The organism is Pseudomonas sp. (genome assembly GCF_033723075.1).
GTDB lineage: Bacteria > Pseudomonadota > Gammaproteobacteria > Pseudomonadales > Pseudomonadaceae > Aquipseudomonas.
The window spans coordinates 172,470-229,494 of the sequence record NZ_JAWVXU010000007.1; the positions used below are offsets into that span (position 1 = coordinate 172,470).

The following is a 57,025-nucleotide window of genomic DNA, read 5'->3' on the forward strand; positions in this document are numbered from 1 at the left end:
CTCCAGCGCCGCTGCCGACTGGCGTACATCGACATACACCTGGTCGATCTGCTGGATCCTGGCCAGCGGTGAGCTGTCGGTGGGCGACACCAGGGCACCTTCACTCACCAGGGCCTGATCGATGCGCCCGGAGATTGGTGCTTCGACGCTGGCGAACTGCAGATCCAGCTGTCGACGTGCCAGCGTCGCTTTGGCCTGCGCCACATCGGCTGCGGCCTGATCGCGCAAAGAGGTGGCGTCGTCATACACCTGACGGCTGACGGCTTCAGCCTGCATCAGCGGCTCGAGCCGGCCAGCCCGGATGCGCGCACGGGCCAATGCGGCCACGGCCCTCTGCAACGCGGCTGCAGCGCTGTCGACCTCGGCTTTGAACGGCGCGGGATTGATCTGGAACAGCGCCGCTCCTGCCTTGATTTCGGCACCCTGATCGAACAGCCGCTGCTGCACGATGCCACCTATCTGCGCACGGATCTCGGCTGTGCGCACGGCTGCGACGCGCCCTGGCAGGTCTTCGTTGACCGTGAGCTCGATTGGCTCGAGCGTCATTACCGAAACCTGAGCCAGCGGCGCGGTGTCCTCGATCTGCTCCGCCGGACCGCAGCCGGCCAGAATGAGAACTGCAAGCCCGATCCACACAGCGCGCCGCTGCCCTTGTTGAAAACGCATAGCTAAATTACCTCGCTGGATGATCTACCGCCGCGCGAAACGGTCGGAAGCTCAGAAACGCGAGTCTCTCCTGAAACAGTCGGGATTCATTCGAGGTTTTGTGGAGATAATGTGGAGATCGAAATTAAAGGAGGAACCCCATGACCTTGCGCGCAGCAGACTTGAGTTCGTCCATGCGATCCAACCAGGCGTCCATGTCGCAAGCGCTGATCCTCATTGCCGAAGACGAAGCTGAAATCGCCGAGATACTGGCCGCTTATCTGGAGCGCAGCGGGTTGCGCACGGTCCACGCCGTGGATGGGCACGACGCCCTGGCGAAACACCAGAGCCTCAAGCCCGATCTGCTGTTACTCGACGTGCAGATGCCACGCATGGACGGCTGGCAGGTGCTCAGCGAGATTCGCCATCGCGGTGAAACACCGGTCATCATGCTCACCGCACTCGACCAGGACATCGACAAATTGGTGGGATTGCGCATCGGCGCAGACGACTATGTGGTCAAACCCTTCAATCCAGCCGAGGTCGTCGCGCGGGTTATGGCGGTGTTGCGGCGCGTGAAGGCAACGGGGGCCGACGGCGCACGTCTGCTGCGTGTCGGCGCGTTCCAGATCGACCTGGACAACCATGAAGCCAGCGTAGATGTCGATGGCCAGCACCGCGTACTCGAGCTGACCCTTACGGAGTTCAAGATTCTGACCAGCCTCATGCGTTCGCCCAGGCGCGTGTTCAGCCGTGCCGAGTTGCTTTTCTCCTGTTTACCCGAGGGCGACACGCAGGAACGGACGGTGGACAGCCACATCAGCAAGCTGCGCAAGAAACTGGAGAGTCTGGGGATTCACAGTGTCCCGGCAAGTGTACGGGGCGTCGGATATCGTTTCGGAGGTGACGCGTGAGCCAGTCGCCTGGGTTGCGCAGGCAGATCATTCGGTCCTTGAGCGTGATGGCCCTGGGCATCATCCTGCTCTCAATAGTCGGCACCTACGTTTTCTATGCGCTCATCTCCAAGTACCTGCCTGGCAGCATCTCCGAAACCTGGGTGCCGTCACGTGTCGAGTTGACCTGGATCCTGGGCACCACAATCGCCTCACTGATCATGGCTGGCTACGTGGCGATCAGGCTCTCGCGCCGCATTCTTACCCCCTTGAACTCCGTCGTTCACAACCTGCGCGAAGTTGCGCAAGGCAACCTGCAGGCTCGCGCAACCCTGGATGAGCATGCGCAGGGCGAGACGGCCCAACTGGTGCGCGACTTCAACACCATGGCCGAACGTTTGCAGAGCGTGACCCGTGAGCAGGAGTTCTGGAACGCTGCCGTCGCCCATGAACTGCGCACACCTGTCACAATTCTGCGCGGGCGCCTGCAGGGATTGGTGGAAGGGGTTTTCGCCCCCACCAGCGAGATGTTCGATGGGTTGCTGCGCCAGGTGGAGGGGCTCAGCCGACTGATCGAGGATCTGCGTGTGCTAAGCCTCAACGAAAGCGGCCACCTGGAGTTGGATCTGGCACCAACCAATCTGGCGCAGGAAATCTCGATTGTCGTTCACGCGTTCGCCAGCAGCCTGCAAACCCGAGGCTTTAACCTCCAGGTCGAGGTGGGCGAGCAAACGCAAGTCGTGTGCGACGCATTTCGTATTCGCCAGGCGCTCATGGCGTTGCTGGAGAATGCGCTGAAATATGCCGAACCCGGGGTGTTGCGCGTGAACGCCGGCGTCTCGGGCGGTGTCTGTCATGTGAGCGTCGAGGACAACGGGCCCGGTATCGCGCCGGACATCGCCGGCCAGGTATTCGAGGCGTTTCGCCGTGGCGACCCGTCGAGATCCCGGAGCAGCGGCGGCAGCGGCCTGGGCTTGGCTGTGGTCAAGGCCATCACCGAGGCTCATGGTGGCCAAGCGGTTTGCCGGCCTTCTGGTTCCGGAGGAACTGCATTCGTTCTCCATTGGCCCGTTCCGCGGTGATATCTCGCAGCTCCTCGCAGGCCGAGGCCAGAGCCCGAAAATACGCGCGCAGTCGGCACGGCCGCCAAAGTTGAGGAAGCTTGCAATGAGGGGGAGTCCATATTCGGCCGCTTGAAAGTGTTCACGACACTTGGGGCTATTCACTTAACCCAGCACCATCACGCCTTTGGGCGCTCCCCCAACGAGGTATAGCCGGGCCACTGGCGTAACAGGGTGTCGACGAACTTCTCGGCTGCTGGGGATAGTGACGAACCGTGGCGCCGTACCAGACCGAGCGTACGGCTGATGACCGGGTCAACCAGAGGTAGCTGAACCAGGATCGGGTGATCCTCGGCCGGCATGGCCAGGCTAGGCAGCGCCGCGACTCCGAGGCCGGCCTCGACCATGCCCAGCGAGGTCGACAGGTGTTGTACCTCGTAGAACCAGCTGGGCCGCCAGTCCAGATTGGCCAGGCCATGATCCAGTAACACACGGTTGCCGCTCAGGCGTCCGACGCCGATCAGGCGGTAATCACTGAGTTCGCGCCAGGCCACTTGCGGCTGGTTGGCCAGTGGATGGTCGCGGCGGCAGGCCAGCACAAAGGGCTCGTTGACCAGGGGGGTGAAGTCGATCTCAGCGCTCTGACCACTGAGCATGTTGATGCCGAAATCCGCTTCGCCACGCAGCACCGCTTCCAGCCCCTCGTGAGCGCTCAAATCGAGAATGCGGATGCGGATCTTCGGGTACTGGCGATTGAACTCGCGGATCACCGTCGGCAGGAAGTAGAAGGCCGCGGTGGGAATACAGGCCAGCGTCACTTGCCCCGACTGTCGCTCGGCCAACTCCTGAATTCCCAGGATCGACCGTTCGAAATCATCCAGCAGGCGTTGCGCCTTGGGCAGAAAGTCGCGCCCAACCGCAGTCAGGCTGACGCGGCGGGTGGTTCTATCGAGCAACTGGGTGCCCAGCCCCTCCTCCAGCTTCTGCATACGCCTGGTCAGCGCGGGTTGTGACAGGTGAATGGCAGTGGCCGCTTCATGAAAACTGCCCAACTCGGCGATTTTCACGAAGGCGCGTAGGTCCTGAAGCTCGTAATTCATGCGTCACCATTATCAATTCACGGCAGTTATTGCCTGTTGCTTATCGACTTATAAGAGTCGGCCCTTGAATTTTCTGGGATCTCAGCGATCCGCAAGGTATTGCGACAACATTAATGCGTATAAAGCAATAAAAGCAACGATATATGCAATTTACAAATCAAAGTTAGCCGCTCAATATTTGTCTCACGCAACAAACAACAGCTTTATTGCAGCGGAGACATCATGCAAGCCATTCCTTGCGTTCTTATGCGTGGCGGTACCTCCAGAGGTCCTGTGTTCCTCGCCAACCACCTGCCGAGCGATCCCGCCCAACGCGATGAGCTTCTGCTGAAAATCATGGGCTCGGGTCATGAGCTGGAGATCGACGGGATCGGCGGAGGCAGTGCCCAGACCAGCAAGGTCGCGATCGTCAGCACTTCCAGCCACCCGGATGCGGATGTCGACTACCTGTTCGTTCAGGTGATGGTGACCCAGCGCCGCGTCGACACGGCACCGAACTGCGGCAACATGCTCTGCGCCATCGGCCCATTCGCCATCGAGCATGGCCTGGTCAATGCCGCGACACCGGTCACCCGGGTGCGCATCCGCAACGTCAACACCAATACCCTGATCGACTCGGAAGTGCTGACGCCCAACGGCCGGGTGCGTTATGAGGGTGACACTTACATCGATGGCGTGCCCGGTAGTGCGGCGCCGATCAAGCTGACATTCCTCGATGCCGCCGGGGCCAAAACCGGTCGTCTGCTACCCACCGGGCAGGTGCGCGATTGCTTCGATGGGGTCGAGGTGACCTGCATCGACATGGCCATGCCGATGGTGATGATGCATGCCGCCTCGCTGGGCAAGACCGGCTACGAAAGCCCCGCCGAACTGGATGCCGACAGCGAGTTGCTGGCGCGTCTGGAGAGCATTCGCTTGCAGGCTGGACGAGCTATGGGACTTGGCGACGTGTCGCAGATGGTCATTCCCAAGCCGGTGCTGTTGTCCTCGCCGCGTAACGGCGGCTCGCTCAACACCCGCTACTTCATGCCGCACAACTGCCACCGTTCCCTGGCCGCCACGGGCGCCATCGGTCTGGCCAGTGCCTGTGCTCTGCCGGGAAGCGTGGCCCACGACCTGGCGCCGGTCAACGGCGCCACTCTGGTCAGACTCGAGCATGCCGGCGGGCAAATCGAGGTCTCGCTGGAGCCGGCCGCTGACGATTCGCCGGAAACCATGCGCGCCTCGCTAATCCGCACCGCGCGCCGCTTGTTCACCGGTGACGTGTACGTGCCCAGCACACGCCGATAAACGCGAGCCACTCAAAGGCGGCGGCTGACGCCTGACCTGATTACCACAGACTCGACCCAGCCTTGGCGGGGTCATAACCCGCAACGGAGAGTATCGATGCGTCCCAATAAAAATAAGATCACCCTCGGACAGACCGCGGCGCTTACCGCCAGCCTGATTTTTCCGCTCAGCGCCATGGCCCTGGACACCAGCGGTCACTCCCTGGAACTGAAGGCGCGCGGCATTCACTTCGATCGCGATTTCGAAACCGACAGCAACGACCGCACGCAATCGGCGCTTGGCCTGCAACTCAACTACGAGTCGCCATACTTCGCCGACGTGATCGGCGTCGGCGTCTCCGGATACAGCGTCAACAAGCTGGATAACAGCGGCAAAAACACTTCCGACGTGCTTTCGCTCGACAACAACGGCGAGCTGCATGACTCCTTCGGTCAGGTCGCCCAGGCCTTCGTCAAACTCAAGTACCAGGACCTGGCCACCGCCAAACTTGGCCGCCAGTTGCACAAGTCCATGCTGCTTTCCAGCTCGGGCAGCCGCGCTGTGCCGAACACCTTCTCGGGCGGCAGTTTCCAGCTCACGCCGCTCAAGGGTCTGAGCCTGTACGGGGCGCGCTATAACGAGTGGTCGTCGCGCTCGGACAGTTCCTTCGAGGAATTCAAGACCGACAACTCCGCCGATGGCGCCATCGACTACATCGACAGCCTGGGCGCCAGCTATGTGGCCGGCCCCTTCAGCATCAACCTGGAACACCTGCGGGCCCAGGACTTCCTGAAGAAGACCGGCCTGGTCGCCTCGTACAACTTCAAACTGGCCGATCAGTCCAGCCTCAAGCTGACCGGCGGCATCCACACCTCCAGCGATGACGGCAAGCTCTTCGTCACCGGCTCCGAAAGCGCCGAACTGGACGACGAGGACGTGCCGGGAGCGATCAACGCCGTGACAACCAGCGACAACGACGGCCAAGGCATTTATCTTGCCGCCAACTGGAAGCTGGGCAACGTGGAGCTGGGCGCCGCAGTGGCGAAGTTCGACGGCGCCTGGATCGAGGACAACTTCGCCGGAGATCACGGTACTAACCCCTTCCCAACCGGCGGGGTGCTGGCCGACTTCAGCAACAACGACGAAAAAGTCTGGATGCTCTCCGCCGGCTACGACTGGCAAGACCATGTGAAGGGCCTGAAGACCGTTGTCAGCTACAAGGACGGCAGCGATGCGAAGAACAGCGCCAACGCCGCCCTCGGCGAAGCGGACGAGAACGAACTCGCCTTCGACCTGACCTATCAGGTCCCCGTGATCAAGGGTCTGGCGGTTCGCTACACCTATCTCGATTACCACTCGGCCAAGACCGGCCGCCTGGATGGCGTGAAGGAGGACGATACCGACCACCGTTTCTACGTCGACTACAGCTATCGCTTCTTCTGATCGAGACCGCCTGGAATCAGGCCCTGGCTGGGAGCCGACGGAAGTCACTTGACTCCCAGCCCAATCGTGGCGTGCTGGTAATACTGCGCCCAACTCCTGCAAACAAATCCAAAAACAGGACCGCAACCATGAAAGCAATCACCCTCAGCAAGCTCCTGCCCCTCGCCTGCCCCTCGCCTGCGCCTTGATCCTGAGCAGCGTTCACGCTCAAGCCGGCGAGCCGTCGCGTCCCGAGTGCATCGCCCCGAGCAAGCCCGGCGGTGGTTTCGACATGACCTGCAAGCTGGCCCAGGCCGGCCTCAAGGATCACCACCTGCTCGACTCACCGATGCGCGTCACCTACATGCCCGGCGGCATCGGTGCGGTGGCCTATAACGCCATCGCGGCCAACCGCCGTGACGAGTCCGGCACCCTTATCGCCTTCTCCGGCGCCTCGCTGCTCAATCTGGCCCTGGGCAAGTACGGTCGCTACGACGAAAACGCGGTTCAGTGGCTCACCACCATCGGCACCGACTACGGCACCCTGGCAGTGCGCGAGGACTCGCCGTTCAAGAGCCTCGAAGATGTGATCCAGGCGCTGAAGAAAGACCCCAAGAGCATTACCGTCGGTGGCGGTGGCAGCATCGGAGGCCAGGGCTGGGCCAAGATTGCCCTGCTGGCCAAGGCGGCGGGCGTCGATCCCCGCGAACTGCGCTATGCGGCCTTCGAAGGTGGCTCCGAGCATTACATGGCATTGATGGGCAAGCACGTCGACCTGGTGACCGGCAGTGCCAGTGAAATCCGCGCGCAACGCGGCAACAAGATCCGCGCGCTGGTGGTCTACAGCGAGGAACGCCTGCCGGGCGAACTGGCAGACGTCCCCACCGCCAAAGAACAAGGCTATGACATTCAATGGCCGCTGATCCGCGGCTATTACATGGGCCCTGAGGTCAAGCAGGAAGACCTCGACTGGTGGAAAGCGGCCTTTGCCAACTTGCAAAGCTCGGAAGAGTTCCAGCAGTACCTGCAAGATCGCGATGTGCTCCCGCTGAATGTCACTGGCCAAGCGTTGAACGACCTGGTGAAAAAGCAGGTTGAGGATTATCGCAAGCTGGGCGAAGAGTTTGGCCTGGTCGCCGAGTAAATCCATCGACGGTGTGGGTTGCCGCTGTGGGCAGCCCAGCCAGGAGCAGAATGATGCACGATCGTATTTTTGCAGGCGTTAACCTGCTGATCTGTGTGGCTTTGATAGCGTTGGCCTGGGGCTATCAGGCCCCCTTCGCTTACGAGCCCGTGGGGCCACGTGCCTATCCCTTGCTGTTGTTATCACTGCTTGTACTGGGTGCGCTTTACCAAGTGTTAAAGCCAGCCAAACAGACCGAGTCCAGGGAAGAGCCGCCGCTGAATCGTCAGGTAATCCGCAAGATCGCGCTCTGTATCGCGGCGATGTTGGCCTATGCGGCTTTGTTCGAGGTGCTCGGTTTCATCCTCAGCAGCGCGCTGTTCGCGGTCGCCATGGCTTATCTGTACGACGCAACCCGCGTACAGAGCACTGTCGGCGGCATAGTGATCGCCGTTGGGCTCTATCTGCTGTTCGACTATGGCCTCGATGTGCCTCTGCCACTCGGCATGCTCGCGAAACTGGGGAGCTGACCTATGGACACTATTCATTATCTGGGCCTCGGCTTCGGCGTGGCCCTGACACCCTACAACCTGATTACGGCTTTTTGCGGCACCCTGATTGGCACTATCGTCGGCCTGCTGCCTGGTTTAGGGCCAGTCAACGGCGTCGCCCTGTTGATCCCGATTGCCTTCGCCCTCGGCCTGCCGCCGGAAACCGCCTTGATTCTGCTCGCGGCGGTCTATCTGGGCTGCGAATATGGCGGACGAATTTCCTCGATCCTGCTGAATATTCCCGGCGAAGCCTCGGCTGTGATGACCACCCTCGATGGCTACCCTTTGGCCCAACAGGGCAAGGCCGGTATCGCCCTGTCGATTTCGGCCTGGAGCTCGTTTATCGGCGGCACCATCGCGACTATCGGCGTGGTGCTGTTCGCGCCCCTGCTGGCTAAATGGGCCGTGGCCTTTGGGCCGGCGGAGTATTTCGTGTTGATGGTGTTCGCGATTACCTGCCTGGCCGGCATGGCCGACAACAAACCGCTGAAAACCGCCATGGCTGCGTTCATCGGCCTGGCCCTGTCCTGTGTCGGCATCGATGCCAACAGCGGCGTGTATCGCTTCACCTTCGGCAGCCTGGGTTTGGCCGACGGCATTCAGTTCATCGTCCTGGTGCTCGGGTTGTTCAGCATCAGCGAAATCCTGGTGCTGCTGGAAAGAACCCACCATGGTCACAAGGCGGTTAAAACCACCGGACGCATGCTGTTCAACCTCAAGGAAGGTGCCTTCGTACTGGCCACCAACCTGCGCAGTGGTGTGATCGGTTTCGTCCTGGGCGTGTTGCCGGGCGCCGGAGCGACCCTGGCCAGCGCAGTGGCTTACATGTCCGAGAAGCGCATGGCGAGCAAGGACAACCAGTTCGGCAAGGGTGACCTGCGCGGCCTGGCCGCCCCGGAGACCGCCAACAGCGGCGCGGCTTGTGGCTCCATGGTGCCGATGCTGACCCTTGGCGTACCCGGCTCCGGCACCACCGCGGTGATGCTCGGCGCGCTGACGCTGTACAACATCACGCCAGGGCCGATGCTGTTTCAGAACCAGCCCGAAGTGGTCTGGGGCCTGATCGCCTCGTTGTTCGTCGCCAACGTCATGCTGCTGGTGATGAACGTGCCGATGGTGCGCATCTTCACCCGCATCCTCGCAGTGCCGACCTGGGCGCTGGTACCGGCAATTGCCATCATCACCTCGATTGGCGTGTATGCGGTGCATTCGACCACCTTCGATCTGTTCCTGATGATCGGCATCGGAGTGTGCGGCTACATCCTGCGCAAGCTGGACTACTCGCTGTCTGCAGTGCTGCTGGGCTTCATTCTCGGCGGCGTGATGGAAGACAACCTGCGTCGAGCGCTTTCGCTGTCCAATGGCGAGCTGGACATCCTCTGGGGCAGCCCGATTACCCTGGCCGTCTGGGCGCTGGTAGGGCTGATGGTGGCCTATCCGATCTTCCGTGCGGTGCGCGCACGCAAGAGCGCAAAACTGCAAATCGCCAGCTGATCCCTTCCCTGTCTCAGTGAGGACATCGAGGGCGATCCTATCGCCCTTGATGACATCAACATGCATATCGTAATTCCCGACGACTACCAGCACGTAATCCGTTCGCTCGACTGCTTCTCCCTGCTCGACGGCCATCAGGTCAGCATTTATCACGACGTACAAAAGAGCCCGAACGTGCTGGCGCAACGCTTTCGCGACGCCGACGCCCTGGTACTGACCCGCGAACGGACAAACATCGGCGCGCAGTTATTAGCCCAGCTGCCAAGGCTCAAGCTGATCAGTCAAACCGGCAAGGCGGGCGTGCATATCGACCTGGAAGCCTGCAGCCTGCAGGGTGTCACCGTACTAGAGGGGCGCGGTTCGCCGATTGCACCAGCCGAGTTGACCTGGGCGCTGATTCTCAACGCCCGGCGCCAACTGATACCGGCGATCCAGGGTCTGTACGCGGGACACTGGCAAACCAATCTCGGTGAGCGCCTGTACGGCCAGACCTTGGGTATCTGGGGTTACGGGCGGATCGGCCAACGCCTGGCGCGCTATGCCCGGGCCTTCGAGATGCCCGTGCTGGTCTGGGGTAGCGAGGCGTCGAGGGACGCGGCGGTACGCGACGGGCATCGAGCCGCGAGCTGCAAGCAAGTCTTCTTCAGCGAAGTCGATGTGCTGAGTCTCAATCTGCGCCTGACCGAGAGCACCCGGCATGTGGTCAACGTCGACGATCTGCTGCAGATGAAACCCAGCGCACTGTTGGTCAACACCAGCCGCGCGGAACTGCTCGCGCCAGGCGCCCTGCTCGAGGCTTTGAGCACCGGGCGACCCGGCTATGCGGCGCTGGATGTACTGGATGACGAGCCGATTCTGGACGAAGCGCACCCGCTGCTCAATCACCCGAGAGTCCTCTGCACCCCGCACCTGGGCTACACCGAGAGGCACAGTTATGAACTGTATTTCGGCGATGCGTTTGCCAACGTGCAGACCTTCTTTCGCGGTGATCCTTGTCAGCTGGTCAAGCCGGCGACAGCGCAACAGCGACTGCCCGATCCGGTCACGAAGTAGCGGGCGGACCTTCTGAATAGGGGTGTGGCGGGAAACATCAAGCCAAAGCTGCGGACGTGAGACCGACAGAACACCCTGTTTTTGTCGCCATTGGCTCCGATGGGTGGGGATGGTCGGCACTGCCGCTTGGCTCGAAGCCGAGAACGCCGTGCGGCAGCAAGGGCTGGAAGTCTGGGCTGTATTGGATATTCACCAGACCACTGAATAAAGCTTGGCTATAATCCGCTCCTTTCAGAACGTCAGAAGGAACCGCCCATGAACAAAGCTGAACTGATTGAAGCCATCGCTGCATCGACTGACCTGCCCAAGGCCACTGCTGGCCGCGCCCTGGATGCCATCACCGGCGCCATCTCTTCTGCCCTGCAAAATGGCGAAAGCGTCAGCCTCGTGGGTTTCGGCACCTTCGCGGTGAAGGCACGCGCTGCACGCGATGGACGCAACCCGCAAACCGGCGCCACGATCAAGATCGCAGCAGCCAAGCTGCCCGGCTTCAAAGCCGGCAAGACGCTGAAAGATGCGGTGAACTGAGCCCGTCGCAGAACGACGAAAGGGCCTGATTCAGGCCCTTTTTGCATATACGCACGCCACTCAGGCCTGACTCATGTGCCGCTCCAGCAACTCTCGGCGTTGCTTGGCCTCGACGGACAAGGCCGTGGTGGGACTCAGCAACAGCCGCTGCAGGCCGATCGGTTCGCCGGTCTCGTCACACCAGCCATAACTGCCATCGTCGACCCGCGCCAAGGCTTGCTGGAATGCAGGAAGCGTCCTGCGGTCGCGATCGATCATGTGCAGCAGCGTCATGCGCTCCTCTTCGATAGAGGCAACATCCGCCACATCGATCGGCCGTTCCAGCTCGGCCAGACGCGCCTTGCCGCTTTCGACACGTTCGTTGCACTCCTCCAACTGGGCGAGCAGTAGCGCCTTGAAAAATAGCAACTGAGCCTCGTTCATGTAGTCGGACTCAGGGGCCGAAAGTAGTTCGTCTCGTGTCATGCCATGCATCCTCTTCCCCATCTGATCCGCTTTCTGGATAGCTGAGCCCATGCTCATCTCGCCGCTCCAGCGCCTAATGGGCCAATTATCCAACATTGATCGTCATCGGAGCCAGCCAGAATGGCTCTTCACCCAGCCACGGCTGCCGCCCTTTATCCGTCCCCAAGCCAGATTGATAGCGAAATAGAACCCATCTTCCGCAGGCCGACCGGTATTGCGGCGGTGCTCTCCAACATCGAAACCCTGGTAATTCACCTGGGCGGACGAGGCGTTCAAGCGTGCGGCGCATAGCTGATGCCATTGCCCTCCCCCCACTGACCTTGCTGAGTCAGAGGGTGGCTAACACTAGTTCGGACATGACGACTTCGCTTTCTGGCGGCCCTTAATAGAAGCAGCCTTTGCCCACCTGCCAATCCATCCCCCGGCGTCACTGAAAATCCCGACTCCGCACATCCAGTCCAACCAACAGCGGCGTCAGGTCGCTCAGACGCCCCGCAATCAGATGACGCACGCCGTCCTTGGACTCCAGGTGGCCATCCACTCGTAACAATTGCGAGCCGACCAATACCCGCCGCTGACGCTCGGCGAGGTCGTGCCAAACCACCACATTGACCATGCCGTACTCGTCCTCCAGGGTGACGAAGATCACCCCGCTGGCGGTCTGCGGCCGCTGCCGACCGGTCACCAGGCCGGCCACGCTGATCGTGCGCCCATGCTCGACGGTGAGCAGATCGCGCGAGCTGCGGCAGCGTTGGGCCTTGAGCTGACAGCGCAGCATGGCCAGTGGATGCGGACCCAGGGTGGTACCGACGGTGGCGTAATCGGTATGCAGATCCTCGCCCACCGTCGGCAATGGTAGCGCCACCCGGGCCTCCTCCCGCGCCGGCAGGTTGGCGAACAACGGCGGCTGCACCTCGACGCCGGCCACCGCCCAGCGGGCGCTGTGGCGATGCCCGGCCAGGCCGAGCAAGGCACCGCAATCGGCCAACAGCTCACGCGCCCGGGCATCGAGCACGGCGCGGTAGCAGAGGTCGGCGACATCGGCGAAGGGCCGCTCACGCCGGGAGTCTTCGATGCGCCGAGCATCCTCTTCGCGGAACCCGCGCACCAGGCGCAGGCCCAGACGAATGGCCAAGGTCCCCTCCTCGTCTGGCTCCAGCGAGCAATCCCACTCGCTGTGGCCAACGTCCAGCGGGCGCACTTCGATGTCGTGACGGCGCGCGTCCTGTAGCACCTGGTCGGGGCTGTAGAAGCCCATCGGCCAACTGTTGATCAGCGCGCAGGCGTAGATGGCCGGCTCGTGGCATTTCAGCCAGCAACTGGCATAGGTCAGCAAGGCGAAGCTGGCCGCGTGGGACTCCGGAAAACCATAGCTGCCAAAGCCCTTGATCTGCTCGAAGATGCGCGCGGTGAAGTCCGCCGTGTAACCCTTTGCGAGCATGCGTTCGGTCAGCCGCTGGCGATGCGGTTCCAGGCCGCCGTGGCGCTTCCAGGCAGCCATGGAGCGCCGCAACTCATCGGCCTCGCCCGGCGTGTAGTCGGCGGCGACTATCGCCAGCTGCATGACCTGCTCCTGGAACAGCGGAACCCCTAGGGTGCGCTTGAATACGACCTCGAGTTCCGCGGAGGGATAGACGACCGCCTCCTCGCCGTTACGGCGGCGCAGGTAGGGATGAACCATGTCCCCCTGGATCGGCCCGGGGCGGACGATGGCGACCTGAATCACCAGGTCGTAGAAAGTCTGCGGCCGCAGGCGCGGCAGCATCGCCATCTGCGCGCGCGATTCGATCTGGAACACGCCGATGGTGTCGGCGCGGCTGATCATTGCGTAGGTGGCGGGGTCTTCCGCAGGCAGGGTTGCCAGGGTCCAGCGCTGACCACGATGACGCTCGATCAGGTCGAAGCTGCGCCGCAACGCACTGAGCATGCCGAGGGCGAGGATGTCGACCTTGAGCAGACCGACCAGGTCGAGGTCGTCCTTGTCCCACTGGATGATGGTGCGCTCGGCCATGGCCGCGTTCTCCACCGGCACCAGGGTATCCAGCGGTTGCTCGGAGATGACGAAGCCGCCCGGGTGCTGCGAGAGGTGGCGGGGAAAGCCGATAAGCTCGCCGGTCAGCGCCAGTACCCGGCGCAATACCGGGCTGTCCGGATCGAAGCCGGCTTCACGTAGCCGCTCGAGCGGCGGCGCCTTATCACTCCAGCGGCCACAACAATCAGCCAGAGCATTGATCTGGTCCGGCGGCAGGCCGAGGGCCTTGGCGATATCGCGCACCGCGCCGGCGCCGTGATAGGTGCTGGCGACTGCGGTAAGCGCCGCCCTGCCCCGGCCATAGCGCCGGAATACGTACTGCAGCACTTCCTCGCGCCGTTCGTGCTCGAAGTCCACATCGATATCCGGCGGCTCGTTGCGCTCCTTGGAGAGGAAACGCTCGAACAGCATGTTCATGCGCCCCGGGTCGATTTCGGTGATGCCCAGGACGTAGCACACCGTCGAGTTGGCCGCCGAGCCGCGACCCTGGCAGAGAATGCTCTGGGTGCGGGCGAACTGGACGATATCGTGCACAGTGAGGAAATAGCTCTCATACCCCAGCTCGGCGATCAGCCCCAACTCCATTTCAGCCTGTTCGCGGCACTTCGCCGGTATGCCCTTGGGCCAACGCCAACGCATGCCCTGCTCGGTCAGCTCGCGCAGCCAGGTGGTCGGCGTATGGCCTTCAGGCACCAGCTCGCGGGGGTACTGGTAACGCAACTGGCCGAGGTCGAAGGTGCAGCGCACGGCGATACGCAGCGTCTCGGCCAGCAGCTCCGGCGGGTAGAGTTCGGCCAGCGCCTGACGCGAACGCAAATGCCGTTCGCCATTGGCGAACAGCCGCTGACCGGCGTCGGCCACCGTGCAGTGGTGACGGATGGCGGTCATGCAGTCCTGCAGGGCGCGGCGGCCCCGGGCATGCATGTGCACATCGCCGCTTGCCACCATCGGTATGCCCAGCGCGGCGGCCAGCGCCTGCAGGCGTGTCAGGCGCTGCGCATCGTCCGCGCCATGGTGCAGTTCCACCGCCAGCCACAGGCGCTCGCCGAAAAGGCTGTGCAGCCACTGTCCTGGTACCGGATCAGGCGTCTCGTCGGCGATCCATAACGCCAGCAACCCCTCCAGCGGCGCGCTGAAATCCTCGCGCAGCAGACGGTATTCACCCTTCGCCGCGCGCCTCCGCGCCAGGGTAATGAGCCGGCACAGGCGCTGATAACCGGCGAGGTTCTCGACCAGCAGCACCAGCCTTGGGCCGTCTTCGATACGCATCTCGCTGCCGACGATCAGCGGCAGCTCGCAGATCTTGGCGGCCTGCCAGGCACGCACGATACCGGCCAGGGTGCACTCGTCGGTGATCGCCAAGGCCCGGTAACCGTGGCGCTTGGCCCGCTCGAACAGCTCGCGAGCGCTGGAGGCGCCACGCTGGAAGCTGAAGTTGGACAGGCAGTGCAGCTCGGCGTAATCACTGTTCATGCGAACCAGCCCTGCAACATCAACGGCCCGCTTTCGCCGATAGGACGATAGGCCCAGGCACGTTGCCCGGAGCGGGTTTCGATCAGGTAGTAGTCGCGGCGCACGTCGCCACCGTCCCACCAGCCGGATTCGATGCGTTCGGGGCCAGCCAGGATGCGCGCAGCAGATTCGCGCAGCGGCATGGGTCGGCGCAACAACCAGCCCGGGCGTGGCGGGCCTTGCAGGATAGGTCCTGGCTTGCCATCGCCGGCCGCCTGCCAGGCGTGCTCGGGACGATGGTCGGCCTGGGCGACGAGGCCCTGCACCGCCTCGTCGCCCAGGCGGGCGCGCAACCGCTCGCGCAGTTGCTCCCAGGGCAGCGATTGCTGGGGGCGCTCGTCGAACAGCTCGCGGTGTTCCGGTATGAAGGCCGGCAGGTCGCGCGCCAGCAGGCGCATCCCACGTACCGGCGCGACCACCTGCAGCTGTTCCAGGCGACCGCGCGCCAGCTCGAAGAGCATGGCCGGGTCGCGCTCGGCACTCAGCAGGCCGACCTGGATGATGCTGTCCGCGGCATCCGCATGCTGCAGGTGCAGGGCAAAGCGCTGCACGCCGCTGTCGCGTCCGCCAAGAAAGGCGGCCAGGTCGGCGGTCAGTCGGCGCAACGGGAACAGCAATGGCTGATGCGACTCGACCTCGAAGTTCAGCTCGATGCGCCCATCGAACCGGTCCGGCGGCACGTAACAGTCCAGGGCCAGCGCACGCTCGCCGAGCAAGATGTCCAGATGCTGTTGCACCTGAGCCGGGAAGCGCCGCGCCAAGGTGTCGCGCGGTAGCGCCAGCACCTGACTCAGGGTGCGCAGGCCCATACGGGCAAAGGCCGTGGCCACCTCGCGGGCGAGGCCAATGCGTTCGACGGGCATCCTGCCCAGCGTTTCGCGCATGTCCTCGTCGTTGGCGATGGCCAGACCGTCATGGGCGTTGGCCAGGATCCGTGCGGCCAGCGGATTCGGCGCGGCGACGATGCGGTGGCGAAAACCCAAGGCTGTCAATTCCTCGCGCAGGCGCGCCTCGAAACGGGGCCAGGGGCCGAACAGCGCCAGACTGGATCCGATTTCCAGCAGCAGGGTGCGCGGGTAGCCCAGGCTGACCTGGGAACTGAAACGATAGCCCCAGGCCGCGAGGAACCGCTGCCAGCGTTCGATCTCCTCGGGGGCGTACTCGACCAGGGTGAAGTCGTGGGTCAGCGCATGGGCCGCGGTCAGCGATTGCCCGGCGCGCAGGCCGAGCGCACGTGCCGCCGGGTTGACCGTTTGCAGCACCCGGCGCTGCGCCGTGCCGGTGACCAGCGCCAGCGGTGCGTCGGGATCGCTGCAACGACGCAGCACGCCATCCAGTGCCAGTTGCGGCAGCAATACACAAGCCCAGCGCATGCTTACCTCACTGCCCCGCAGCGAGCAGGATGGCGGCAGACGGAGGCAAGCCACCACGGCACTTGAGCACACGCACCTGCGCCGGACGCGCATCGACGGCAATACGCAACGCCGCTGGCGAGGGGTTGACCGCCTCCTGCAACGGACGATAGGCAAAGGCCAGTGTCTGTCCGGTTTCCGCCGCCACCTGCAACCGGCGCAGGGCGCGGTCGTCGGCCCGCTGCGGCCAGCACAATACCGCGCCGCAACTGCCCGAGCGCAAGCATTGTTCGGTCGCCCACAGGGCATCACGACCGCTGGCCTGGATGATCACCAGCCAGCGCAGATCCACCCCGGCGGCCTGCCAGGCCTGTGGGTAGGGCACATGGGGCGGTGCCACCAGCACCACCCGTTCGGCACTGCGGGTCAACCGCGCCAGGGTCGGCCACAACAGCTGTAACTCGCCCCCCCCCTTCGCCGGGTATGAGGATCTCGCTCAACGCCGAATCGGGCCAGCCACCCGTCGGCAACAGCGCATCCAGCGCGGCATGCCCGGTGGGCTGGGCACTCGGCGGCAATGGCGTCGGCTGAGCCTTCCAGATCCGTCGCTGCTGCAACAGATCATCCAGCGCCACGACAGCACCCATCACCCTCGCCTCGCCACTGCCCGGGGAAAACCTGGGGCCAGCGCGGTGCGCCAGGACCGGCCCGGCAACGGATTGCGTCCATGCCGGGCACGGACTGAAGATGCAGGGAGTTGCCAGGGATCGGGCATATCGGCGAACTCAAAATAACTGTATGCACATACAGTACACGCAGACCTTAGAGCCTTCAATGCCGGCGCGAGAGCGGCAGACCAGAGGAGGCCCTTGAATGGCAGCGCTCAAGGCTCAAAGACTGATCCGTACCCCTTTATTGCCACCTAACTGGACAATCAGCCCCTTCCACGGGCCACCCGATCCATCTCGAACAGCAACAACTATTTGCGGGTCTGCTTGCGCTTACCGATGGCCGAGTACTTTTTAAGCACGCAATATGTGCGTCTCGGCGTATCCGCCGTCGGGCTCGTGGGCTGCGCCCCGCGCTTCGTGCCGAATCGCGGCCATCCGGTTTAGATCCCCGACGCCTCCGGCCCTTGAGGGCCTGCGCGCTCCGCTTGCTATCGGTGCCCACTCGAGAGGTGGAATGGCGGTCTTGCTGTTGCCCTTCACCCTATCACGGCGTTCTCGCCGTCAAGGGCTGCGCGCGCAGGGCGCGCTTGCGGCAAACCGGCTGTCGCCCCCTGACTGCTGCGCTACGCCGTGCAGGCCGGGAGCCGGGCAATTTCGCCCGAGAGCCCCAAGTTCTACGGGGGGCAGCGATGATCTTGTCTAACCATGCCCAGAAACACTGGCCACACGAGGAATATCCCAGCCCAGCTCAAACAACCGACTCACGCCATCATGGCGAAGGTCATGGAAATGCAGATCTTTGATCTCAAGGAACTTGCAGGTACGGGTAAAGGAAGCCGAAAGTGAATCCGAGCAATAGGGGGAGATCTCTCGGCACGATCTGGGCATGCTCTGCAGGACTTCCAGGCTTCATCCGGCAGATGACACCAGACGTCGTTGCCGGTTTTCTGCTCAGGATTCTTCCTATCCCTGACGAGAACCGCCTGGCGCTGGTCGTCCAGATCTTCCCAACGAATCCTGGTGCTTTCCTCCCGCCGCCGGGTCGAGAAGATCGCGAAGACGACTACCTTGGGCATGTGGATAGCGCTAGGCCTGCGGCCTTGTAGCGCAAAGAAGCAGGAAAGTAGCTTATCCCGTTCGTCCTTGCTCGGCCGCCGATCACGCTCCCGGCTCCGGCTGACCATACCCAGCTTGCGCAGAACCTTGCGGGCATCGCTACTGGATCGACCTCATAGCCCCAAGCCGGCCCAGCAACTTCCATCACCGCCCCCAAGTGCGTGAGGTCATTGCCTACAGTCTGTAGCTTGCACGCCGCCGCCCTCCTTGCTTGTGCGCCACTGCGCGTACTCGACCATTTCTGGCTCGTCAGCTCGCGATCAAGGACGCCACCCAACCAAGTCTCGCGGATCGCGCTTAAGGTCGCTCGCTTAGTCTTGCCCAGGGGCCGAATCCTTTCGTGCTCCTCAAGATAGCGCTCGATGATCTTCTTGAGCGGCACGGCCTTGCATGACGCGCTATCGAGAGCGCCAGGCTGCGCCAGCTCAGCCTCCCGCCGGGTCATCCAGGCACGGGCCACCTGTTTTCGGTCGAACGATTGGCTTTCTTGGTAGACTATGCCCCCCTTTTTCGTCGCAACCGAATCTGGGCCCTGTACTGACCTGCCCGCTTTTGTTCAAGCGCCTAGCGATCATTCCCGCTCCGTTCACCTCCAGTGCTAAAAGCGGATCATCCAGCACTGATTTTTAGCCCCAGGCTTGCAAGAACAGGCAAAAACGAGCTTTATCGGCCACCAACTGACCCGAACCGATGCCCCTAGAATACGTCACAAAGCCAGCAACCACGCACCCTGCACTGTCCCGCCGCTTCTCCGTGGCGCCGATGATGGATTGGACTGACAGGCACTGCCGATTTTTCCTGCGCCAGCTATCGCGGCATGCACTGCTCTATACCGAGATGGTCACCACCGGAGCGTTGCTGCATGGCGACAGCACACGCTTTCTGCGCCATAGCGCAGCGGAATACCCGCTGGCGCTACAGTTGGGTGGCAGCGTGCCGGCCGAACTGGCGGCCTGCGCCAAGCTGGCTGAAGCGGCGGGCTACGACGAGGTCAACCTGAATGTCGGCTGTCCCAGCGACCGGGTGCAGAACAATATGATCGGCGCCTGCCTGATGGCCCATCCAGCGCTGGTCGCCGACTGCGTCAAGGCCATGCGCGATGCGGTGAGCATTCCAGTGACAGTCAAGCACCGTATTGGCATCGATGGCCGCGACAGCTACGCGGAGCTGTGCGATTTCATCGACCAGGTGCGCGACGCCGGCTGCCAGAGCTTCACCGTGCATGCACGCATCGCCATCCTTTCCGGGCTGTCGCCCAAGGAAAACCGCGAAGTACCGCCGCTGCGCTATGACCTGGCGGCGCAGGTCAAACGCGACTTCCCGACGCTTGAGATCATCCTCAACGGCGGCATCAAGACCTTGGAGGACTGCCAGACCCACCTGCAGACCTTCGATGGCGTGATGCTCGGTCGCGAGGCGTATCACAATCCCTACCTGCTGGCACAGGTCGATCAACAGCTATTCGGCTCGACGGTGCCGGCACTCAGCCGCTTCGAGGCGATGCAATCGATGCGCGACTATATTGCCGAGCACCTGGCCGAGGGCGGCAGCATGCACCACATCACCCGCCACATGCTCGGTCTGGCCCAGGGCTTCAACGGCGCCCGGCGCTTCCGCCAGCTGTTGTCGGTGGATATTCACAAGACCACCGAGCCCCTGGTGCTGTTCGAGCAGGCGGCGCAATTGCTGCAAGGGCGCTGACTCGGGTAAGGTCGTGGCATCAGTAACGACAAGGCAGGATCATGACTTCCAAGCTGGATCAACTCAAACAGTTCACCACCGTGGTTGCCGATACCGGCGACCTCGACGCTATCGCCCGCATGCAACCGGTCGACGCCACCACCAATCCGTCACTGCTGCTTAAAGCCGCCGCCATGCCGCGCTACGCCGAGCTCCTGAACAATGCGGTCAGCGCCAGCCAAGGCGACCTGGGCCTGGCCTGCGATCGTTTCGGCGTGACGGTCGGCCAGGAAATTCTCAAGATCATTCCGGGGCGTATTTCCACCGAAGTCGATGCGCGCCTGTCCTTCGACACCCAGGCCACCCTGCGCCGCGCCGAACGCCTGATCGACCTGTATGACCAGGCTGGCATCGGCCGCGAGCGGGTACTGATCAAGATCGCCTCGACCTGGGAAGGTATCCGCGCCGCCGAGCAACTGGAAAAAGCCGGCATCCAGTGCAACCTCACGCTGCTGTTCTCCTTCGCCCAGGCCCAGGCCTGCGCCGATGCCGGGGCGTTTCTGATCTCGCCCTTCGTGGGCCGGATCTACGACTGGTACAAGAAAGCCGAAGGGCGTGATTTCGTCGGTGCAGAGGATCCGGGCGTGCAGTCGGTGACGCGCATCTACAATTACTACAAGGCCAACGGCTACGCGACCGTGGTGATGGGCGCCAGCTTCCGCAACATTGGCCAGATCGAGCAACTGGCCGGTTGCGACCGCCTGACTATCAGCCCGGAACTGCTGCAGCAACTGGCCGAAGACCAGGCCCCGCTCGAGCGCAAGCTGAGCAGCGGCCAGCCCGCCGAGGCGCGGCAAAGCCTCGAGCAAAGCGAGTTCCGCTGGGCGATGAACGAGGATCCCATGGCCACTGAGAAACTTGCCGAAGGCATTCGTCAATTCGCTCGCGACCAGGAAAAACTGGAAAAACTGCTCGCCGACATCGCCTGAATGCAACGCGGGGCGCCGATTTTCATCGCGCGCCCCGCACTTGTTGAAAACAGTGGTCTATCGGTGATGCTCTAACGCATTGACCAGATCGTGGAAGGCTTCGCGATTGGAGTCGTTCAGATCCATCAAAATGCGGTGAGCTTCCAGCACTTTGGCCCGCACCACTTCTTCCGTTTGATCCTGCGAAGGCAGATCGTCCAGGCACTCCGGACAGGGAATCGGCGTATCGACGATGTTGAATACCTGATCGAAGCCCATCGACTGCAACAGCCGCGTGATGTCGGGATGGGTGGTCACCACGGTTGGCAACAGCCCGATTTTCTGCCGCGAGAGAATCGACAGCTTGGCCAGCAAGCCCAGGGTGGTGCTGTCGATGCTGCGAGTCTCGGTCAGGTCGATGACGATGGCGGAGAAATTCAGCGCGGTAAAAATCTTTTCGATGGTGGAATCCAGTGCCGAACACAGGGTCAGGCGCACCTCACCGACAAACTTCAGTACGAAGGTACCGTCTTGTTCGGCGAACTGGATTCGACCGGGGCTCATCCCAGGATTCATGCAAGGTTCCTGCTTAACACCAGCAAGGCAATATCATCCGGCATATCCGCCAGATTGGCCAGCCCAAACACTTGACGCAAACCATCCAGGGTTCCGCCTGCCGAACTGACCAAACGGGGCAACGCGAGTTCTTTTTCCTGCAGGGTATCGCCTGGCAGCAGATCGAGAATACCGTCAGATAGCAGCGTCAAGCTGAACGATTCCGGCAATTTCAGCACATGGTCGCTGTATTCGGCCTCATCGAACAAGCCAACCGGCAAACCACGCCCGGTCAGGTAATGCGCTTCGCCTTCGCTGTAAAGCACTGGCAGCGGCAGATGACCACCGATACTGTAAGTCAGTTGACCCTGCTGCTCATCGATGACCCCGCCCAGCATGGTCACGTGCTTGCCCAGCTTGCAATTGATCAGGCCACGGTTGATATGGCCGAGGACTTCCGAAGGCTTGAACTCGGGAAAGCTGCCATTGCGCCGCAACTCATAGAGCAAACGGGTGGTCATGAACTTCAGTAGCACGGTGACGAATGCCGAAGAAGCGCCATGCCCGGACACATCCGCGAGGTAAAAGGCGATGCGACGCTCATCGACGCGAAAGTAGTCGACGAAATCCCCGGACAGATAGAGTGACGGAATGATCTGGTGAGCGAATTGCAGGCCATCGGCGTGCCAGGGCGTGACCGGCAGCATGTTCATCTGCACTTGCCGACCGGCATTCTGGTCTTCCTGCAACAGATGCAGGCTGGCTTGCAGCTCGATGTTGGCTGCCTCCAGTTGTTCCCGATAGCGTTGGTTCTCCTGGCGCAGATGCGCGCGATCCAACGCTCGGCGCACCGAATGTTCGAGCACCGCGAGGTCTTCCAAGGGCTTGATCAGATAATCGGCGGCGCCCAGGCGCAAGGCTTCGACCGCGTCGTTCATCACGCCGGCACCCGATACCACGATAACTGGGGTTTCCACCTGCAGCTCGTTGATCCGTCGGATCAGCTCGAGACCATCGACCTGTGGCATACGCAAATCGCAGATCACTACATCCGGCTGTTTGCGCTGGAACACATCGAAGCCTTCCAGGCCATTACAGGCTTGCAGAACGTTGAAGCCGCTGTCTTCCAAGTAGGCCGCGAGACTCGCGCGCACCACTTCGTCGTCATCGATAATCAGCAGCGTGGCACTGGTTTTGTGCATTGGGTATCCAGGCAAACTGCGCCGGGGCAAGGCTAGGCGTAAGCACCAGGCCATCGGCCTGCGCGCGTGTACTCGGTTTGTCTCAAGGCGCTGACGGTACTCCCATACGCACCTCGATTCAAGCATGCGCCAGTCATCGCTACGCGACTTTACACCGCAAATCGGCGAAGGTTATAAGGGCCACAGGAGAACCCTACAACAAAGAGGATAGTGTCCATGAGCCAAAGTAATCACGATTACAGTGAAAAACGCGATTACATCCGCATGCGACTGGAAGCACCAGTCACCCTGCAGCATGCCGGAAAGGAAATTCCCGCACTGTGCCTCGACCTGTCGAGTACCGGCATGCAGCTGGAAGTCGAGTGCACACTGAAGATGGGCGACAAGGTCAAGGTGCATATCGCCTCCGACCATAACCAGCTCAAAGGGCTGATGGTCGAGGCCGAGGTGGTCCGCGTCGGCGACCTGGACAATGGCCGCCAGACTCTGGGCTTGGCGATTCTGTCGATGAGCTGAAACCAGCAGCACTCAATACGTAAAAAGGCGGTTGATATGACCGCCTTTTTGCGTGAACGCTTGAAAGCATAACGACTAGAAGTCGTCCTCGACATCGCCGTCACGCACCTTGAACTCACGGTTCTGCAGGTAGGCGTTGCGGATGAAGATGTACTTGTCACCACTGATCATCCGCTCGGCCGACAGCAGACTGGCGCGGGTATCGATCACGTCCACAGTGCGCGTGACGTTACGGGTCGGCACATGCCCCATATAGCGGTATGGCTGGAGCAGGCTGTCCGGCACTTTGCTGAAGGTGTCGCGCACCGTGCTGGGACCGAGCAACGGCAATACCACATAGGGTCCACTACCCAGCCCCCAAGCGCCGAAGGTCTGGCCGAAATCTTCGTCGCTGCGTCGCAGGCCCATGTGCTTGGCCACATCGAAGAAGCCCAATATGCCAAAGGTGGTGTTGAAGATCACCCGACTGGTGTCCACACCAGCATCATGAAACTTGCCCTGAAACACGTTGTTGGCCAGGTTACCGACATCGCCGATATTGCCGAAAACGTTATGCACACCATCTTCGAGAAACTGCGGAGTTACCGCCTGATATCCCTGCGCCAAAGGCTTGAGCGCATAAGCATCGAGGGTGTCATTGAAGCGGAAGATCGCCCGATTGAAGCCTTCCCACGGGTCATCTTCAGCGGCCTGCGCCCCCAGCGGAAGCAGTGCCAGGCTGGCACAGGCAAACAATCGGCCCAGTCGATCGATCCAGCTCGCACCGAATAGAGGCATCAGGGTCTCTCCTTGAGAAAAAAGTTGTAGGCCGACCCAAGGCAGCCAATGAGGCCGGCAGTATAAAGCCTGACGTAGCCAAATAGGCAGCAGAAGGGTCAGCAAAAGACAGGAAAACCGCTGACTCGATGTTGTTCATGCCCTCGTCGAGCGAGGCAAGGACAATAACCATGGCAGGCGATTGATCAAGGCTCCATATGGATCGAGCACCATTGCCGTATGGCTGTCACAAAATCTTCACTTTATCGTCATCAGTCGCCTGCACACTGGCCATGATTAATTCAAGGATGAGCAGCATGCCAGCCACCCCACCCGCCTTCAGTGCGTTGCTTTTCGGTTTATCCGGTTGCCTGGTGGACTTTGGTGCACGCACGTTGCCCACGACCATGCAGCGTCTGTATCCAAGACACGGCGACGAACAGATCAACGCTGCGCATACTGCCCTGGAGCAACGGCTTGGCCGCACGCCCAGCGCTGGCGAGCGTCAGACCTTCGAGCAGGCGTTGAGCGAAGCAGCCTGCGAGCACGCCGAACTCACTCCGGGCGCCCTGGAGCAGTTGCAACGACTGCATCGGCAGAATGTGCCCTGCGCCTGGCTCGATGAACTGCCACGCGATACCAGCATCGCCCTGGCAGCCCCACTGCCCGACTGGTTCCCCGCCGGCCCGAGCAGAGCCGGCCGCGCCTGGCCTGCGCCGGACGCCTGCTGGCAGGCCCTGATGGACTTGCAGGTCGCGCAACTCGATGGTTGCGTGCTGATCAGCGGCGAACCGCGCCTGCTCCAGGCCGGGCTCAACGCGGGGCTGTGGACCATCGGCCTGGCGGCCTGTGGACCACTCTGCGGCCAGGCGCCGGCAGACTGGCAAGCCCTGGCCGCAGCCGAGCGCGACCGCCTGCGGACCCGGGCGACCTTGACCTTGTATCGCCTCGGCGTGCACGCGGTAATCGATCAATTGAGCGAACTTGGCCCCTGCCTTGTCGACCTCGGTTTACGCCGACAGAAGGGGGAAAAACCCTGAGCACTGGTGAAAACGCTCACCCACTGCGACCGTCTGCAAACGGCCTAGGGCTCGCCCAACAATCTCGAGCAACCCGCGTTCCCCAGGGGGCACTCGCCGAAGGCAGTGCGCCATGGTTGCCCGGTGCGGTACAACGCTGGCGGGTTGTCGCTGCGCTCCGAGCGGATCGCCGCCCGGACCGCCCGAGATTCTGCTCCGCACTGATCTGCCAACCGGTGCTCCGGGCGCCAAGCCACACAAGAATCAAGGCTGACATGGCATCCTACAAAAGCCCCGATCGCGCTTGAAGATTTGATCCCGGGCAAGCAAAGCCGCGCCGCTTGGATTACCCTAGCAAGCATGCAAGGGCCTTCGCGAAGGTGCGCGGCCAATGTTTTGCCTATTCAATAAGGGGAGAGTTTTATGCCTGCAAACCGTCTGCAGCAACAGTTGGAAGAGCTGCGCAATCAGCTGGCTCAGGATCCGCCACTGACTGAAGAAGAACGGGCATCGCTGTATGTCCTGACCCAGGAAATCGAACTCCAACTGGCCCGCCAAGCGGCGGCGGCACCGGATGCCACCCTGATTGATGGTGTCAACCTGGCCGTGGAACGCTTCGAAGCCAGCCATCCGACCCTGGCCGGCACCTTGCGCAACATATTGCAGAGCCTGGCCAACATGGGGATCTGAGAGACAGCGGCAAGCTGCCCTGATGCGCGCAAACTCTTGTTTGACGCTTCCAGCCTGCCGCCCCGCTTACTGGCGTACCAACCGCCGATTGTCCGGCGCTATCGCCGCCGTACTGCGATAGGGATTGATATCCAGGCCGCCGCGGCGCACGTAACGGGCATACACCGTCAGGTACTCTGGTTGGAGCAGGCGTTGCAGGTCGAGAAAGATTCGCTCCACGCACTGCTCGTGGAAATCCGCATGCTGGCGGAAGCTCACCAGATAGGCCAGCAAACTGGCGTGATCCAGCGCCGCACCGCGATACTGCACCACCACGCTGCCCCAATCCGGCTGACCGGTGACCGGGCAGTTGGACTTCAACAGGTGGCTGTGCAGGCTTTCCTCGACTAGCCGCTGTGGCTCGCAACGCAGCAGTTCCGGTTGCGGTCGGGCGTAGTTGCTGATGACCACATCCAGCTCATCGATGCACTGCCCTGGCAGCGTCGCCACACCCTCGGCCGTCACCTCGGCCAAACTGCGCACGCGCACGCCCACCGGCTTACCGGCGGCCGCCGACAAATCCCGCTGCAACACGTCCTGCAACTCGGCGACGTCGGCGAACGCCGTCTGATTGAGCGAATTGAGGTACAGCTTGAAGGATTTCGATTCGATGATATTCGGCGAATCCGCCGGGATGGCGAACTCGCCGATGGCCACCACCGGCTTGCCCGAAGGCAACAACCAGGACAGCTCGAAGCAGTTCCAGAAATCCACCCCCCGATACGGCAGGGTCTCGGCCGTCAGGCCCAGCTCGGCCCACTTGGCGGCGCGCGCAATCGGGAACAGCAGCGACGGCATATAGGTAGCGATGTATTCGCTGGATTTACCCAGTGGCGAATCTTCGGCGGCGGGATGCATGGCAAAAACCTGGTTGAGTCGAATTGAGCATCTGTAATTGTTAGCGGGCTATCAGGTCAGCTCGGCCACGACCGCCGCCAGGGCCTGTGCCGGATCCCTGGCCTGGCTGATCGGCCGGCCGATGACCAGGTAATCGGAACCGACATCCAGCGCCTGGCGCGGAGTCAGGATACGCCGTTGATCGTCCTGGGCGCTGCCCACCGGACGAATGCCGGGAGTGACCAGCTGCAACGCCGGATAGGCGGCCTTGAGCGCCTGGGCTTCCTGGGCGGAACAGACCAGGCCATCCAGCCCGGCTTGCGCGGCCAGCCCCGCCAGACGCAGCACCTGCGCCTGGGGCTCGACATCCAGGCCGATGCCGGCCAGGTCCTCGCGCTCCATGCTGGTCAGCACGGTCACGCCGATCAACAACGGCTTGGCGCCGCTCAGGCCATCCAGAGTCTCGCGGCAGGCCGCCATCATGCGCAGGCCGCCCGAGCAATGCACATTGACCATCCACACGCCCATCTCCGCCGCGGCCTTGACCGCCATCGCCGTGGTGTTGGGGATATCGTGGAATTTCAAGTCGAGAAACACCTCGAAACCCTTGCCAGCCAGGGCGCCGACGATATCCGGGCCGCAACGGGTGAAGAGCTCCTTGCCGACCTTGACCCGGCACAGCTCGGGGTCGAGCCGATCGGCCAACGCCAGAGCGGCAGCACGGGTCGGGAAATCCAGGGCAACGATGATCGGGGTCTGGCAGGCGGACATGGATGGGCTCTCGGCAGGACAAATTCGCCGCGCATTGTAGCGGAAGCCGTAACCGATTGCCGACTCGCCGCCCTCAGTCGAGATAGCCACGCAGACGCACGGCGTTGGCGCTCGCGCAGTTGAGCTTTACCTGAGGCAATCCCAGCCAGCCGGCCAAGGTGCGCAGATTGAGCGCCAGCGCCACCAATCCCTGCTCATCCAGCCCTGGCGTTTCCACATGCACAGCATGCACGGCCAGGCAACCTTGGGCCCGTTCGGCGCGCAGATCCAGCCGCGCCGCCAGACGCTCCTTATGCAGAAACGGCAACACGTAGTAGCCATACACCCGCTTGTGCTGTGGGGTGTAGATCTCCAGGCGATAGCGGAAGTCGAATAGGCGTTCGGTACGCGCCCGTTCCCAGATCAGCGAATCGAAGGGCGAGAGCAAGGCGCTGGCCTCGACCTTGCGCGGAATTGTCGGCGCGCCCCGGCAGTAGGCGGGCTGCGCCCAATCCTGCACCCGCACCTGCTGGAGTTCACCGGCCTCGAGCAGTTCGGCCAGTCGCGCCTGACTGTCGCGGGCCTCCAGGCGGTAGTAATCGCGCATATCCTTTTCCGTGGCCACGCCCAGAGCCTCGGCCGCATGCAACAACAACTGGCGCTGGGCCTCGGCGCTGTCCACCTCGGGTACATTCAGCACGGCCGTTGGCAATACCCGTTCCGGCAAATCGTATAAACGTTCGAATCCGCGGCGCCCGGCGACGGTCACCTCGCCGGCGGCGAACAACCATTCGAGCGCATGCTTTTCCGCACTCCAGCCCCACCAGGCGCTGCTGCCGGCGGTTTTCTGCCCCAGGCTGCCGGCGCCCAATGCACCCTGTTCGCTGACCGATTGCAACACCCGGCGAATCAATGGCTGCTGCTCGCGGCCAAAACGCGCCAGCTGTTTATAAATGCCCTCGCCATTGCGCGCTTGCTGCATGCGCCAACGCAGCAGCGGATAGAACGACAGCGGCAGCAACGAAGCCTCATGGCCCCAGTACTCGAACAAGCCGCGACGACGCCCCTGGCTCCAGGCCGCTTGTTCGAGCAGGGTTCGATCGTAAGCGCCAAGACGGGAGAACAGCGGCAGGTAATGCGAACGCACCAGGGCGTTCACCGAATCGATCTGCAGCACGCCAAGTTTGCCGATCTGTGCCAGCACCTGGCGGTGACCGACCTCGCTCACCAGAGCGCGACCGAAGCCCTGGGCCCGCAGCGCCAGACGCCGGGCTTGGGCGAGGGTCAGGGTCTGCGTCGAAGTCATAGCCCGAAGAAACTCATTCGGTCACCACCGCAACCGGCACATCCGCAGGCGCGAACACCTGGCGAAAGCTGAATGCCTGCGCCGTCGGCCCCTGCTCACGGAGCAATCGCAGACGTTCAGCAGCCTCGTCGACGCTGGGCAGATGACCGGCCGGCACCCACCAGAGCACCATATGCGCCTCGCCCATGCGCGCGAACCACTCGTTACGCCGCTTGAGTATCTCGGCGTGGGCGGATTTGTAGACATAGTCCTTGAGCGCGTCGACATCGCGCCACAACGACAGATTGACCAGCACCTCCTCGCCAAAGGGGCGAATCGCGGTGGCATCGCCCGCCTCGTCCTGCAAGCGCCAGACGAACCCCGGCGAGGCCTCGGCCAGGGCGTTGATGCGTTCCAGGTTGGCGACGAAGTCCGCCATGCCGGGGGACTCCAGCGGCTCCTTCATGCTGGCGATATTCAACTGCGCGAGCTGGTAAGCGGACATGCTCTTCTCCTTGTCTCTATCGTTCGGCGTAGCGCCAGAGGCTGATGCGCCTGCTGACCCAGGCATGGTTGCTGACCAGGACGATACCGAGCAACACCAGTGCCGCGCCAGCGACGAAATTCAGGCTCAGGGGTTCATCGAGGATCAGCACGCCGAAGCTCACACCGAACAGTGGGGTCATAAACGAGAACACCGCCATGTTCGACGCCAGATAACGGCGCAGCAACCAGAACCAGGTGAGGTAGCTGAGAAAGGACACCACCACGCCCTGCAGCAGCACGCTGCCGACGCTGATCGGCGTCCAGCGGATCGGCCCGAGCTGGCCGGTCGCCGCGGCGTAGCCAAGCAGCAGCGCAAATGAAACGCCGAGTTGATAGAACAGCGTCAGCGTCGGCGGCGCTTCGGACAGCCGCGAGCTGCGCACCACCACGGTGGTCGCGCCCCACGCCATGCCGGCCAGCAGGCCGAAGGCATCGCCCAGCAGCACGTAGCGATCCATCGCCTTCCAGTTCATGCCCACGCCGAATGCTACCGCGATACCGGCGAAACACAGGCCGATACCCAGCCACTGCAGCCTGCGCAGGTGTTCGCTCGGTAGCAGCAGGTGCAGGCCCAGCGCGGAGAATATCGGCGCGGTATAGAGAAACACCGCCATGTGCGAGGCCGAGGTGTACTGCAAGCCGAGCGCGATAAAAAAGAACTCCAGGCCGAAGAGCACCCCGGCCAGGGCGCCACCGCGCCAGGTACAGCCCAGCCAACCCTGCCAGCCGCGCTGCCAGAGCATCAGCGCGCCGACCAACAGCGCGGCGATGCCCGAGCGCAGCGCGACCTGCAGTAACGGCGCGATATCCGCTGCCGCCAACTTGATCGCCACCTGCTGGAAACCCCAGATGGCGCACAGCAGCATCATCACCTGGAACAGAAATACATCGGCGCCCTTGCGCGCGACACTCATGCGGACACGCTTCTTGCGACAACCATACATCCTCCTGAATCAACTATTTCGCCAGCGGATCATCCCAGAACGGCCGCTCGATTTCCTGCAGCGCATCCGCCCGGCTCAGGCCGATATCCTTGAGCGCCGCATCGCCGAGCGACGCCAGTTGCCGACGCTGCCTGGCCAGCTCATGCCAGCGCTTGAACTGATGCCACAGCGCCATGGCCAGAGTACCCAGGCTCACCGCTTGGCGTGGCCACACACTTGCTATCGCATAACCTTTTTGACCTTTCATCTCGTCGCCTCCTGTGGGGGTTGGCGACAGTCTCGCGCTGGGCTTATGATCAATCCAACGAATGTTTCTGATGCCCCCCATCTCGGAGATTGATGAATGGCCAGCCACCCGAGTATCGACAGCGAACTGCTGCGCACCTTCGTCGCCATCGCCGACAACGGCGGTTTTACCCGAGCGGCCGAAATGGTCAACCGCACCCAATCGGCGGTCAGCATGCAGATGAAACGCCTGGAAGAGGACGTGATCCGGCGCCCGCTGTTCCAGCGCGACGGCCGCCAACTGAGCCTGACCGCCGAGGGCCAGGTGCTACTCGGCTACGCCCGGCGCATCCTCAAGCTGCATGGCGAGGTGATGAACACCATGCGCGAGCCGCACATGGTCGGCTCGGTGCGCATCGGCACCCCGGATGACTACGTGATGCGCTTCATGCCGGGCATTCTCTCGCGCTTCGCCCAGGCCTACCCGCTGGTGCAGGTGGAACTGCACTGCGAGCCGTCGTACAACCTGCTGCAGCGCCAGGACCTCGACCTGACCATCGTCACCCGCGAGCCGGGTACCGAAATCGGTCAGCTGTTGCGCCAGGAACGCATCGTCTGGGCCGAGGCCCAGGGTTTCTGCCCCCACGAGCAGGAACCGTTGCCGCTGGCGATGTTCAATGCCCAGTGCTTCTGCCGCACTTGGGCCTGCAATGCGCTGGACGCCATGGAGCGGCAATACCGCCTCGCCTACACCAGCCCCAGCCTCTCGGCGATCATGGCGGTGGTCAGCGCCGGCCTGGCGATCACCGCGCAATTGCAAAGCCTGATCACCCCCGACCTGCGCATCATCGGCGAAGCCGAAGGCCTGCCAGCCATGCCCTCGGCCAGCATCGTGCTGCTGCGCAATGCGCGCACCCAGTCACCGGTGACCGAAACCCTGGCCGAGCACATCGCCGAAGGCTTCAGGCTCTAAGGCCGAGCAGCAGCGCACAGAGCAGCAGGAAGCCGGCGAACAGCGCGCGCAACAGCCGCTCGGGCAAGGCGTGGGCAAGCCACACGCCCCAACTGATGCTGAGCAACCCGCCCAGCGCCAGGGGCAGCGCCAACGTCCAGTCGACATGATCGTGCAGCGCATAGGTCACCAGGGTCACCCCGGTACTCGGTGCCGCCAGGGCCAACGCCAGGCCCTGGGCCATCACCTGGGTGGTGCCGAACACGCCGGTCAACACCGGTACGGCCAGCACCGCCCCACCGACCCCGAACAAGCCGCCGAGCAAACCGGCAGCGCTGCCCAGCGCCGCCAACCAGGCCCAGGACTGGCGCAGTTCGCTGCTGCCTGCCGCCGGCCGCCAATACACGCGCGACAGGTTGTAGAGCGCCAGCGCCAGGAGAAAACCGACGAAGGCCAGGCGCATGCGTTCGGCATCCACCGTCACCGCCCAACCGGCCCCCAGCAAGGCCCACAAGAAGCCGCTCAGCGCCAGGGTCAGCGCATGACGCAGATCGATGCGGTTGCGCTGGTGATAGCGCCACAGCGCCAGCAGCACATTCGGCACCACCATCACCAGGGCCGTACCCTGGGCCAACTGCTGGTCGAGTCCAAAGAGCACGCCCAGAGCCGGGATAGCGATCAGGCCGCCGCCGATGCCGAACAGGCCGCCCAGGGTGCCGAGCAGCACGCCGAGGATCAGGTTCAGGGCAAAGTCGATCGGGTTCATCAAGGGCTCCGGTGGCGTCCTGCGCATGCTAGCCAGCCAGCGCTGGCCCGGAAACGCACAGCAGCGCACAATCGCTGTGCCGATAACGCACAAGCGAGCCGCACATGAACCCTGATGCCCTCACCGACCAGCTCAGCCTGTTTCTCGACGTGCTGGAAACCTGCAGCTTCTCCGCCGCCGCCCGGCGCCACCCGCTCACCCCTTCTGCCGTGGCGCGGCGCATCGATGCCCTGGAGCGCTCGCTCGGCAGCAGCCTGTTCAGTCGCAGCACTCACGCGGTACGCGCCACTCCGGCCGGGCTGGCCTTCGCCGAACGCGCCAGGCGCATCCTCGCGGAGCTGCACCTGGCCCGTGCCGAGGCCGTGTCGCTGAGCAGCGCACCCGAAGGCCTGATCCGCATCGACGCGCCCGCGCCCTTCGGCAGACGCCACCTGGCACCGGCGATTGCCGAATTTCTCGTCGCCTATCCGGGGCTAGACGTGCAACTGCGCCTGATCGACAGCTTCATCGACCTGCACGGCGCCCACCTCGGCGAGGTCGATCTGGTGTTGCGCATCGGCCCACTGGCCGACACCCGCCTGGTCGCCACCGCCCTGGCGCCGCTGGTGCGGGTAGTCTGCGCCAGCCCGGATTACCTGGCACGCCGCGGCGTACCGCGCTCACCCGACGAACTGGCCGAGCACGATGGCCTCGACTGGGACAGCCTGGCGCCGCCCTACGCCTGGCGCTTCGAGGTCGACGGCAAGCTGCAGATCTGCCGACCGAAACGCCTGCGCCTGACCGCCAACAACGCCGAAACCCTGCTGTTCGGCGCCCTCGCCGGCCTGGGCATCGCCCACCTGCCGACCTGGCTGATCAGCGATTACCTGCTGCGCGGCGAACTGCTGCCGCTGTTCTGCGAAGCCGGCCTGCCGGCACCGGAACCCAGCGGTATCTACGCCCTGCGCCTGGAACGCGAAACCGGCTCACGCAGCCGCCTGCTGCTGGAATTCCTCAAGGCCCGCTTCGGCCCGCTACCGCCCTGGGACCTGGCCCTGCAAAGCGGTCTGAAGCGCAACTGAGCAGCGGCCAGCCAGGCTGTGCGGACCGACCCGCCGCACCACATACGAAGCGGCGATGCATATGACTATTGATGGGTATCGCTACGCTCAAACCTACGCAGCCCGCCACATCCTGCAAAAGCTCGATCACCCTGCGCCGCCCCATCATCTTGAATAATCCGCGACCCGTAGGGTGGCACTCGCCGCAGGCAGTGCACCATGGTTGCACGGCGCGGAGCGGCGCAAAGCTGGCGGGTTGTCGCTGCGCTCCGATCGGAACGCCGCCCGGACCGCCCTACGGACCGAACGAAACGTCGTCCTGATCGCCGCCCGGCAATTCCCAGGCAGAAAAAAACCCGACACCAGGGTCGGGTTTTTTCTGCTCGCGGGTAAAGCCAGTATTTAAACCGGTGCTTTAGCGCGGGACTTGTATTCGCCAGTGCGGGTGTCGATTTCGATCCAGTCGTCGATGTTGCAGAAATCGGCAACCTTGACTTCAGTACCGTTGCTCAGCTTGGCGGTCTTCATCACCTTGCCGGAAGTGTCGCCACGGGCGGAACCTTCGGTGTAGGTGATCTGGCGAACGATGGTGGTCGGCAGATCGACCGAAACCACTTTGCCTTCGAAGAACACGGCTTCGCAGATGTCGGTCATGCCGTCGACGATGTACGGCAGAACGCTTTCCAGGTCGTCCTTGTTCAGCTCGTACTGATTGAACTCATCGTCCATGAAGACGTAGTTCGGCTCGCTGTAATAGGAGTAGGTCACAGCGACGCGATCGAGAATGACCGGCTCGAGCTTGTCGTCGGCCTTGTACACGGTCTCGGTCGAAGAACCAGTCAGCAGGTTACGCAACTTCATTTTGACGATTGCGCTGTTACGACCGGACTTGGTGAATTCGGCTTTCTGGATAAGCCAAGGCTGGCCGTCAATCAGGGCCACACTGTTGGGCTTCATTTCTTGTGCGGTTTTCATACTAATATCCGGATTTGGATGGAGATACGGAAATCTAGGCCGCGTATCATAGCCAATTTAGGTAAAACTCTACCAGTGCCTCGGCAAGATCGGCCTGAGAAGCCTGTTGCAGACACCAGCGCTCGGCATGTGCGGCCAGTTCCGGCCACACCTGCAGCACGGTTTGCCAGCTCGCACCCATGGCGTCACCGGCATTCCATGCCCGCCACAGTCCCTCCAGTGCCGCACGCGCGGCAGGTGACAAGCCCTGGGTATAAAGCGCCAGAAACGCCTCGAGCTTGTCCCAGTGGGCGTCTTCCTCTTGCCCATAGATATGCCAGAGCAACGGCCGCCCGGCCCACTGTGCACGAACGAACGAGTCCTCACCGCGCACCGCATTGAAGTCGCAACTCCAGAGCAGGCGGTCGTACTGATCCTGTTCGACGAAGGGCAATACCTGGACGTGCAACTGACCGCGCTGCTGGCGATCACCGGCAACCAGCGCCGCGCAGCCGAACCAGGCTTGCAGATCGGCGAGAATGCGCCCTTCCGGCACCAGCAACTGGGTCACCCGGGTGTCCGTCGCCAGGGCCTCCAGCCAACTGGCCAGGGCGCGGTTCTCGTAGGCGAACAACGACACTAGCCGCGCCCCCGCAATCGGCGCCATCCCCAGTCCCTGGAGAAAAGCCGCACGCGCCAGCGGATCGGCCTGAAACGCCCTGCGCCGCGCCAGTAGCTCGCGCTCGCGCAGCAAGCCACCGCTGCCTGCGGTAAAGCCTGGGAAAAAGAAGAATTTCTGCAGGCCATTCGACTGCAAGGACGGCAGACCATGGCAGCCCTCGACCCAATCCTCCGCGCTGAGGTACTCCAGATTGAGCCACAGCACCTTCTGTGGCCGCGCCGCCATTGCCGCGACATAAGCCGCTGGCAACTCGCAGGCAAAAGCCTCGATCACCACATCCGCTGGCGCCACAGGCTGCCAAGTCAGCGGCCACTGGCGCACATCCACGCCCTGCCGGGATTGCTGCGCCGCGTGCCTGTCGGCTTGGGGACACAGGCGAGCGAACGCGCCGAGGTCATCCAGCCACAGGCGCACCGCCACACCATGCTCGGCCGCCAACTGCCGCGCCAGGCGCCAGGTCACACCGATATCACCGTAGTTATCGACCACGCTACAGAAAATGTCCCAAGTGACGCGCATAGGTACTCCGCTCAGTAATGGCAGACCTTAATTCGCAGGAGGGTTCTGGGCAAACGCTAGCAACGAAAAAGCCGAGACGGCGCCGCGCGGAATCCACCCTGCAGCAGCGGCGGAATGAACGTATTGCTGGCTGACGACTCTATTTAACTCTTAGCAAGCTAATAAAAGAGGTCGCCTATGTTCAATACAAAACCACGCGCCGATCGACTGTCCAAGTGCCTGCTGCAGTCGGCGATACTGCTTTCGCTCTGCACCGCACCTGCTTTCGCCGCAACTCAGCAAGTGCTCGGCTGGGTTGAGGAAGGATTGATCCTGCCTGAGAATCTGGCGGTGAAGTTCAAGCTTGATACGGGCGCACTGACCTCCTCGATGCATGCCGAAGATATCGAACGCTTCGAGAAAGATGGCGAAGACTGGGTACGATTCGACATTGAGCTGGAAGACATCGACACCAACAAGCAAGTGAACGCCCAATTCGAGCGCAAGATAGAACGCGGCATCAAGGTGCGCGGCGCTGGCGGGGCCGAGAGGCGCCCGGTCGTATTGATGAAGGTGTGCCTGGGCAACCAGGTGTATGAAGAGCAGTTCTCACTGAATGATCGAGACCGGATGAACTATCCGGTGCTTGTCGGCCGGCGCACCCTGGAGAAGGTTGGCCTGGTGGACTCCAACAAAACCTTTACCGCAGAACCTGATTGCGCGTAGCCCGCATCCAGTGCCTGATTCCCCTGCTGCGAGCCCCACCCGCCGTCGCTTGCCACACCCGCCCCCCCTGAAAGCAAAAAACCCCTGAAAGATTGCTCTCTCAGGGGTTTTGCGAAAGTGGCGGTGAAGGTGGGATTCGAACCCACGATACGATTTCTCGTATACACACTTTCCAGGCGTGCTCCTTCAACCGCTCGGACACTTCACCGGATCTCGACTGACAGCAAGTGTCTGTCGAGGCGCGCTAATCTAGCCGAAGAGCTCACCAAAGGCAAAAGTTTTTTTCAGAAGATTCATGCGCTTATGCCGAATGCCCGTATCCGCTCGGCAAGGCTTGGGCGTTGCCGCGAAACGCTGACGGGCGAATAGCAGGAAGCCGAGGGAAAATAAACAGGCGGAGCAGGAATACGGCGTGCACCCTTCGGGTTTTGACTGCGCGCGCTGCACGCCAGCAAATGAGCCACTTGTCGTTTCGCATACTCGCAGCCTCCTCTCTCACGTCCGCCGCCACACTGAGACGCGCACGCCCATGCCGCCAATTGCCTGCGCCGGTCAGGCCGATGGACTGCAAGCGCCCGCCACAGCTGACTCACCAGTCAGCCACGGCGCTTTACCTGGACGGTGCGGGTGGGTAACGTCTGTGGCACTTCAGCCCAAGGAACCCGCAATGAGCGACCTGATCAGCTACCAATTCGAAGCCGGTATTGCCACCCTGACCCTGTGCAACGGCAAGGTAAACGCCATTTCGCCAGACGTGATCGCAGCCTTCAATGTCGCACTGGATCGTGCCGAGCAGGACAAGGCCATCGTCATCGTCACCGGCCAACCGGGCATTCTGTCCGGCGGCTACGACCTCAAGGTGATGACCTCCGGACCGCAGAACGCGATCGCCCTGGTTGCCGCAGGTTCGACCCTGGCTCGGCGCATGCTCGCCCACCCCTTCCCGATCATCGTCGCCTGCCCGGGTCATGCCGTAGCCAAGGGTGCCTTTATCCTGCTCTCGGCCGATTACCGCATCGGCGTTGAAGGCGCGTTCAGCATCGGCCTGAACGAAGTGCAGATCGGCATGACCATGCACAACGTCGGCATCGAACTGGCGCGCGATCGCCTGGGCAAATCGGCGCTCCACCGCGCGGTGATCAATGGCGAGATGTTCGACCCGCAAGGCGCGATGGATGCCGGCTTCCTCGACAAGGTGGTTCCGGCCGAGCAACTGCTGGCCACCGCCCAGGCGGTCGCCCGGCAGATGCAGAAGATCAACATGACCGCGCACAAGAACACCAAGCTGAAAGTGCGCAAGAGCCTGCTGGAAACCCTCGACCAGGCCATCGAGCGGGACAAACAGCACCCGCTCTAACGGTCACGACCGCCCTTGAGCTCGGCCTTGCGTCGGGCTTTTTTCTTCTTGCACCAGCCAGTCGCTGGAAAAACCGCAAAAGAGTCCTGCTGCCATGGCGGCCGGGGCGCGCGCCCATCGCTGCCCGCCAGTGGCGCGCACGACGCACCCTCCCGCGAACCGGGCACGTGCCTGACCATATATATTGGCCACCGACTGCCCTGTGACCACCCCTGCCTTGCACGAACATCCGACAGTCGGGGGCGTATCGCCTCGAGATTGCGTCGGCACCGGACTCGAGGCAGCGGGAGTAGCAAATGCACTGGAAGTGGCTGCAAAGTTACGGCCTGCGCAGGTCACCCGGACCATCGGAAGACCGCCCCCCAATGCGCGACTGAACGCTAGCGAATCCCAATTCGGCGCAAATCCAGGCACGCATAGGCCCCGACCACCCGCAGCAAATGATCATCAGCCACCAGCGCATCCAGCGAAGCCGAAAAAACTGCCTTGGCCAAAAGCCTCACCCTGGATCTAGTGCGTAAACAAAAAAAAATGCCCGCATCTCTCGATACGGGCATTTTCTAAATCTGCTACTCGGACTGTCAGGCTTGCACCCTGTCTGTGAAGTCAGATTTTCCTTGCAGCCTGAGCCCTGTTACTGGACTTCAGCTTCTACTTGAGCTTCAACACGGCGGTTGATGGCACGGCCCGAGTCAGTTGCGTTGTCGGCAACCGGCTGAGTTTCGCCATAACCAGCAGCATTTACGCGCTGACCTTCAACACCGTACTGGTTGACCAGAACCTCACGAACAGCGCTTGCACGCTTCTCGGACAGCTGCTGGTTGTAGGTATCAGTACCGACGGAGTCCGTGTGACCTTCAACAGTGGTGCTGGTCTGCGGGTACTGCTTCATGAAGTCAGCCAGGTTCTTGATATCGCCATAGCTTTCTTCTTTGACTTGAGCCTTGTCGAAGTCGAACTTCACGTCCAGCTCAACACGTACAACCTGGGCTGGCTCTTCAGCAACCGGAGCCGGCTCTGGCATCGGCTCTGGAGCGGCTTCTGCGACCTGGACTGGCTGAGTGCTACCGCCGAAGTTCAAACCGACACCAACGCCTGCCTGCCACTCGGTGTTCTCGGTGTCCAGGCTGTGCAGGACATCAACACCGGCCTTGGCGAAGAACATTTCAGTGAAGTAGTACTTGGCACCAGCACCGACCATGGCGAAGGTAGTCTTGTCATCACCACGAGTGAAGGTGTTGTCCAGATCCTGATGGCCGAAACCAGCGGAAACGTATGGACGCAGGCTTTGCGCAGCAGGAGTGCCGAAGTGGTACAGCGCTTCAACGGTGCTCAGGTGACCGTCAATTTGCTCGCGACCATGGGTGGAACCCGGCAGGGTGTCCTGGGAGCGAATGCTGCGGTACACGCCATGCGACAGGTTCAAGGAAACGTCATCGGTCAGGAAGTAACCGATGCTGCCACCGAACAGATTGCCGTCGGTGACGTCGCGATTGCTCTCCATAAAGGCACGCTTGCCAAAAACTTCCGCCTCAACTGCGCCTTGGCCTTGAGCCAGAACACTGAAAGAAGAAGACGCCAGCACAGAACTAATGACAACGCCTAAAGTGTTTTTAAATTTCATCCGTAAATCCCCATCTTGGTGGCCAGTAAGTTGTCTGACAAACAAGACAACCAAAGAACGATTCTAACAGAACCGCTCCAGTGGTTAGAGGCTATATACAAATTTAAGTTTCAAGATTGCCCGAAAATTTTTCTCGCAAGCGATCGAGCGCGCGCTTATAGCGCATTTTGGTGGCGCTCAGCCCCATGTGCATGATGTCGGCTATCTCCTGAAACTCCAGCTCTGCGACAAAACGTAGCACCAGAATTTCTCGATCAATGGGATTGACATGCACCAGCCAACGATCTAGACCGGCACGGTCTTCGACTTTAGGCATCTTTTCTTCAGACGCCTCCTCCAAGGGATCCAAACTTAATGCATCCATCAGGCGACGCTTGCGCCGTTCTTTACGGTACTGGGTAATACACTCGTTATAGGTGATGCTGTACAGCCAGGTTTTAAACTTGGATTTACCTTCGAAGTTCTTCAAGCCATAAAGAACCTTGAGCATAACTTCTTGACACACATCATCGGCATCGCGCTCGCTACCCAAATAGCGCGCACAGACATTAAACAATGTGCGCTGGTAACGACGCATCAGCTCTTCGTAGGCACGCGTGACGTGAAAAAGCTCACCATGCGCGCGCGCGACGAGCTCCTCATCCGAGAGTTCGCGGGGGTCATAACGCAAGGACATCGGTTGGGCTTTATTCAAAACGAGTCAGGCCGACAGTCGGGACGGAGGCTACCAACGCCTGATGCATCACAGACGTTGGGTTGGCGGCATACATTAGCAGGATTGGCGTGTTAGCGGCTGCTCACCCGCTGCTCGAGCAGGGTGCGATTAGCCACCGAGATCAACTCGCCAGCATCGGTTAGCAAGATAGTCTTGACCGTGCCTATTTCCTCGATCTGTCCTTCGACCTCACCGACCTGGACTTGTTGCCCGACCTGGTACAACTCGCGCACATAAATCCCGGCGAGAATCTGCCCGGCGATTTCCCGACTGCCCAACCCCAGCGCCAGCGCTGCAGCCAGGCCCACCGAAATCAGCACGATGGCAATGACGTTGTTCAGCAGGTCGGTCTTGATTTCCAGCTGACCGATAGCCACCGAGATGCTGATGATGATCACCAGACCTTGGGCAATACGCCCCAGGCCATGGGCGTAGTCGAGACCAACCCCCTCCGCCGCCCCGCGCACCAGCCCGCTGACCAACTGCGCCAGCAGCACGCCGGCCAGCAGAACCAGAGCGGCACCGAAGACCTTGGGCAGATACAGCGCAAGCACGTCGAGAGTTGCGGATACCCGCTCCAGGCCAAGTGACTCAGCCGCCGACACCAGAAAAATCAGCAGTACGAACCAATAGACGATCTTGCCGATCAAGGTCGAAACCGGTACTTGGATACCGCCACGGCCGAGCAGTTTGGTCAGCCCGGTGCCCGCCATCAGGCGATCCAGGCCGATCTTGCCGAGCAATTTGGAGAGCAAGGTGTCGAGCAGCTTGGCCACAACGAAACCGAGCAGCACCAGGATCAATGCCACGAACAGGTTCGGAATGAAGCCGGCCACCTTGGTCCAGAGCGCAGTCATCGCAGCTATCAGGCTTTGAGTCCAGGGATCGAGTTCCATTTCAGTCAGCCTTATCAGTAGAACTAGAGGAGTGAGTAGATCCTGCGCAGGCGCCGCGACGGGTGACCGGTGCAACATGGGCCGAGCCGCTATTCAGGGCGATCATCAACGCACCGAGCCAATGGCCCATGAGCGCGAACAGGTCGCCCGCGCCGACCTGGCGGTTGGCAGTCTTCAATACGCGGTGCAGACAAGCGTCGTCGTCGTGATCGGACGCGCCGGACTTGAGCATATCGCGCAGGGATTCTTCAAATGGATCGTGCATAACGCACCTCACAGGACGTCTCGGCTAGACGAGACCAACTCTGGGCAAGTCACATCAGGCCCAGCGCAAACGGCGCAGCAACCACCACTGACCAAGGCCGACCACCAGCATGATCAAGCAGGCGATAAGGAAGCCATAGGCGTTCTCAGCGCCGGGTATGCCGCCGACATTGATGCCCAGCAGCCCCGTGAGAAAGCTCATAGGCAGAAACACCCCGGTAATGATGGCGAAGCGATACATGATGCGGCTCATCCGCTGATCCATGCGCCGGTTTTCCGCCTCCAGCAGCAGGCTGACCCGCTCACGACTGAGCTCCAGCTCTTCCAGATAGCGGGTCAGACGGTTGTGCAACTCGTTCCAATAGCCTGGGTCATCGGCCAGGAACCAGGGCTGCTGCTTGCGTGTCAGCTGTGCGTAGATTTCACTCTGTGGCGCGAGAAAGCGGCGCAGGCCGGCAGCGCGCCGCCGCACTTGTAGCAGCTGTGCGTGATCCGGCACTGCGTGCTCATCGGCATCGACCAGCTCTTCCTGCTCGTCGACCCGCTCGGACAACTCGGCCACCAGGGCATCGACCTTGTCGGTCAGGTAATCCGCGAGGATCAGGATCAGCTCCGACGAGGTTTTCGGCCCACGACCAGCGGCGAGGTCGGCGATCAGGTTCTCGGTTGCGCGCAATGGGCGCAGGCGCAAGGAAATAATCCGCCGCGCCGCGGCGAAGATGCGCACGGACACCATGTCCTCCGGCTCCGCGCCAGGGTTGAGATTGATCCCGCGGAGAAACAGCAACAGCGCTTCATCCGGCAGGGTCAGCAGGCGCGGCCGGGTATTTTCTTCCAGCAGCAAATCGCAGGCGAATTCGCTCAAGCCGCTTTCGCGGCGCAGCCAACGCTGGGTCTGCGGGTGACTGCGGTCCCAGTGCAACCACAGACTTTCCTGCTCGGCCAGCTCGAGGCCGGCCAACTGCCCTTGAGCGATCGCACGCGCACCGCCTGCGCCATCCAGGACAAAAGCATGCACCAGGCCCCATTGCGTGTTGTCTTGCTCGAGCGTGCCTACTTCTGGCATTACTTATTCCGGCATTTTCAGGGCAGTGGGCGCAATGATGATGCCGTTGTTATCAGCATACAGGTACTCGCCGGGACGGAAAGTCACACCACCGAAGGTCACCGCCACATTGAGATCGCCGATGCCGCGCTTGTCGGTCTTCATCGGATGACTGGCCAAGGCTTGTATACCGAGGTCGGTCTGCGCCAGGACATCCACATCGCGCACGCAGCCATAGACCACCAGACCTTCCCAGCCATTCTTCGCGGCTTTTTCCGCAAGCATGTCGCCAAGCAGGGCGCGGCGCATGGAGGCGCCACCGTCGACCACCATCACCTTGCCCTTGCCTGGCTGCTCGACCTGCTCCTTGACCAGCGAGTTGTCTTCAAAGCACTTGATGGTGACGATCTCGCCACCGAAGGAATCGCGGCCGCCGAAATTGCTGAACATCGGCTCGACAACCTGCACCAGCTCCGGGTAGGCGTCGCACAAATCGGGGGTGATGTAATGCATGGGGAAACTCCTGGATAACTGGACATTGAAAATCAGTCTTCACGAATCGATGCCGGGACACTCAGCACATAGGTCACGAGCAGTGGTACCAGCACAGCACCTGACTTATGACAGTGGCCCTGTGCAAGGGTGCCCAGGGGTGGACAGTGATCCTCCAGAGCCACGAACATCGCAACTGTGCCAGGCACAGACCACCGCTACGCAACCACTTGGCAGCATATTAGCGGTATCACAGCGCTGGAGGAACGCCCTCACCTCGCTCAACCGCGGCTCTTGCGGCCGACCCCGCGACACCCCGGGCCTTCTCCAGCCAGCGCTGCACCAGTGGCCACACCTCACGCTGCGCTTCTTTGCTGACCAGCATCTCGACATGACCGAAATCGCTGGCGAAACCCTTTTCCTTGCCCAGACAAAGAAACTCGCTGAGCGGTGAGTCGAACTGTTCGAGCAGCTTGCGGCAGGCCCAGGGTGGATCCTGCCGGTCCCCCGTTGCCGCTACCGCCAACACCGGAACCCGCACCTCGGCCAGACCAGCCCACCAATCGCGCTCGGCGTCGCCGAAGCGACCAAACAGGCCATGCCAGCGCATGCTCTCCAGGGCCAGACCGATTGGTTCATCTTCCGGCCCACGCTTGAGCCGCGAGCCAGAAATCACCGAAAACCGTTTGAGCAGCAGGCGTCCGCCCCACTCCACCGGCGGCACTTTCAACGGCCAATAGGTGCGACTGATCTGGCTGCCGAATAACGCCACCGACGCCACTCGATCCTGGTCCAGGTAGTGCCCGCCTAGCGCCCCGGCAAGGGTGATCCCCCCTAGCGAATGGCCGATCCAATGGGCCGCTTGCGGGTTCTGTTCGTGGACGAAGTCGGCAATCGCCGGCAAGTCGTAGCGCACGTAATCGCTGACGCGGTTGTGCCTGTAGCCCTGGTTGCGCGGTGACAGCCCATGCCCGCGCATTTCGGCGATCCACACATCGAAGCCGGCACGCGCCAGGTAAGGACCGAGGCCAAGCCCCTTGGGCGAATACCAGAAACGCCGATTGGAAAAACTGCCGTGCAACAAGATCACCGGCACGCCGCGCTCAACCGCATGCCCGGCCATGCCCAAACGGGTGAGGGCCAGCCCGACGCTGGCGTCAGGACTGTTGCCGGGCTTGAGGCGATAAACATCCTCGCTCAAGTCGTCACGTAGTTCCGCGCTGATCAAGGCCACGGGAAAAAGCTCACTGCTGCTTTGCATCTTCTTCGCTCTGGTACAAAAAATTGCCGGGAGCAATTTTTCACGTCGCTGGCGACGGCCTGTAGGGTGGCCAGGGATGGCAGACCACAAAAACGCCAGGAGCGTTTTTGCGCGCAAGCCCCGGAGGGGTTAAGCACATGGATGTGCTGAACACAAAAAAGGGCAGGATAATCCTGCCCTTGAATCAAAAAGTTAACGGCAGATCAGGCTGGCGGACTTTCCGCCAGGAAGAACCAGGTATCCAACACCGAATCCGGATTCAGCGACACACTTTCGATGCCCTGTTCCATCAGCCAGCGCGCCAGATCCGGATGATCCGAGGGCCCCTGACCGCAGATGCCGATGTACTTGCCGGCCTTGTTACAGGCCTGAATGGCATTGGACAGCAGCTTCTTGACTGCTGGATTACGCTCGTCGAACAGGTGCGCAACGATGCCGGAATCACGATCCAGGCCCAAGGTCAGCTGGGTCAGGTCGTTGGAGCCAATCGAGAAGCCGTCGAAGAACTCGAGGAACTCTTCAGCCAGAATTGCGTTGGATGGCAATTCACACATCATGATGATGCGCAAGCCGTTCTCGCCGCGCTTGAGGCCGTTACTGGCCAGCAGGTCGATGACCTGACTGGCTTCGCCGATGGTGCGCACGAAAGGCACCATGATCTCGACGTTGGTCAGGCCCATCTCATTGCGCACCTTCTTCATCGCCCGGCATTCCAGCTCGAAGCAATCGCGGAAGGATTCGCTGATGTAGCGCGAGGCGCCACGGAAGCCGAGCATCGGGTTCTCTTCTTCCGGCTCGTAGAGCTTGCCGCCGATCAGGTTGGCGTATTCGTTGGACTTGAAGTCGGACAGACGCACGATAACCTTCTTCGGCCAGAAGGCTGCCGCCAGGGTGCTAATGCCCTCGACCAGCTTCTCGACGTAGAAATTGACCGGGTCGTCGTAACCGGCGATACGCTTCTCGACGCTGTCCTTGATCTCCGGCGGCAGGCCAGCGAAGTTCAACAACGCTTTTGGATGCACGCCGATCATGCGGTTGATGATGAATTCCAGACGCGCCAGACCTACACCAGCGTTCGGCAACTGGGCGAAATCGAAGGCGCGATCGGGGTTGCCGACGTTCATCATGATCTTGAACGGCAGGTCGGGCATGGCATCCACGGAGTTTGTGCGGACATCAAAGCCCAGTTCGCCCTCGAAGATGAAGCCGGTGTCGCCCTCGGCGCAGGACACAGTCACACCCTGGCCATCTTTCAGCACATGGGTGGCATTGCCACACCCAACCACGGCCGGAACACCCAGCTCACGAGCGATGATCGCCGCATGGCAGGTGCGCCCGCCCCGATTGGTAACGATGGCGCTGGCGCGCTTCATGACCGGTTCCCAGTCCGGGTCGGTCATGTCGGAAACCAGCACGTCGCCTGGCTGTACCTTGTCCATTTCGGAGATGTCGTTGATTACCCGCACTTTGCCTGCGCCGATCTTCTGGCCGATCGCTCGACCCTCGACCAGAACGGTGCCGGTTTCCTTGAGCAGGTAGCGCTCCATCACATTGACATTGGTGCGGCTTCTAACGGTTTCCGGGCGGGCCTGGACGATATACAGCTTGCCGTCATCACCGTCTTTGGCCCATTCGATATCCATCGGACGACCGTAGTGTTTCTCGATGATCATGGCCTGTTTGGCCAGCTCGCTGACCTCGGCATCGGTCAGACAGAAGCGCGCGCGATCGGCACGGTCGACATCGACCACCTTGACTGATTTACCAGCCTTGGCTTCGTCGCCGTAGATCATCTTGATCGCCTTGCTGCCCAGGTTGCGGCGCAGGATCGCCGGACGTCCGGCTTCAAGGGTCTGCTTGTGCACATAGAATTCGTCGGGATTGACCGCGCCCTGCACCACGGTTTCACCAAGGCCGTAAGCGCCAGTGATGAACACCACATCGCGAAAGCCCGACTCGGTGTCCAGCGTGAACATGACCCCGGCGGTGCCGGTTTCCGAACGCACCATGCGCTGCACACCGGCAGACAGGGCCACCAGCTTGTGATCGAAGCCCTGATGCACGCGGTAGGAGATGGCGCGGTCGTTGAACAGCGAGGCGAACACTTCCTTGGCTGCACGGATCACGTTGTCCACGCCGCGAATGTTCAAGAAGGTTTCTTGCTGGCCGGCGAAGGAGGCATCCGGCAGATCTTCGGCGGTGGCCGAGGAGCGCACGGCTACGGCCATATGCTCATTGCCGTCAGCCATGGCGGCGAAGGCGGTGCGAATTTGCGCATCCAGTTCGGCCGGGAAAGTTGCGTCCATCACCCATTGACGGATCTGCGCACCGGTCTTGGCCAGAGCATTGACATCGTCGACGTCGAGGGCATCCAGCGCCGCGTGGATCTGCTCATTCAGGCCGCTCAGCTCGAGAAAGTCGCGGTAGGCCAGGGCGGTAGTGGCGAAACCACCGGGAACCGATACTCCGGCGCCGGCAAGGTTGCTGATCATCTCGCCCAGGGAGGCGTTCTTGCCCCCTACGTGCTCAACATCGTGATTGCCGAGCTTATCGAGGGAAACTACGTACTCTACCAAGGTGATCTCTCCACTAAAGTGTTGGAAAAGCTCAAGGGGCTGGGAAATTCGGCGGAGCATGTCCGCACGATTGTGGCCGGGCCCTGGAAAATAAGTAACAATGCAAGCCACTTCCGGCCTGCAAAAACGGGCCTATGATAGCCAAGAATCGTCCTCAGCTTAAGGCCCATGGCGCAAATGAAACGAACCGCATTTTTCATCTCCGACGGCACAGGCATCACGGCCGAAACCCTGGGTCAGAGCTTATTGGCGCAGTTCGAAACCATCGACTTCACCAAACTCACGCGACCCTACATCGACAGCGTGGAAAAAGCGCGCGCAATGGTACAACAAATCAACACTGCTGCCGAGAATGACGATGCGCGACCAGTCATCTTCGACACCATCGTCAACCAGGAAATCCGCGAGGTTCTTGCCGAGTCCGACGGCTTCATGATCGACATCTTCTCGAGCTTCCTCGCTCCCCTGGAGCAGGAACTGAGCTCGCATTCCTCCTACTCGGTCGGCAAGTCCCACTCCATCGGGCACAACTCCAATTACATGGAGCGGATCGAGGCAGTGAACTTCGCCCTGGACAACGACGACGGCGCCCGCACGCACTATTACGACAAGGCTGACCTGATCCTGGTCGGCGTTTCCCGCTGCGGCAAAACACCCACTTGCCTGTATATGGCAATGCAATACGGAATTCGTGCCGCAAATTACCCATTGACCGAAGATGACATGGAACGCCTGCAGCTGCCTGCCGTACTGAAAAAGCACAGGGACAAGCTGTTCGGCCTGACCATCGACCCCGATCGCCTGACCGCCATTCGCCATGAACGCAAGCCCAACAGCCGCTACGCCAGTTTCGCTCAATGCGAGTTCGAGGTGCGCGAAGTGGAAAACCTGTTCCGCCGCGAAAACATCAACTTCATCAATTCCACCTATTTTTCTGTGGAAGAGATTTCCGCCAAAATCCTGGTGGAAAAAGGCGTTGAACGCCGCCTGAAATAGATGGGGAGACCGCCCAGGTCGGGCTGCGTAGGTGATACCCCATCAATCCAGGTGCTGGATCATCACCGGCATGGCCCGCCCATCTTCCAGCCTGAAACCGCTTTACCTGCTAGATCACAAACAAGTCCATGAAACGCTGCACCGGCGTGGCCTCAAGCGCCGCCTGATCCTTGCACAGTGCGAAAATCTGCGCGCTGCGTCGAGCGCTGAAACGGGTTGCCAGGTTGGCCTTGAACTTGTCTTCCAGCAGCGGGATGCTCTCGGCGCGACGACGGCGGTGGCCGAGCGGATACTCGACCTCGACCTTCTCGGTGCTGCTGCCATCCTTGAAGAACACCTGCACGGCGTTGGCGATCGAACGCTTGTCGGCTTCCAGGTATTCGCGGCTGTAGCGCGGATCCTCGACGATTTCCATCTTCCCGCGCAGCTCGTCGATGATCGGGTTGGCGGCGTGGAAGTCGTCCTCGTAGTGTTCGGCCACCAGGTTGCCGAAGGCCAGCGGCACGGCGGTCATGTACTGGAGGCAGTGGTCGCGGTCGGCCGGGTTGGCCAGCTGGCCGACCTTGGAGATGATGCGGATCGCCGACTCGTGGGTGCTGATGACGATCCTGGCGATCTGCTGCAGGCGATCCCTGACCTGCGGATGCAGGGTCACCGCCGCTTCGCAGGCGGTCTGCGCATGAAACTCGGCCGGGAAGCTGATCTTGAACAGCACGTTTTCCATCACGTAGCTGGCGAAGCCCTGGGGAAAACTGAACTGGCGCGCCTCGACCGGCTTCAGCGCCAGGTCGTTGTTGCTGTGACTGAACAGCACGTCGTAGAAGCCCCACTGCGGTGCACTCAGCGCACCAGGGATGCCCATCTCGCCGCGCATGGCGATATCGGCCAGGCGCACGCCGCGACTGCTGGCATCGCCCGCCGCCCAGGACTTGCGGCTGCCGGCGTTCGGCGCATGACGGTAGGTACGCAGCGCCTGGCCGTCGACGAAGACCTGGGAGACAGCCGACAGCAGTTGCTCGCGGTCCGCGCCCATCAGTCTGGCGCAAACGGCGGTCGAGGCCAGCTTGACCAGCAGCACGTGATCCAGGCCGACCCGGTTGAAGGAGTTTTCCAGTGCGAACACGCCCTGGATCTCGTGAGCCATGATCATCGCGTCCAGTACCGCACGCATGCTCAGCGGCGCCTCGCCCTGAGACACGCGCTGCTGCGACAGGTGGTCGGCCACGGCGAGAATACCGCCGAGGTTGTCCGACGGATGACCCCACTCGGCCGCCAGCCAGGTGTCGTTGTAGTCCAGCCAACGCACGATACAACCGATATCCCAGGCCGCCTTGACCGGATCCAGGCGAAAACTGGTGCCCGGCACGCGCGCACCGTGCGGCACCAGGGTACCCTCGACGAGCGGACCGAGGTGCTTGGTGCACTCGGGAAAGCGCAGCGCCAGCAAACCGCAGCCGAGGGTGTCCATCAGGCAGTTGCGCGCGGTATTCAGGGCTTCGACGGACTCGATCTGGTAGCTCAGGACATAGTCGGCGACGTCCTGGATCACCTGGTCGTAGTCGGGGCGACTGTTGGGATCGGCGTTGCGGCTCATGTTTCGATCTCCCAGGTAGGTGTTAAGGAGTACACACGTTGTAGGAGCGGGGGGCGCCTAGTTCCACGCCCGCGAATCGCGCGCATGGCAAGCTCCTACAGTAGAGCCCCGCAGGGACATGACGTTCCGCTGTCATTTCCCCGCGGAGCACACCTCAGAACGCATCGCCGGGTACGCGCACCCAGCCTTCCATCAGTACGCGGGCGCTGCGGCTCATGATCGCCTTGACCACCGTCCACTCACCGTTGACCAGACTGGTTTGCGCACCAACCCGCAGGGTGCCCGAGGGGTGACCGAAGCGCACCGCGCTGCGCGCACCGCCGCCAGCCGCAAGATTCACCAGGGTGCCCGGAATAGCTGCAGCGGTACCGATGGCGACTGCGCAGGTGCCCATCATGGCGTGATGCAGCTTGCCCATGGACAACGCGCGCACCAACAAGTCGACCTCGCCGGCGCTGATGGTCTTGCCGCTGGAGGCGACGTAGTCCTTGGGTCCCGCGACGAAGGCGATCTTCGGCGTGTGCTGACGCTTGGCCGCCTCTTCCGGCGTCTTGATCAGCCCCATGCGCAGGGCTGCGGCGATGCGGATCTGCTCGAACTTCTCCAGCGCCTTGGCATCCGTGTTGATCGCCTCGCGCAGTTCGGTGCCGGTGTAGCCGATGTCCTCGGCATTGACGAACACGGTCGGGATGCCGGCGTTGATCATGGTCGCCTTGAGCGTGCCGCCCTTTACAATATCAGCGGGCACCTCGAGGTCGTCGACCAGGCTGCCGGTGGGGAACATCGAGCCACCCTCACCCGCGTCATCGGAGGGGTCGATGAATTCCAGCACGATCTCGGCCGCCGGAAAGGTCACGCCATCCAGCTCGAAGTCACCGGTTTCCTGTACCTGGCCGTCGGTCACCGGCACATGGGCGATGATGGTTTTCTTGATGTTGGCCTGCCAGATACGCACCACACAGGTGCCGTTCTGCGGGACGCGCGACGGATCGATCAGGCCGGCGTGGATCGCAAACGCGCCAGCGGCGGTGGACAGGTTGCCGCAGTTGCCGGACCAATCCACGAAGGCCGAGTCGATCGAGACCTGGCCATAGAGGTAGTCCACGTCATGTTCGGGCACGCTGCTCTTGGCCAGGATCACGCACTTGCTGGTACTGGAGGTGGCGCTGCCCATGCCGTCGATGTGCGCTGCATAGGGGTCCGGGCTGCCGATCACCCGCATGAACAGCTTGTCGCGCGCCTCGCCCGGCACCTGGCAGCGCTCGGGTAGGTCCTGCAGGCGAAAAAACACGCCTTTGCTGGTGCCGCCACGGATGTAGGTGGCCGGCACTTTGATCTGGGGTACATGAGACATGAAATAACTCCTCAAGCTGAATGCGGACGGCCATTTGCTCATCGACCCGGGGCGGAGGCCGCACCGGGTCGATGGCAGGACCAGGACAAGACAGTTACCTGTCAGGCCGTGGTCGCTTCGAGGAAGTCCTGGGCAAAACGCTGCAGCACACCGCCGGCCTGGTAAACCGAAACTTCCTCGTCGCTGTCCAGCCGGCAGGTCATCGGCACCTCGACACGCTCACCATTCTTACGATGGATGACCAGGGTCAGATCGGCGCGCGGCTTGAGTTCCCCCACCACGTCGTAGGTCTCGCTGCCATCGATGCCCAGAGTCAGGCGGGTGGTGCCCGGCTTGAACTCCAGCGGCAGTACGCCCATGCCGAGCAGGTTGGTGCGGTGGATGCGCTCGAAGCCTTCGGCAGCGATGGCTTCCACGCCGGCCAGACGCACGCCCTTGGCGGCCCAGTCCCGCGAGGAACCCTGGCCGTAATCGGCACCGGCAACGATGATCAGCGGTTGCTTGCGCTCCATGTAGGTCTCGATGGCTTCCCACATGCGGGTCACCTGGCCTTCCGGCTCGATGCGGGTCAGCGAACCCTTCTGCACCTGACCACCGACCACGGCCATCTCGTTGACCAGCTGTGGGTTGGCGAAGGTGGCGCGCTGCGCGGTCAAATGGTCACCCCTATGAGTCGCGTAGGAGTTGAAGTCCTCTTCCGGCAGACCCATCTTGTGCAAGTACTCACCGGCAGCGCTGTCGAGCATGATGGCGTTGGACGGCGACAGGTGGTCGGTGGTGATGTTGTCCGGCAGCACCGCCAGCGGACGCATGCCCTTGAGCGTACGCTCGCCGGCCAGCGCGCCTTCCCAGTACGGCGGACGGCGGATGTAGGTAGACATCGGCCGCCAGTCGTACAACGGGGCGACCTTCGGCCCGGTGTCTTCCTCAATGGCGAACATCGGGATGTAGACCTGGCGGAACTGCTCCGGTTTGACCGCAGCCTTGACCACGGCATTGATTTCCTCGTCGCTCGGCCAGATATCCTTCAGGCGGATTTCCTTGCCATCGACCACCGCCAGCACATCCTTCTCTATATCGAAGCGCATGGTGCCGGCGATGGCATAGGCCACCACCAGCGGCGGCGAGGCCAGGAACGCCTGCTTGGCATAGGGGTGGATACGCCCGTCGAAGTTGCGGTTACCCGACAACACGGCGGTGGCGTACAGGTCGCGGTCGATGATTTCCTGCTGAATCTTCGGGTCCAGCGCGCCGGACATGCCGTTGCAGGTGGTGCAGGCGAAGGCCACTACACCGAAGCCGAGGGCCTCCAACTCCTTGGTCAGACCCGCCTCGTCCAGATACATGGACACGGTCTTGGAGCCGGGCGCCAGCGAGGACTTCACCCAGGGCTTGCGGGTCAGACCGAGCCTGTTGGCGTTGCGGGCCAACAGGCCGGCGGCAATCACGTTGCGCGGGTTGCTGGTGTTGGTGCAGCTGGTGATGGCCGCGATGATCACGGCGCCATCCGGCATCAGGCCCTGTGCTTCTTCGGCACGCGCCTTGTCCAGATCGACGGCAATCCCGCGCGCCGCCAGATCGGCAACCGGCAGGCGACGGTGCGGGTTGCTCGGACCGGCCAGGGTGCGCACGACGCTGGACAGGTCGAACCTGAGCACACGCTCATACTCGGCATTGACCAGACTGTCAGCCCACAGGCCGGTGGTCTTGGCATACAGCTCGACCAGCTTGACCTGCTCGTCGTCACGCCCGGTCAGCGTGAGGTACTCGATGGTCTGCTGGTCGATGGCGAACATCGCCGCGGTGGCGCCGTATTCCGGCGCCATGTTGGAAATGGTCGCGCGGTCGCCCAGAGTCAGCGCGGCAGCGCCTTCACCGTAGAACTCGAGCCAGGCACCGACGACTTTTTCCTTGCGCAGGAACTCGGTCAGCGACAGCACCACGTCGGTGGCGGTAATGCCCGGCGCAGGCCGGCCGGAAAGCTCCACTCCGATGATATCGGGCAGGCGCATCCAGGACGCACGGCCGAGCATGACGTTCTCGGCTTCCAGGCCACCAACGCCGACGGCGATCACGCCCAGGGCATCGACGTGGGGGGTATGGCTATCGGTACCGACGCAGGTGTCCGGGAAGGCCACGCCCTCGCGCACCTGGATCACCGGCGACATCTTCTCCAGGTTGATCTGGTGCATGATGCCGTTGCCCGGCGGGATCACGTCGACGTTCTTGAACGCCTGCTTGGTCCAGTTGATGAAGTGGAAGCGGTCTTCGTTGCGACGATCTTCGATGGCGCGATTCTTCTCGAACGCCTGCGGATCAAAACCGCCGCACTCCACCGCCAGCGAGTGGTCGACGATCAGCTGCACCGGCACCACCGGGTTGACCTGGGCCGGGTCACCACCCTGGTCGGCGATGGCGTCACGCAGGCCGGCCAGGTCGACCAGCGCGGTCTGGCCGAGGATGTCATGACAGACCACGCGGGCCGGATACCAGGGAAAATCCAGGTCGCGCTTGCGCTCGATAAACTGGCTCAGCGATGCCGTCAGTACGGCAGGGTCGCAACGCCGCACCAGGTTTTCCGCCAGTACGCGCGAGCTGTAGGGCAGCTTGTCGTAGGCACCCGGCTGGATCGCATCGACTGCGGCACGGGTATCGAAGTAGTCCAGCGCTGTGCCGGGCAGGGACTTGCGGTATTGGCTGTTCATCTTATGGGCGATCCTTGAGCGGCACGAACTTGAGGTCTTCGGGACCGACGTAGTTGGCGCTCGGGCGAATGATCTTGCCGTCGATGCGCTGCTCGATGACGTGGCTGGACCAGCCCGAGGTCCGTGCAATCACGAACAGCGGGGTGAACATGGCGGTCGGCACGCCCATCATGTGATAGCTGACCGCGCTGAACCAATCGAGGTTGGGGAACATCTTCTTGATTTCCCACATGGTCGATTCCAGACGCTCGGCGATGTCGTACATCTTCATGTTGCCCTGCTCGGTGGAGAGTTCGCGGGCGACTTCCTTGATCACCTTGTTACGCGGGTCGCTCACCGTGTAGACCGGGTGGCCGAAACCGATCACCACTTCCTTCTTCTCGACCCGGGCACGGATATCGGCCTCGGCCTCATCCGGGTTGTCGTAGCGCTTCTGGATCTCGAAGGCGACCTCGTTGGCCCCCCCATGCTTGGGCCCGCGCAGCGCGCCGATGCCACCGGCAATGGCGGAAAACATGTCCGAACCGGTGCCGGCGATCACCCGCGAGGCAAAGGTCGAAGCATTGAATTCGTGCTCGGCATAGAGGATCAGCGAGCAGTGCATAGCACGCACCCAGGACTCACGCGGCGTCTCGCCATGCAGCAGATGGAGGAAGTGACCGCCAATGGAGTCATCGTCGGTTTCCACCTCGATGCGTTTGCCGTTATGGCTGAAGTGGTACCAGTACAGCAGCATGGAGCCCAGCGAAGCCATCAGCTTGTCGGCGATGTCGCGCGCACCGGGATGATTATGATCGTCCTTCTCCGGCGCCAGGCAGCCGAGCACGGACACACCGGTGCGCATCACATCCATCGGATGGGCGGACGGCGGCAGCTGCTCCAGGGCGGCTTTCAGCGCCGCCGGCAGGCCACGCAGGGCCTTGAGCCTGGCCTTGTAACCCGCCAGCTCGGCGGCGTTGGGCAACTTGCCGTGCACCAGCAGATGAGCGATTTCCTCGAACTCGCAGGTGGTGGCGACATCGAGGATGTCATAGCCGCGGTAGTGCAGGTCGTTACCGCTGCGACCGACGGTACAGAGCGCGGTGTTGCCGGCGGTGGTGCCGCTCAGGGCTACGGATTTCTTCGGTTTGAAGCCTGGGCTGGTGGTTTCTGGGGTCGTGCTCATCACTTGTCTCCTCACATCCGATCCGGTCGGGTAGTTCTTGTTATGTGCAGGCCGCTGCGGTTCGCGCGCCGGTTATTTCTTGGCGGCAAACAGCGCGTCGAGATGCTGCTCGAAGGCGTGGTAGTTGATGCGATCGTAGAGCTCCATGCGGGTCTGCATGGTGTCGATCACATTCTTCTGGGTGCCGTCACGGCGCAGCGCGGTGTAGACGTTTTCGGCCGCCTTGTTCATGGCGCGGAAGGCCGACAGCGGATAGAGCACCAGGGAAACGTCGACCGAGGCCAGCTCGTCGGTGGTGTACAGCGGCGTGGCGCCAAACTCGGTGATGTTGGCCAGGATCGGCGCCTTGAGGCGGTCGGCGAAGGTCTTGTACATCGCCAGCTCGGTGATCGCCTCGGGGAAGATCATGTCGGCGCCGGCCTCGATGCAGGCCTCTGCCCGATCCAGTGCCGAGTTCAGTCCTTCGACCGCCAGCGCATCGGTGCGCGCCATGATCACGAAGCTGTCGTCGGTGCGCGCATCCACCGCGGCCTTGATCCGGTCGACCATCTCTTGCAGCGTGACGATTTCTTTATTGGGTCGATGACCGCAGCGCTTGGCGCCGACCTGATCTTCGATGTGGATCGCCGCGGCGCCGAACTTGATCATCGACTTGACGGTGCGCGCCACGTTGAAGGCCGAGGAGCCGAAGCCGGTGTCGACATCCACCAGCAGCGGCAGGTCGCAGACGTCGGTGATACGGCGCACGTCGGTGAGTACGTCATCCAGCCCGGTGATACCCAGGTCCGGCAGACCGAGGGAGCCAGCCGCCACGCCGCCACCGGACAGGTAGATCGCCTTGAACCCGGCGCGTTTGGCCAGCAAGGCATGGTTGGCGTTGATCGCGCCGACGACCTGCAGGGGATGTTCTGCGCCAACGGCATCGCGAAAACGCTGGCCGGGACTGCTCTGGCTGGAAAGCTGACTCATGACTCACCTCGGGGTTTGGCTGTCTTGGTTGGCGCGCCCTGCCCCATATTCATGGTGTAGTGGCGCTCGATATTGCGTTTGGACGCACCGATGTGACGGCGCATCAGCAACTCTGCGAGCTCGCCATCGCGCTCGGCGATGGCGTCGAGAATGCGGTGGTGTTCGGCAAACGCCTGACGCGGGCGGTTCGGTGTGGCAGAGAACTGCAGGCGGTACATGCGCACCAGCTGATACAGCTCACCGCAGAGCATCTGCACCAGGGTGCGGTTGCCGCTGCCTTGAATGATCCGGTAGTGGAAATCGAAATCGCCTTCCTGCTGGTAGTAGCCGACGCCCGCCTTGAAGGCCGCATCCTGCTCATGCAGATCAAGCACCCGGCGCAGGTCATCGATTTCCGCCTGGCTCATACGCTCGGCGGCCAGGCGGCAGGCCATGCCCTCCAGCGACTCGCGGATCTCATAGAGTTCGACCAGCTCGGAGTGATCAAGCGACACCACCCGCGCACCCACATGGGGAATGCGCACCAACAGACGCTGACCCTCCAGGCGGTGAATCGCCTCGCGCAGCGGCCCGCGACTGATGCCATAGGTGCGGGCCAGCTCCGGCTCGGAAATTTTGCTGCCCGGCGCGATCTCTCCTTTGACAATGGCCGCCTGAATGCGGCGAAAAACATGCTCGGACAACGTTTCCGAGTCATCTTGAACGATGCGGGGCAACTCAATGGTATCGGGCATATTGTCGACACTGCCATATAGATTTTCCAAAAAATTACCCTGCAGGCGCACATATGTCAAACAATCAAACATTACTGTCGACAATCTATCGAATGAAAAAACGCTCTTATCCGCCCGCTTTTCTCGTATAAACGCCTATAAGCGTCTGTCGCAGCAGCAAAACCCCCGTGCTAGAATGCCACCCACTCGCGCCTGGCCTAGCTTTGCTGCCATGCCCGCTAGAGTTCAAACCAGGCGCAGCGGCCATGCCTCCTCGCCCGCCGGTCTTGTTATTCGACGACCGCGCTATACCTAATAGGACTTATGAGACTCAAGCCCTTCGCCCTGCTGTTCTGCCTGCTGTTACTGCCTGGCCTGGGTCTCGCCGCCGCAGAAAAGGCCGTATACGGTCTGAATGAACACGCCATGCTGTTCAACCTCGGCCTGCAAGTGCCGGCCAAATTGGATACTGGCGCCAAGACAGCGTCCTTGAGCGCGCGCGACATCAAACGGTTCAAGCGCGAGGGGGAACCCTGGGTGCGCTTCTACCTGGCGATCGACGATGCCCATGCCCACCCGATAGAGCGCCCGCTGGCGCGGATCAGCAAGATCAAACGCCGCGCAGGCGACTATGATCCTGAGGAAGAAAAAACCTATACCGCACGCCCGGTAATCGAGCTGGATATTTGCATGGGCCAAGCCCTGCGCACGATCGAAGTGAACTTGACCGACCGTAGTGCATTCCAATACCCGCTATTGATCGGCTCCGACGCGCTAAAACGCTTCAGTGCACTGGTCGACCCAAGTCTTAAATATGCAGCAGGGAAACCTGGCTGTCCCCCTGACGCAAACATTGGCGCCACCCCTAATGAGTAATGCCCATGCGCTCTCTTAACCTGCATCTGAAAGTCCTGATCACACTATTGGTGGGCCTGGGCGTTCTGATTACGGCCTACCAGATCTTCATCCTCGGCATTCCGTTGACCGAAGATGAAACCGATGACCTGTGGAATATCGACGCCAGAGTCGAGTTCCAGGCCAGCCCGCGTGAGCCGGTCAAGCTGCAGATGTTCGTGCCGCCGCTGAACCAGGATTACGTCAGCCTCAACGAGAGCTTCATCTCCAATAATTATGGTGTGAGCATCAACCGCGCCGATGGCAATCGCAAGGTTACCTGGTCTGCCCGGCGCGCCAGCGGCAAGCAAACCCTCTACTACCGCCTGGTCTTGACCAAACGCTACAGCGGCGAACTAGCCAAGAGCGAGGGACCGATCTTCCGCGACAGCATCCCGGTGGAAGGTGCCGAGAAAATTGCCGCCGAGGCCCTGCTCGCACCGATCCGCCAACACTCGGCCGACGTCGAAACTTTTATCAGCGAGACC

Annotated in this window: 52 protein-coding genes, 1 tRNA gene and 2 pseudogenes (2 of these 55 only partly in view); 21 read left to right on the top strand and 34 right to left on the bottom strand. The window is 61.9% G+C overall.

Annotated elements, in window-relative coordinates; all coding sequences use genetic code 11:
• Positions 1-546: the 5' portion of an efflux RND transporter periplasmic adaptor subunit gene (locus R3355_RS10750; RefSeq protein ID WP_318961182.1), read on the bottom strand. It extends 501 nt beyond the left edge of the window; the window shows 546 of its 1,047 coding nt (coding positions 1-546); its start codon is at positions 544-546; its stop codon lies off the left edge, out of view.
• Positions 547-806: 260 nt separating this feature from the next.
• On the opposite strand from R3355_RS10750, the gene R3355_RS10755 reads away from it, so the two are divergent.
• Entirely contained in the window at positions 807-1,559 is a 753-nt protein-coding gene (locus tag R3355_RS10755; RefSeq protein WP_318961183.1) for a response regulator, read from the top strand.
• Positions 1,560-1,606: 47 nt separating this feature from the next.
• Positions 1,607-2,620, top strand: coding sequence for an ATP-binding protein (locus R3355_RS10760; RefSeq protein ID WP_413243499.1), 1,014 nt, complete (start codon positions 1,607-1,609; stop codon positions 2,618-2,620).
• Between the two features lie 158 nt (positions 2,621-2,778).
• Here R3355_RS10760 and R3355_RS10765 read toward each other — a convergent pair whose 3' ends face one another.
• On the bottom strand, positions 2,779-3,699 hold the full coding sequence (locus tag R3355_RS10765) for a LysR family transcriptional regulator (RefSeq protein ID WP_318949914.1): 921 nt from the start codon (positions 3,697-3,699) through the stop codon (positions 2,779-2,781).
• Between the two features lie 222 nt (positions 3,700-3,921).
• Here R3355_RS10765 and R3355_RS10770 point away from each other — a divergent pair, with 222 nt between their 5' ends.
• From R3355_RS10770 to R3355_RS10800, 7 genes are all read left to right on the top strand, one after another.
• On the top strand, positions 3,922-4,989 hold the full coding sequence (locus R3355_RS10770) for a 4-oxalomesaconate tautomerase (protein ID WP_318949916.1): 1,068 nt from the start codon (positions 3,922-3,924) through the stop codon (positions 4,987-4,989).
• A 96-nt stretch (positions 4,990-5,085) separates the two neighbouring features.
• Complete coding sequence (locus R3355_RS10775) at positions 5,086-6,411, top strand: OprD family outer membrane porin (protein ID WP_318961185.1); 1,326 nt, start codon at positions 5,086-5,088, stop codon at positions 6,409-6,411.
• A 184-nt stretch (positions 6,412-6,595) separates the two neighbouring features.
• Positions 6,596-7,534: a Bug family tripartite tricarboxylate transporter substrate binding protein gene (locus R3355_RS10780; protein ID WP_318961186.1), complete on the top strand. Its 939-nt coding sequence runs from the start codon at positions 6,596-6,598 to the stop codon at positions 7,532-7,534.
• Positions 7,535-7,584: 50 nt separating this feature from the next.
• On the top strand, positions 7,585-8,043 hold the full coding sequence (locus R3355_RS10785) for a tripartite tricarboxylate transporter TctB family protein (RefSeq protein ID WP_318961187.1): 459 nt from the start codon (positions 7,585-7,587) through the stop codon (positions 8,041-8,043).
• 3 nt (positions 8,044-8,046) lie between these two features.
• The gene (locus R3355_RS10790) at positions 8,047-9,558 is read left to right on the top strand and encodes a tripartite tricarboxylate transporter permease (RefSeq protein ID WP_318961188.1); all 1,512 of its coding nucleotides are present in this window, start codon (positions 8,047-8,049) and stop codon (positions 9,556-9,558) included.
• A 60-nt stretch (positions 9,559-9,618) separates the two neighbouring features.
• Entirely contained in the window at positions 9,619-10,611 is a 993-nt protein-coding gene (locus R3355_RS10795) for a D-2-hydroxyacid dehydrogenase family protein (RefSeq protein WP_318961189.1), read from the top strand.
• Between the two features lie 204 nt (positions 10,612-10,815).
• Positions 10,816-11,139 carry an HU family DNA-binding protein gene (locus tag R3355_RS10800; RefSeq protein WP_315852823.1) on the top strand — a complete coding sequence of 108 codons (324 nt, stop codon included), beginning with the start codon at positions 10,816-10,818 and terminating at the stop codon, positions 11,137-11,139.
• A 60-nt stretch (positions 11,140-11,199) separates the two neighbouring features.
• Here R3355_RS10800 and R3355_RS10805 read toward each other — a convergent pair whose 3' ends face one another.
• The 5 genes and pseudogenes from R3355_RS10805 to R3355_RS10825 form a co-directional block, all read right to left on the bottom strand.
• Positions 11,200-11,604, bottom strand: a complete 405-nt coding sequence (locus R3355_RS10805) for a TraR/DksA family transcriptional regulator (RefSeq protein ID WP_318961190.1) — start codon at positions 11,602-11,604, stop codon at positions 11,200-11,202.
• A 427-nt stretch (positions 11,605-12,031) separates the two neighbouring features.
• Complete coding sequence (locus R3355_RS10810) at positions 12,032-15,109, bottom strand: error-prone DNA polymerase (RefSeq protein ID WP_318961191.1); 3,078 nt, start codon at positions 15,107-15,109, stop codon at positions 12,032-12,034.
• Positions 15,106-16,521 carry a DNA polymerase Y family protein gene (locus tag R3355_RS10815; RefSeq protein ID WP_318961192.1) on the bottom strand — a complete coding sequence of 472 codons (1,416 nt, stop codon included), beginning with the start codon at positions 16,519-16,521 and terminating at the stop codon, positions 15,106-15,108. Before R3355_RS10815 ends, R3355_RS10810 begins: the two co-directional genes overlap by 4 nt.
• Before the next feature lie 7 nt (positions 16,522-16,528).
• A pseudogene (gene imuA, locus R3355_RS10820) lies at positions 16,529-17,147 on the bottom strand (translesion DNA synthesis-associated protein ImuA).
• Between the two features lie 729 nt (positions 17,148-17,876).
• Positions 17,877-18,862 (bottom strand): annotated as a pseudogene (locus R3355_RS10825) (tyrosine-type recombinase/integrase); the annotation flags it as partial.
• Positions 18,863-18,977: 115 nt separating this feature from the next.
• Between R3355_RS10825 and dusA the strand changes: the two are divergent.
• Together dusA and tal are read left to right on the top strand one after the other, a co-directional pair.
• The gene (gene dusA / locus R3355_RS10830) at positions 18,978-19,988 is read left to right on the top strand and encodes a tRNA dihydrouridine(20/20a) synthase DusA (RefSeq protein ID WP_318961193.1); all 1,011 of its coding nucleotides are present in this window, start codon (positions 18,978-18,980) and stop codon (positions 19,986-19,988) included.
• A gap of 41 nt (positions 19,989-20,029) precedes the next feature.
• On the top strand, positions 20,030-20,956 hold the full coding sequence (gene tal, locus R3355_RS10835) for a transaldolase (RefSeq protein WP_318946406.1): 927 nt from the start codon (positions 20,030-20,032) through the stop codon (positions 20,954-20,956).
• A gap of 57 nt (positions 20,957-21,013) precedes the next feature.
• Here the strand turns inward: tal and rssC are convergent, their stop codons facing one another.
• Together rssC and rssB are read right to left on the bottom strand one after the other, a co-directional pair.
• Complete coding sequence (gene rssC / locus R3355_RS10840; protein ID WP_318946407.1) at positions 21,014-21,499, bottom strand: anti-sigma factor antagonist RssC; 486 nt, start codon at positions 21,497-21,499, stop codon at positions 21,014-21,016.
• Positions 21,500-21,507: 8 nt separating this feature from the next.
• Entirely contained in the window at positions 21,508-22,692 is a 1,185-nt protein-coding gene (gene rssB, locus R3355_RS10845) for a two-component system response regulator RssB (protein WP_318961194.1), read from the bottom strand.
• Positions 22,693-22,908: 216 nt separating this feature from the next.
• Here rssB and R3355_RS10850 point away from each other — a divergent pair, with 216 nt between their 5' ends.
• Positions 22,909-23,208, top strand: coding sequence for a PilZ domain-containing protein (locus R3355_RS10850; RefSeq protein ID WP_318961195.1), 300 nt, complete (start codon positions 22,909-22,911; stop codon positions 23,206-23,208).
• Between the two features lie 75 nt (positions 23,209-23,283).
• On the opposite strand, the gene R3355_RS10855 is transcribed toward R3355_RS10850, so the two are convergent.
• Positions 23,284-23,985, bottom strand: a complete 702-nt coding sequence (locus R3355_RS10855) for a VacJ family lipoprotein (RefSeq protein WP_318961196.1) — start codon at positions 23,983-23,985, stop codon at positions 23,284-23,286.
• Positions 23,986-24,281: 296 nt separating this feature from the next.
• On the opposite strand from R3355_RS10855, the gene R3355_RS10860 reads away from it, so the two are divergent.
• Both R3355_RS10860 and R3355_RS10865 read left to right on the top strand, forming a co-directional pair.
• Positions 24,282-25,004 (top strand): HAD family phosphatase, encoded by a 723-nt coding sequence (locus R3355_RS10860; protein ID WP_318961197.1) that lies wholly within the window; start codon positions 24,282-24,284, stop codon positions 25,002-25,004.
• 402 nt (positions 25,005-25,406) lie between these two features.
• Positions 25,407-25,673: a DUF4404 family protein gene (locus R3355_RS10865; protein ID WP_318961198.1), complete on the top strand. Its 267-nt coding sequence runs from the start codon at positions 25,407-25,409 to the stop codon at positions 25,671-25,673.
• Positions 25,674-25,739: 66 nt separating this feature from the next.
• Here the strand turns inward: R3355_RS10865 and queF are convergent, their stop codons facing one another.
• The 6 genes from queF to R3355_RS10895 form a co-directional block, all read right to left on the bottom strand.
• The gene (queF, locus tag R3355_RS10870) at positions 25,740-26,570 is read right to left on the bottom strand and encodes an NADPH-dependent 7-cyano-7-deazaguanine reductase QueF (protein ID WP_318961200.1); all 831 of its coding nucleotides are present in this window, start codon (positions 26,568-26,570) and stop codon (positions 25,740-25,742) included.
• Between the two features lie 51 nt (positions 26,571-26,621).
• Positions 26,622-27,320 carry an orotidine-5'-phosphate decarboxylase gene (pyrF, locus tag R3355_RS10875; protein ID WP_318961201.1) on the bottom strand — a complete coding sequence of 233 codons (699 nt, stop codon included), beginning with the start codon at positions 27,318-27,320 and terminating at the stop codon, positions 26,622-26,624.
• 73 nt (positions 27,321-27,393) lie between these two features.
• Positions 27,394-28,605 carry a winged helix-turn-helix domain-containing protein gene (locus R3355_RS10880; RefSeq protein WP_318961202.1) on the bottom strand — a complete coding sequence of 404 codons (1,212 nt, stop codon included), beginning with the start codon at positions 28,603-28,605 and terminating at the stop codon, positions 27,394-27,396.
• Between the two features lie 13 nt (positions 28,606-28,618).
• Positions 28,619-29,089, bottom strand: coding sequence for a DUF3291 domain-containing protein (locus R3355_RS10885; protein ID WP_318961203.1), 471 nt, complete (start codon positions 29,087-29,089; stop codon positions 28,619-28,621).
• A 16-nt stretch (positions 29,090-29,105) separates the two neighbouring features.
• The gene (locus R3355_RS10890) at positions 29,106-30,044 is read right to left on the bottom strand and encodes a DMT family transporter (protein WP_318961204.1); all 939 of its coding nucleotides are present in this window, start codon (positions 30,042-30,044) and stop codon (positions 29,106-29,108) included.
• A gap of 43 nt (positions 30,045-30,087) precedes the next feature.
• Positions 30,088-30,321, bottom strand: a complete 234-nt coding sequence (locus R3355_RS10895) for a DUF1127 domain-containing protein (protein ID WP_318961205.1) — start codon at positions 30,319-30,321, stop codon at positions 30,088-30,090.
• A 96-nt stretch (positions 30,322-30,417) separates the two neighbouring features.
• Between R3355_RS10895 and R3355_RS10900 the strand changes: the two genes are divergently transcribed.
• Entirely contained in the window at positions 30,418-31,272 is an 855-nt protein-coding gene (locus R3355_RS10900; RefSeq protein ID WP_318961206.1) for a LysR substrate-binding domain-containing protein, read from the top strand.
• Here the strand turns inward: R3355_RS10900 and R3355_RS10905 are convergent.
• Positions 31,262-32,017 (bottom strand): sulfite exporter TauE/SafE family protein, encoded by a 756-nt coding sequence (locus R3355_RS10905; protein ID WP_318961207.1) that lies wholly within the window; start codon positions 32,015-32,017, stop codon positions 31,262-31,264. The genes R3355_RS10900 and R3355_RS10905 overlap by 11 nt on opposite strands.
• A 104-nt stretch (positions 32,018-32,121) precedes the next feature.
• Between R3355_RS10905 and R3355_RS10910 the strand changes: the two genes are divergently transcribed.
• Positions 32,122-33,078: a LysR family transcriptional regulator gene (locus tag R3355_RS10910; protein ID WP_318946420.1), complete on the top strand. Its 957-nt coding sequence runs from the start codon at positions 32,122-32,124 to the stop codon at positions 33,076-33,078.
• Positions 33,079-33,459: 381 nt separating this feature from the next.
• Here R3355_RS10910 and efp read toward each other — a convergent pair whose 3' ends face one another.
• Both efp and earP read right to left on the bottom strand, forming a co-directional pair.
• Entirely contained in the window at positions 33,460-34,032 is a 573-nt protein-coding gene (gene efp, locus R3355_RS10915; protein ID WP_238043280.1) for an elongation factor P, read from the bottom strand.
• Between the two features lie 46 nt (positions 34,033-34,078).
• On the bottom strand, positions 34,079-35,212 hold the full coding sequence (gene earP / locus R3355_RS10920) for an elongation factor P maturation arginine rhamnosyltransferase EarP (RefSeq protein WP_318961208.1): 1,134 nt from the start codon (positions 35,210-35,212) through the stop codon (positions 34,079-34,081).
• A gap of 177 nt (positions 35,213-35,389) precedes the next feature.
• On the opposite strand from earP, the gene R3355_RS10925 reads away from it, so the two are divergent.
• A complete protein-coding gene (locus R3355_RS10925) occupies positions 35,390-35,917 on the top strand; it encodes an ATP-dependent zinc protease (RefSeq protein WP_318961209.1) in 528 nt (175 codons plus the stop codon).
• 118 nt (positions 35,918-36,035) lie between these two features.
• Here the strand turns inward: R3355_RS10925 and R3355_RS10930 are convergent.
• Positions 36,036-36,125, bottom strand: a tRNA-Ser gene (locus R3355_RS10930).
• Between the two features lie 459 nt (positions 36,126-36,584).
• On the opposite strand from R3355_RS10930, the gene R3355_RS10935 reads away from it, so the two are divergent.
• Complete coding sequence (locus R3355_RS10935) at positions 36,585-37,274, top strand: crotonase/enoyl-CoA hydratase family protein (RefSeq protein ID WP_318961210.1); 690 nt, start codon at positions 36,585-36,587, stop codon at positions 37,272-37,274.
• Positions 37,275-37,908: 634 nt separating this feature from the next.
• On the opposite strand, the gene R3355_RS10940 is transcribed toward R3355_RS10935, so the two are convergent.
• The 8 genes from R3355_RS10940 to ppsA form a co-directional block, all read right to left on the bottom strand.
• Complete coding sequence (locus tag R3355_RS10940) at positions 37,909-38,898, bottom strand: OmpA family protein (protein WP_318947380.1); 990 nt, start codon at positions 38,896-38,898, stop codon at positions 37,909-37,911.
• 103 nt (positions 38,899-39,001) lie between these two features.
• Positions 39,002-39,592, bottom strand: a complete 591-nt coding sequence (sigX, locus tag R3355_RS10945) for an RNA polymerase sigma factor SigX (protein ID WP_318947379.1) — start codon at positions 39,590-39,592, stop codon at positions 39,002-39,004.
• A gap of 92 nt (positions 39,593-39,684) precedes the next feature.
• Positions 39,685-40,509 carry a mechanosensitive ion channel family protein gene (locus R3355_RS10950; protein WP_318947378.1) on the bottom strand — a complete coding sequence of 275 codons (825 nt, stop codon included), beginning with the start codon at positions 40,507-40,509 and terminating at the stop codon, positions 39,685-39,687.
• Between the two features lies 1 nt (position 40,510).
• Positions 40,511-40,774, bottom strand: a complete 264-nt coding sequence (locus R3355_RS10955) for a CrfX protein (protein WP_318947377.1) — start codon at positions 40,772-40,774, stop codon at positions 40,511-40,513.
• 54 nt (positions 40,775-40,828) lie between these two features.
• Positions 40,829-41,839, bottom strand: coding sequence for a zinc transporter ZntB (locus R3355_RS10960; protein ID WP_318961211.1), 1,011 nt, complete (start codon positions 41,837-41,839; stop codon positions 40,829-40,831).
• A gap of 3 nt (positions 41,840-41,842) precedes the next feature.
• Positions 41,843-42,331, bottom strand: a complete 489-nt coding sequence (rraA, locus tag R3355_RS10965) for a ribonuclease E activity regulator RraA (RefSeq protein WP_318961212.1) — start codon at positions 42,329-42,331, stop codon at positions 41,843-41,845.
• A gap of 229 nt (positions 42,332-42,560) precedes the next feature.
• On the bottom strand, positions 42,561-43,571 hold the full coding sequence (locus tag R3355_RS10970) for an alpha/beta fold hydrolase (protein ID WP_318961213.1): 1,011 nt from the start codon (positions 43,569-43,571) through the stop codon (positions 42,561-42,563).
• 203 nt (positions 43,572-43,774) lie between these two features.
• A complete protein-coding gene (ppsA, locus tag R3355_RS10975; RefSeq protein ID WP_318947373.1) occupies positions 43,775-46,147 on the bottom strand; it encodes a phosphoenolpyruvate synthase in 2,373 nt (790 codons plus the stop codon).
• A 177-nt stretch (positions 46,148-46,324) separates the two neighbouring features.
• Here ppsA and R3355_RS10980 point away from each other — a divergent pair, with 177 nt between their 5' ends.
• Entirely contained in the window at positions 46,325-47,143 is an 819-nt protein-coding gene (locus R3355_RS10980; protein ID WP_318961242.1) for a pyruvate, water dikinase regulatory protein, read from the top strand.
• Positions 47,144-47,252: 109 nt separating this feature from the next.
• Here the strand turns inward: R3355_RS10980 and prpD are convergent, their stop codons facing one another.
• The 6 genes from prpD to R3355_RS11010 form a co-directional block, all read right to left on the bottom strand.
• Complete coding sequence (prpD, locus tag R3355_RS10985; RefSeq protein WP_318961214.1) at positions 47,253-48,737, bottom strand: 2-methylcitrate dehydratase; 1,485 nt, start codon at positions 48,735-48,737, stop codon at positions 47,253-47,255.
• Between the two features lie 154 nt (positions 48,738-48,891).
• The gene (gene prpF / locus R3355_RS10990; protein ID WP_318961215.1) at positions 48,892-50,091 is read right to left on the bottom strand and encodes a 2-methylaconitate cis-trans isomerase PrpF; all 1,200 of its coding nucleotides are present in this window, start codon (positions 50,089-50,091) and stop codon (positions 48,892-48,894) included.
• Positions 50,092-50,192: 101 nt separating this feature from the next.
• Complete coding sequence (gene acnD, locus R3355_RS10995; protein ID WP_318961216.1) at positions 50,193-52,796, bottom strand: Fe/S-dependent 2-methylisocitrate dehydratase AcnD; 2,604 nt, start codon at positions 52,794-52,796, stop codon at positions 50,193-50,195.
• A gap of 1 nt (position 52,797) precedes the next feature.
• Complete coding sequence (gene prpC, locus R3355_RS11000; RefSeq protein WP_318961217.1) at positions 52,798-53,961, bottom strand: 2-methylcitrate synthase; 1,164 nt, start codon at positions 53,959-53,961, stop codon at positions 52,798-52,800.
• Between the two features lie 72 nt (positions 53,962-54,033).
• Positions 54,034-54,930, bottom strand: a complete 897-nt coding sequence (gene prpB / locus R3355_RS11005) for a methylisocitrate lyase (RefSeq protein WP_318961218.1) — start codon at positions 54,928-54,930, stop codon at positions 54,034-54,036.
• On the bottom strand, positions 54,927-55,664 hold the full coding sequence (locus tag R3355_RS11010) for a GntR family transcriptional regulator (protein ID WP_318961219.1): 738 nt from the start codon (positions 55,662-55,664) through the stop codon (positions 54,927-54,929). The genes prpB and R3355_RS11010 overlap by 4 nt, the downstream gene beginning before the upstream one ends.
• 303 nt (positions 55,665-55,967) lie before the next feature.
• Between R3355_RS11010 and R3355_RS11015 the strand changes: the two genes are divergently transcribed.
• Both R3355_RS11015 and R3355_RS11020 read left to right on the top strand, forming a co-directional pair.
• Positions 55,968-56,519, top strand: coding sequence for an ATP-dependent zinc protease (locus R3355_RS11015; protein WP_318961220.1), 552 nt, complete (start codon positions 55,968-55,970; stop codon positions 56,517-56,519).
• Between the two features lie 5 nt (positions 56,520-56,524).
• On the top strand, positions 56,525-57,025 hold the 5' portion of the coding sequence (locus tag R3355_RS11020) for an inactive transglutaminase family protein (RefSeq protein ID WP_318961221.1). 1,026 nt of this gene lie beyond the right edge of the window; 501 of the gene's 1,527 nt are visible here — the first part of the coding sequence; the start codon lies at positions 56,525-56,527; its stop codon lies beyond the right edge, outside the window.

What these genes read in the sequence shown, in the direction of transcription:
- R3355_RS10865 (WP_318961198.1), top strand. Translation starts at nt 25,407, where the DNA reads ATGCCTGCAAACCGTCTGCAGCAACAGTTGGAAGAGCTGCGCAATCAG.
- R3355_RS10770 (WP_318949916.1), top strand. Translation starts at nt 3,922, where the DNA reads ATGCAAGCCATTCCTTGCGTTCTTATGCGTGGCGGTACCTCCAGAGGT.
- R3355_RS10805 (WP_318961190.1), bottom strand. Translation starts at nt 11,604, where the DNA reads ATGACACGAGACGAACTACTTTCGGCCCCTGAGTCCGACTACATGAAC.
- prpC (WP_318961217.1), bottom strand. Translation starts at nt 53,961, where the DNA reads ATGAGCACGACCCCAGAAACCACCAGCCCAGGCTTCAAACCGAAGAAA.
- R3355_RS10860 (WP_318961197.1), top strand. Translation starts at nt 24,282, where the DNA reads ATGCCAGCCACCCCACCCGCCTTCAGTGCGTTGCTTTTCGGTTTATCC.
- R3355_RS10955 (WP_318947377.1), bottom strand. Translation starts at nt 40,774, where the DNA reads ATGCACGATCCATTTGAAGAATCCCTGCGCGATATGCTCAAGTCCGGC.
- R3355_RS10795 (WP_318961189.1), top strand. Translation starts at nt 9,619, where the DNA reads ATGCATATCGTAATTCCCGACGACTACCAGCACGTAATCCGTTCGCTC.
- R3355_RS10970 (WP_318961213.1), bottom strand. Translation starts at nt 43,571, where the DNA reads ATGCAAAGCAGCAGTGAGCTTTTTCCCGTGGCCTTGATCAGCGCGGAA.
- R3355_RS10940 (WP_318947380.1), bottom strand. Translation starts at nt 38,898, where the DNA reads ATGAAATTTAAAAACACTTTAGGCGTTGTCATTAGTTCTGTGCTGGCG.
- prpB (WP_318961218.1), bottom strand. Translation starts at nt 54,930, where the DNA reads ATGAGTCAGCTTTCCAGCCAGAGCAGTCCCGGCCAGCGTTTTCGCGAT.
- R3355_RS10925 (WP_318961209.1), top strand. Translation starts at nt 35,390, where the DNA reads ATGTTCAATACAAAACCACGCGCCGATCGACTGTCCAAGTGCCTGCTG.
- prpD (WP_318961214.1), bottom strand. Translation starts at nt 48,737, where the DNA reads ATGAGCCGCAACGCCGATCCCAACAGTCGCCCCGACTACGACCAGGTG.
- R3355_RS10980 (WP_318961242.1), top strand. Translation starts at nt 46,325, where the DNA reads ATGAAACGAACCGCATTTTTCATCTCCGACGGCACAGGCATCACGGCC.
- R3355_RS10810 (WP_318961191.1), bottom strand. Translation starts at nt 15,109, where the DNA reads ATGAACAGTGATTACGCCGAGCTGCACTGCCTGTCCAACTTCAGCTTC.
- R3355_RS11010 (WP_318961219.1), bottom strand. Translation starts at nt 55,664, where the DNA reads ATGCCCGATACCATTGAGTTGCCCCGCATCGTTCAAGATGACTCGGAA.
- acnD (WP_318961216.1), bottom strand. Translation starts at nt 52,796, where the DNA reads ATGAACAGCCAATACCGCAAGTCCCTGCCCGGCACAGCGCTGGACTAC.
- queF (WP_318961200.1), bottom strand. Translation starts at nt 26,570, where the DNA reads ATGCATCCCGCCGCCGAAGATTCGCCACTGGGTAAATCCAGCGAATAC.
- R3355_RS10775 (WP_318961185.1), top strand. Translation starts at nt 5,086, where the DNA reads ATGCGTCCCAATAAAAATAAGATCACCCTCGGACAGACCGCGGCGCTT.
- R3355_RS10855 (WP_318961196.1), bottom strand. Translation starts at nt 23,985, where the DNA reads ATGCCTCTATTCGGTGCGAGCTGGATCGATCGACTGGGCCGATTGTTT.
- R3355_RS10755 (WP_318961183.1), top strand. Translation starts at nt 807, where the DNA reads ATGACCTTGCGCGCAGCAGACTTGAGTTCGTCCATGCGATCCAACCAG.
- pyrF (WP_318961201.1), bottom strand. Translation starts at nt 27,320, where the DNA reads ATGTCCGCCTGCCAGACCCCGATCATCGTTGCCCTGGATTTCCCGACC.
- earP (WP_318961208.1), bottom strand. Translation starts at nt 35,212, where the DNA reads ATGCGCGTCACTTGGGACATTTTCTGTAGCGTGGTCGATAACTACGGT.
- dusA (WP_318961193.1), top strand. Translation starts at nt 18,978, where the DNA reads ATGCCCCTAGAATACGTCACAAAGCCAGCAACCACGCACCCTGCACTG.
- R3355_RS10885 (WP_318961203.1), bottom strand. Translation starts at nt 29,089, where the DNA reads ATGTCCGCTTACCAGCTCGCGCAGTTGAATATCGCCAGCATGAAGGAG.
- R3355_RS10880 (WP_318961202.1), bottom strand. Translation starts at nt 28,605, where the DNA reads ATGACTTCGACGCAGACCCTGACCCTCGCCCAAGCCCGGCGTCTGGCG.
- R3355_RS10815 (WP_318961192.1), bottom strand. Translation starts at nt 16,521, where the DNA reads ATGCGCTGGGCTTGTGTATTGCTGCCGCAACTGGCACTGGATGGCGTG.
- rraA (WP_318961212.1), bottom strand. Translation starts at nt 42,331, where the DNA reads ATGCATTACATCACCCCCGATTTGTGCGACGCCTACCCGGAGCTGGTG.
- R3355_RS10765 (WP_318949914.1), bottom strand. Translation starts at nt 3,699, where the DNA reads ATGAATTACGAGCTTCAGGACCTACGCGCCTTCGTGAAAATCGCCGAG.
- R3355_RS10790 (WP_318961188.1), top strand. Translation starts at nt 8,047, where the DNA reads ATGGACACTATTCATTATCTGGGCCTCGGCTTCGGCGTGGCCCTGACA.
- R3355_RS10960 (WP_318961211.1), bottom strand. Translation starts at nt 41,839, where the DNA reads ATGCCAGAAGTAGGCACGCTCGAGCAAGACAACACGCAATGGGGCCTG.
- R3355_RS10935 (WP_318961210.1), top strand. Translation starts at nt 36,585, where the DNA reads ATGAGCGACCTGATCAGCTACCAATTCGAAGCCGGTATTGCCACCCTG.
- R3355_RS10950 (WP_318947378.1), bottom strand. Translation starts at nt 40,509, where the DNA reads ATGGAACTCGATCCCTGGACTCAAAGCCTGATAGCTGCGATGACTGCG.
- R3355_RS10895 (WP_318961205.1), bottom strand. Translation starts at nt 30,321, where the DNA reads ATGAAAGGTCAAAAAGGTTATGCGATAGCAAGTGTGTGGCCACGCCAA.
- rssB (WP_318961194.1), bottom strand. Translation starts at nt 22,692, where the DNA reads ATGCACAAAACCAGTGCCACGCTGCTGATTATCGATGACGACGAAGTG.
- R3355_RS10910 (WP_318946420.1), top strand. Translation starts at nt 32,122, where the DNA reads ATGAACCCTGATGCCCTCACCGACCAGCTCAGCCTGTTTCTCGACGTG.
- R3355_RS10900 (WP_318961206.1), top strand. Translation starts at nt 30,418, where the DNA reads ATGGCCAGCCACCCGAGTATCGACAGCGAACTGCTGCGCACCTTCGTC.
- R3355_RS10760 (WP_413243499.1), top strand. Translation starts at nt 1,607, where the DNA reads ATGGCCCTGGGCATCATCCTGCTCTCAATAGTCGGCACCTACGTTTTC.
- R3355_RS11015 (WP_318961220.1), top strand. Translation starts at nt 55,968, where the DNA reads ATGAGACTCAAGCCCTTCGCCCTGCTGTTCTGCCTGCTGTTACTGCCT.
- R3355_RS10785 (WP_318961187.1), top strand. Translation starts at nt 7,585, where the DNA reads ATGATGCACGATCGTATTTTTGCAGGCGTTAACCTGCTGATCTGTGTG.
- R3355_RS10905 (WP_318961207.1), bottom strand. Translation starts at nt 32,017, where the DNA reads ATGAACCCGATCGACTTTGCCCTGAACCTGATCCTCGGCGTGCTGCTC.
- tal (WP_318946406.1), top strand. Translation starts at nt 20,030, where the DNA reads ATGACTTCCAAGCTGGATCAACTCAAACAGTTCACCACCGTGGTTGCC.
- R3355_RS10850 (WP_318961195.1), top strand. Translation starts at nt 22,909, where the DNA reads ATGAGCCAAAGTAATCACGATTACAGTGAAAAACGCGATTACATCCGC.
- R3355_RS10890 (WP_318961204.1), bottom strand. Translation starts at nt 30,044, where the DNA reads ATGAGTGTCGCGCGCAAGGGCGCCGATGTATTTCTGTTCCAGGTGATG.
- efp (WP_238043280.1), bottom strand. Translation starts at nt 34,032, where the DNA reads ATGAAAACCGCACAAGAAATGAAGCCCAACAGTGTGGCCCTGATTGAC.
- prpF (WP_318961215.1), bottom strand. Translation starts at nt 50,091, where the DNA reads ATGTCTCATGTACCCCAGATCAAAGTGCCGGCCACCTACATCCGTGGC.
- rssC (WP_318946407.1), bottom strand. Translation starts at nt 21,499, where the DNA reads ATGAGCCCCGGTCGAATCCAGTTCGCCGAACAAGACGGTACCTTCGTA.